The following is a 54,084-nucleotide window of genomic DNA, read 5'->3' on the forward strand; positions in this document are numbered from 1 at the left end:
CGGTCGAGGTTGCGGTGCATCATGTCGGCGCTGCCGATGAACACCTGCGGGTCGCCGTCGTTGTCGAACGTGAAGATGCGCGAGTGCTCCAGGTAGCGACCGAGGATGGAGCGCACGGTGATGTTCTCGCTCATCCCCTCGACCCCCGGCTTGATCGAGCAGATGCCGCGCACCCAGACATCCACGGGTACCCCGGCCTGGCTGGCGCGGTACAGGGCGTCGATGATCTCTTCATCGACCATCGAGTTGACCTTGATCCGCACGCCCGAGGTCTTGCCCTCGAGGGCGTTGCGACGCTCTTTGTCGATGTGGCGCAGCAGACCCTTGCGCAGGTGCAGGGGGGCGACGAGCAGGCGCTTGAACTTCTTCTCGATCGCGTACCCGCTGAGCTCGTTGAACAGACGGGTCAGGTCGCGACCCACCTGATCGTCGACGGTGAACAGGCCGAAGTCTTCGTAGATACGGCTCGTCTTCGGGTTGTAGTTGCCCGTGCCCACGTGGCTGTAGTGGCGCAGGCGCCCCTCTTCTTCTCGGATGACGAGGGCGAGCTTGCAGTGGGTCTTCAGCCCTACGAGGCCGTAGACGACGTGCACGCCGGCCTTCTCGAGCTTGCGTGCCCAGACGATGTTGTTCGCCTCGTCGAAACGCGCCTTGACCTCGACGAGGGCGAGCACCTGCTTGCCGGCTTCGGCGGCGTCGATGAGCGCCTGCACGATGGGGCTGTCACCCGAGGTGCGGTACAGGGTCTGCTTGATGGCGAGCACGTGCGGGTCACGGGCGGCCTGCTCGAGGAAGGCCTGCACGCTCGTGGCGAACGACTCGTAGGGGTGGTGCACGAGCACGTCGGCCTTGCGGATCGCGCCGAACAGGTCGGCGCGGCCGTTCTGCTCCGCCGGCTGGAAGGCCAGCGCGGTCTTGGGCACGTGGGGCGGGTAGCGCAGGTCGGGGCGATCGATGCGCGACAGGTCGAACAGTCCGCGCAGGTCGAGGGCGCCGGGCAGGCGGTAGACCTCCTGCTCGGTGATGTCGAGTTCGCTCAGCAGCAGCGAGCGGGTCACGTCATCCATGTCCTCGGTGATCTCGAGGCGGATGGGCGGCCCGAACCGCCGGCGCAGCAGCTCGGCCTCGAGCGCCTGGATGAGGTTCTCGGTCTCGTCCTCTTCGATCGTCATGTCTTCGTTGCGGGTCAGACGGAACGCGTGGTGGTCGAGCACCTCCATCCCCGGGAACAGATCGCCGAGGTGGTTCGAGATGAGCTCCTCGAGCGGCAGGTAGCGCACGCCGGGGCCACCGCTGATCTCGACGAAACGGGGGAGCATCGGGGGCACCTTCAGGCGCGCGAACTCCTGTCGGCCCGTGCGCGCGTTGCGGATGCGGATCGCGAGGTTGAGCGAGAGGCCCGAGATGTAGGGGAACGGGTGCGCCGGGTCGACGGCGAGCGGCATGAGCACCGGAAAGACGTTGCGCTGGAAGTACTCGGTCAGTCGAGCGGCGGTGTCTTCGTCGAGCGAGTCCCACGACACGACCTCGATGCCGGCCTCGGCCAGCGCGGGGCGCACCTTCTCGGTCCAGGCGGCGGCGTGGCGCTCCTGCAGGCGGTGCGCTTCGGCCGAGATGTCGGCGAGCACGTCGAGCGGTGCGCGACCCACGTTGGTGGGTACGGCAAGGCCCGTGACGATGCGGCGCTTCAGGCCGGCGACACGCACCATGAAGAACTCGTCGAGGTTGCTGGCGAAGATGGCGAGGAAGTTGGCCCGTTCGAGCACCGGGACCATCGGGTCTTCGGCCAGTTCGAGGACGCGCTGGTTGAACGACAACCAGCTGATCTCGCGATCGAGGTAGCGGTGATCGGGGAGCTGGTCGTCTGCGGCCTCGACGGCCTCGTCGAAGTCGTCGTCGTCGGCGTCGCCGAGCCCGGCATCCAGCGCGTCGTGTTCCATCATTCCCACATCATGGCAGGGGTCGGTGACACGCGAGTGAACACGAGGTGCGTGCGTCGTCAGGAGGGGGAGGATGCCGCGGGCGCCGGGTCGTCTTCGTACACGTTGAAGCGGTACCCGACGTTGCGGACGGTGCCGATTAGCTGTTCGAGGTCGCCGAGCTTCGCCCGCAGTCGTCGCACGTGCACGTCGACCGTGCGGGTGCCGCCGAAGTAGTCGTAGCCCCAGACCTCGCTGAGCAACTGCTCTCGCGTGAACACCCGCGAGGGGTGCGTGGCGAAGAAGTGCAGGAGCTGGAACTCCTTGTAGGTCAGATCGAGCGGTTTGCCGTGCACCTTGGCCGAGTATGAGGACTCGTCGATCGAGATGCCCGAGGTCTGGATGCGCGTGGACACCTGGTCGGCGGCACGGCGCCCCATGGCCAAGCGGATGCGCGCGTCGATCTCGGCGGGGCCGGCGCCGACGAGCACCACGTCGTCGATGCCCCAGTCGGTCGAGACGGCGGTGAGACCGCCCTCGGTGACGATCAGCACGAGCGGGGCTTCCATGCCGGTCGTCGAGATGATCTTGCACAGCGACTTGGCGCCGACGAGGTCGAAGCGCGCGTCGATGAAGACGACGTCTGCGCTGGGCGCGTTCACCAACTGAGCGGGCTCGGCGGGGATCTGGCGCACGCGGTGGCTCAGCAGTTCGAGCGCAGGCAAGGCCGCTCCGCCGCCGGGTGCGGAGCTCAGAACCAGAAGCTGTGCCAAAGGGACCTCCCGCGCGACCTGCCGCGCACCCGCCCATCTTAGGGTGACGCGCCGCCGCGCGCCGTCATCGGCCCGCGCTCGCGCTCTCGGCCCGTCCTGGGTGATGATGGATCCATGTCGACTCCCGACCTCGCGCCGCGCCGGACTTTCGGCGGCATCGTCGCCGTGTGGGTACTCGCGCTGATCGCCGGAGTGGCCATCGGGGTGTTCGCCCCCGAGGGCTGGCGTGCGCAGTGGGTGACCGTCGCGCTCGGTGGTTGCCTGATCGTCGCCTTCGCCATCCAGCTCTGGTACGGGCGTTCGCAGGCGTTCATCCAGCGCATGGCGCTGAGCGCCCTCGGCGCGCTGCTCGTGCTGGGCATCGTCACGGCGGGTTTCGGTCTGGCATCCATCGTCAACGGATGACGGTTCCCGACGATCCGCCGCGCGCGGTTCCCGGATAGACTCGCCTCATGGACCTCCTCGCGCTCGAACTCTTCTTCGTGGGACTTCTCGGCCTCGCATCGCTGGCGATCGCTTTCGTCTCCGGCACGGTCGTCTGGAACCTCTATCGCGGCCAGCGCTGAGCGCACCGTGATCGAGATCCCGACCGATCTTCCGGCCGACCTCGTCCCTCTGTCGTGGCTGGTCGGCGTCTGGGAAGGCACCGGCGTCATCGACTATGAGGTCGACGGACGTGCGTTCTCGGGTGAGTTCGCGCATCGCGTGAGCTTCAGCCACGACGGTGGGGGATACCTCAACTACTCCGCCGACGCCTGGCTGCTCCATGGCGACGCGCGTCGTCCCCTGGTCGCGGAGACCGGGTTCTGGCGCCTCGCGCGACCGGCGACCGACGCCGACGCGGGTCCCGCGTTGCTCCCGCCGGCCGCCCCCGCGGCGGTCCGCACCGCCGACGACGTCGAGGCTCTGCGCAACGCCGACGGCGGCTTCGACCTCGAGGTCAGCCTCGCCCACGCCGATGGCGTGCTCGAGCTGTACGTCGGTCAGGTCAAGGGGCCGCGCATCGATCTGGCGACCGACGCCGTGGTGCGCGCCGCCGGCGCGAAGCCGTACGCCGCGGCCACGCGCCTCTACGGTCTCGTCGACAACCACCTGCTGTGGGCCTGGGACATCGCCGCCCTCGGCCGCGAACTGAGTTCGCACGCGTCCGCGCGCCTGGCCCGGGAGGAGTGACCATGGCTTCCCTGTCACAGGTTCCCGGCGCGGTCGTCGATGAGGCGGGCCTGCGCCACGTCGGCTCTCCCGTCGCGGAACAGCGCCGTCTGGCATCCGGAACCGCCCTTGCCCCTCTGGGCGACCGCCGCGTCATCTCGGTGGGCGGCGAAGACCGGCGCAGCTGGCTCGACTCCCTGTCGTCGCAGGCGCTGACGCACTTGGCCCCGGGAGTGTCGACAGAACTCCTGATCCTCGACCCGCAGGGTCGCGTCGAGCACGCGGCCTCGGTCGTCGACGACGGTGAGACGACTTGGCTGATCGTGGACGCGTCCGACGCCGAGGCGCTCCTGACCTGGCTCACTCGCATGCGCTTCCGCCTGCGGGTGGACGTGCGGGATCGTTCCGACGAGCTGTCGGTCATCGGGGGCACGCGTGCCGCCGTCGAAGCCCTCACCGCGGCGGCTCCGGTCTGGGTCGACCCGTGGCCCGACGTCACCCCCGGCGGCTGGGCGTACGCCCGTGTCGATCCGCATCCGGGAGCCGACCGTGACTGGGCAGAGGCGATCGTGGATGCCGAAGAGCTCGACCGCCTGATCGATGCCGCTGTCGCGGGTGAGATCGCGTTCGCGGGTCGTGACGCGGTCGAAGCGCTGCGCGTGGCCGCGTGGCGCCCGCGCGTGAGCGTCGACGCCGACGAGCGGTTGCTTCCGCACGAGATGGACTGGCTGCGCACCGCCGTGCACCTGTCGAAGGGGTGCTATCGCGGTCAGGAGACGGTGGCGAAGGTGCACAACCTGGGCCACCCGCCGCGTCGGGTCGTCGCGCTGCAGCTCGACGGGAGCGACAGTGTGCTTCCGGCGCGCGGTGATTCCGTGCGTGCGGGTGACAGCGTGATCGGCACGATCACCTCGGTTGCGATCCACCACGAAGACGGGCCCATCGCGCTCGCCCTCGTCAAGCGCACGGCCCCCGAGGGCGTGCCGCTCGTGGTCGACACGGCCGACGGCCCCATCGCCGCGGCCGCCGAGACGGTCGTGCCCGCCGACGCGGGCGCCACCGCGTCCGTGCCGCGTCTGCCGCGCCTGGGTCGCCGCCGCGCCGCGGAATGAGCGCCGACGACTCGTCGACGACGGTCGGCGTCGTCGTTCCTCCCTCCCGCCTGCGCTCCACCCTGGGGCGACGTGTCGCGCGGGTGCGCGAGTCGCTCCCCGCGATCGTCCAGATCGTGGTCGCGGCCACCTCGGCGTACGCCTTCGCGCACTTCGTCCTGGGCCACCCGGTTCCGCTACTGGCGGCGACGGTCACGGTGTCGAGCCTCGGACTGGTGCGTGATGCGCGACCTTGGCGTGTCGGCGAGACCGTCGTCGGCATGCTCGTCGGCATCCTGATCGCCGAGATCGTGCTCGTGACCGCCGGCAGCGGCTGGTGGCAGATCGCCGTGGCCATGTCGGTGACCCTGGTGGTCGCGCGCTTCCTCTCGCCGCAGCCGGGGTTCGCCCTCGCGGCCGTGGTGCAGTCGCTCATCGCCCTGGTGGTGGTGACCGGGGCGCCCTTCCTCCGCCTCGTCGACGGGGCCATCGGCGGCGTCGCCGCTCTCATCGTGACGGCTCTCATCCCGCGCACGCTGCGCCGCACCGAGCTCCGCGACGCCGACGAGCTGTTCGACGCACTCGATGTCGCCATGGCGACGATCGTGCGGGCGCTCCGCCGAGGAGATCGCGCGCGGGCCGAGCGGGGCCTGGAACGCGCGCGGTCTCTGCAGACCTATGTCGACGCGTGGAGCGGCTCGCTGGAATCGGGCCGCGAAGTGGCGCGCATCTCGCCGTTCCTGCGCCGCCAGCGCACCGAGCTGCAGCGGCATGCCCGCGTGCGCGAGGCGCTCGATCTGGCGACGCGCAACCTGCGCGTCGTCGCCCGCCGTGCGGCGTACCTCTGCGCCGACGGTGAGGCGCGTCCGGTCCCGGCCGATCTGCTCGCCGAGCTCGCTCGCGGGGCGGGGCTGGTGCGCGACAGCCTCGATGACATCTCGCTCGAGCCCGTCGCCCGCGCGTCGGTGGTCGCGGTGATCCGACGGCTCGACCCCGCCGCGCTCCTGCCGGGCGGGGGTGTCGGAGAACTCAACCTCGTCGCGGCCTTGCGTCCGCTCGCCGTCGACCTGCTCGTGGCCGCGGGGATGCCGTCGGCTGAGGCACGGGCTCTTCTTCCGCGCATCTGAGCGCGAGCCGCGCGACGTCGCTGCGACCACGCCAGGTCGGGCTCAGAGCGGCGCGACGGCCTCCCACGCGACGCCGACTTCGCCCAGCCGCCACCGTTCCCGTCTCAGCAGCGGCCAGCCGGCGTCGGCGAGGGCGATCATGGCGACGCGCCACCGATGGACGGAGCCGAAGGGCGCGACCACGGCCGCCCGCGTCCACTCCCGCTCGAGGGATGCCACGAAGGCGTGCACCCGCTCGCCGTCCACGTTGCGGTGGATCAAGGCCTTGGGCAGACGCTCGGCCGCGATCGCGGGGGACTCGAGCTCCGCCAGACGCAGCGAGATGGTGAGGCTGCGGGGAAGGGCATCCGCCCCGATCTCCGCCCAGGTGGCGATGCGCCCGATCTCGTCGCAGGTGCCCTCGACCAGGATGCCGCCGGGTTGTAGCCGCGCGCACATGCGGCCCCAGGCGTCGGCGACGTCGTCTTCGTCGTATTGACGCAGCACGTTCATCGCACGGATGACGGCGGGGCGTCGCTGGCCCGGCAGTGGCACCTCGAACCCCCCACGGGCGAAGGTGACGCCCGCAACGCCCTCCGCCTGCGCGCGGGCGCGGGCGACGCGATCGGCGTCGATCTCGAGCCCGACGACCGTGGCATCCGCTCTCTGCTTCCTCAGCCGGGCGAGGAGTTCCAGGGGCGTCACCGCGCTCGCGCCGAAGCCGAGGTCGACCACGAGGGGGTCGTCGGTGCGGCGCAGCACCGGATGCCGGGCGATCCACCGGTCCACCCGGCGAAGCCGATTGACGCCTGTCGTCCCGCGGGTCGGGCGGCCGACGGGGGAGGGAGTCACCGGAACATGATGCCAGCCGCGCGCGTCGATAACATGGAGGCATGACCGCGCCTCACACGCTGATCCTCCTCCGCCACGGGCAGAGCGAGTGGAACAAGACCAACCAGTTCACCGGCTGGGTCGACGTGCGACTCACCGACCAGGGCAAGGCCGAGGCGCAGCGCGGCGGCGAGATGCTCGCCGAGTCGGGCGTGCTGCCCGACGTGCTGCACACCTCCGTCCTCAGCCGCGCCATCCAGACCGCCAACATCGCGCTCGACGCCGCCGACCGTCTGTGGATCCCGGTGAAGCGCTCGTGGCGCCTCAACGAGCGTCACTACGGCGCCCTGCAGGGCAAGGACAAGGCCCAGACGCTCGAGGAGTTCGGCAACGAGCAGTTCATGCTCTGGCGTCGTTCGTTCGACGTTCCGCCGCCCGCCCTGCCCGCCGACGACCAGTACAGCCAGGTCGGCGACCCGCGCTACGTCGGCATCGACGGCGAGGTCCCCGCGACCGAGTCGCTGGCGATCGTCATCGACCGCATGCTGCCGTACTGGCACAGCGACATCGTCCCCGACCTCCAGGCAGGCAAGACCGTCCTGGTCACGGCGCACGGCAACTCGCTGCGCGGTCTCGTGAAGCACCTCGAGGGCATCAGCGACGCCGACATCGCCGAGCTGAACATCCCGACGGGCATTCCGCTCGTCTACCGCCTCGACGCCGACCTCAAGCCGCTGGGACCGGGGGAGTACCTCGACCCCGAGGCCGCCGCCGCGGGCGCCGCAGCGGTCGCCGCGCAGGGCAACAAGCACTGACGTCGGAACGGTGAAGGGGGTGGGTGCCGATTGGCACCCACCCCCTTCACCGTTGCTCGATCAGATGACCGGGCTGGGCTCCGCGGCGGATTCGTCGTCAGCGCCGGCCCAGTCGCCCGTCGCGAGGTAGACGACCTTCTTGGCGACCGAGACCGCGTGGTCGGCGAAGCGCTCGTGGTAGCGGCTCGCAAGGGTGGCGTCGACCGTAGCGCCGGCTTCGCCCTGCCAACTGTCGCTGAGAACCTTTTCGAAAACACTGATGTGCAATTCGTCGATCGCGTCATCGTCGTTGCGGATCTTGTCGGCGATGTTCAGATCCTGCGTGCGCAGCAGCTCGGTCAGCTGGCGGGCCACGTCGACGTCGAGTTCGCCCATTCTGAGGAACGTGCTCTTCAACCCCTTGGGAATGGCGCGCTCGGGAAAACGCATCCGCGTCAGCTGGGCGATGTGCTCGGCGATGTCGCCCATGCGCTCAAGCGAGGCGCTGACCCGCAGGGCCGTGACGACGATGCGGAGGTCGCGGGCCACCGGCTGCTGGCGGGCGAGGATCTCGATCGCCAGCTCGTCGAGTTCCAGCGCCTTGTCGTCGATGATCGCGTCGGCTTCGATGACTTGCTCGGCCAAGGCGATGTCGCTGGTGCCGAAGGCGCGGGTCGCGCCGTCGATCGCAGTGGTGACGAGTTCGGCGATCTCGACCAAGCGGCTCTGGACGTCCTCGAGGGACTGGTGGAATACTTCGCGCATCGCGGTACCTTCCGTCGGCGGCACGGCACACATACGTCCCGCTACCTTCGGGGATTCTTCCCAGCGAAGGTTAACGAGCGGTGCAGTGACAGTGAATAGTAGCCTCTCCCAACTGCCCGGCGGGGGTGAACGGCGGGTGACGTTCGATCGGCGGCTCTACGCTGGTGCCATGGAACACACGCAGCTCCCGCTGCTCGCGCTCCTCGTCGGACTCCTCGTCGGCGGCTCGGTGGTCGGCCTGCTGGTCGTCGCGCTGCGGGCCCGTGACCGCTCCATGGCGCAGACCTCCGTCGAAGTGCCCGAGGGCGTGGAGGCGATGCTGGGGGCGATGGACGACCCCGCGATCGTGTGCGACATGTCGTCCACCGTGCTGGCGCTCTCACCCGCCGCCGAAGTCTTCGGGCTGCGATCCGGCGAGGTCATCGCGAGCGACGACCTGCGCCGCGTGGCGCGGGTGGCGCGCGACACGGGCGCGGGCATCGGTGAGAACCTCCGGCTCCGCCGCGGTGCGGCCCCGGCCGAGCCCCGACTGGTCGCCGTCCGCGCCACGCCCATCTCGGGGCGCCTCACCCTGCTGGTGCTGCGTGACATCACCGAGCGCGAGCGCGTCGAAGAGATGCGCCGTGACTTCGTGGCCAACACCAGCCATGAGCTGAAGACCCCCGTGGGGGCTGTCAGTCTGCTCGCCGAGGCCATCGAATCGGCCGCCGACGACCCCGATCAGGTCCGTCACTTCTCGTCGCGGCTGCAGGCCGAGGCGACGCGCCTGGGGGCGCTGGTCAACCGCATCCTGAGTCTGTCGCGGCTGCAGGCCTCCGATGAGCTGCGCGACGTCCGCGCGGTCTCGATCGACGAGGTCGTCACCTCGGCGGTCGAAGCCCACACCGTGCAGGCCGATCAGGCGCAGGTGACCGTGGTGCGCGGCGGCACGAAGGGGCTGTGGGTGCGGGGAGAACCGCAGATCCTGACCGAGGCGGTCGGGAACCTCGTCGCGAACGCGATCGCCTACTCGCCGCAGGGGTCCAAGGTCGGGCTCGGCGTCAAACTCGACGACGGCGTGGTCGAGATCGCCGTCACCGATCGCGGCATCGGCATTCCCGAGGCCGATCAGGCCCGCGTCTTCGAGCGCTTCTACCGTGCCGATCAGGCACGCTCGCGCCGCACCGGCGGAACCGGGCTCGGCCTCTCGATCGTCAAGCACGCGGTGCAGCGCCACGGCGGTGAGGTGCGACTCTGGTCGCGGCCCGACCGAGGATCGACCTTCACCATCCGCCTCCCCCTGTCGGAGGCGCCCGACATCGACCCCGCCCGTTCCAAACCGCGTCGCAAGGGCCGCAAGGCCGGCGGCGCGCCGACCGTCCCCGCGAAGGGAGACACCGCATGACTCGCGTTCTGATCGTCGAGGACGAACCCGACCTGGCCGACCCCCTGGCCTACCTGCTGCGTCGAGAGGGGTACGAGGTCGAGATCGCCGAAGACGGCACGCTCGCGCTCGCCGCCTTCCGCGAGCGAGGAGCCGACATCCTGCTGCTCGACCTCATGCTCCCGGGCATGCCCGGAACCGAGGTGTGCCGCCAGCTCCGGCTGACGACGCAGGTGCCCATCATCATGCTCACGGCGAAGGACTCCGAGGTCGACATCGTCGTGGGTCTCGAACTCGGCGCCGACGACTACGTGACGAAGCCCTACTCCACCCGCGAGCTGCTGGCCCGCATGCGGGCGGTCCTGCGCCGACGCGCTCCGGAGGAGGCCGATCTCGACGACCGCATCCTCACCGGCGGACGGGTCGTGCTCGACATCGACCGGCACACGGTCGCCGTCAACGGTGCCGAGATCAGCATCCCGCTGAAGGAGTTCGAGCTTCTCGAGGTGCTCATGCGCAACGCCGGGCGCGTGCTGACCCGCGGCCAGCTCATCGACCGGGTGTGGGGCACGGACTACTTCGGCGACACCAAGACGCTCGACGTGCACATCAAGCGCATCCGCTCGCGCATCGAAGAGAACCCCAGCGACCCCAGCATGCTCGTCACCGTGCGTGGACTCGGCTACCGCTTCGAGGGCTGACCCTTCCAGGAACGACGAAGGCGCCGACGATCGGATCGTCGGCGCCTTCGTCGTGTTTCAGGACGAGGGGGTCGGGCTCGGCGTCGGGGTCACCGTGGGCAGCACGGGGATCGGCGTCAGCGAGGGCGACGGGGTCGCGGTCGGCGCCAGCGGCGCGAGGTACTCCAGGGCGCCGTCGAGGACGGGGACCTGCATGAGCGCCCCTTCGCCGTCACCGGACTGGAAGTAGACCGCCACCGTGGATCCGGGCGCGGCGTCGATGCCGTCGAGGCGCAGGGGCTCGACGTCGTTCGCGAGGTCGCCCAGGCTCAGCGTGCGCTGGGCGGGGACGTTCACCGAGGAACGCACGGCCGACGAACCCTCGCCGACCTCGATGCGCAGGGTCTGCGGGTCGGTGGTGTCGTTGACGACGGCGGCGACGAAGTTGCCCACCGTTCCGTCGCCGTTCGCGACGATCAGGACGTTGCGTACCGACAGCGGGCCGGACTCCGCGGGGACGTTGATCCCGTCGGAGGCGGAGTAGTCGATGGTGGTCGCCTGCGGGGCGAGGATGTTGCATCCAGTCGTGCCCAGCACGACGGCGGCACCCACGGCGATGGACGCGATCAGGCGCGTTTTCACGGATCCTCCAAGATCGACAGACGACATCGTCATCATCCTACGGGGTTCGCGGTGCCCGCCCGCCCTCGCACGCACGGGGAGGGAGGGGTGGGAAAGGTGGGCGGAACAATAGCGCATCTGGGCCTGTGGTATCCTGGGTGTTGCCGAAAGGACATAACTCCATGCTTTTTGAGGTTGGCGAGACCGTCGTTTACCCGCACCATGGCGCGGCCACGATCATCGAGGTCAAGGAACGCGTCATCAAGGGCGAGACGAAGAAATACCTGAAGCTCAACGTCACGCAGGGAGACCTCGTCATCGAGGTCCCGGCCGACAACGTCGACCTCGTCGGCGTTCGCGACGTGATCGGCAAAGAGGGTCTCGACCGCGTCTTCGAGGTGCTGCGTGCACCCTTCACCGAGGAGCCGACCAACTGGTCGCGTCGCTACAAAGCGAACCTCGAGAAGCTCGCCTCCGGCGATGTCATCAAGGTCAGCGAGGTCGTTCGCGACCTGTGGCGCCGCGACCAGGATCGCGGACTGTCGGCCGGCGAGAAGCGCATGCTCGCCAAGGCGCGGCAGATTCTCGTCTCCGAGCTCGCTCTGGCCGAGAAGACCGACGAAGACCGTGCGGGCCTCGTGCTCGACGAGGTCCTCGCGTCCTGAGGCCCTCCGCTCCGGTCGACGGGGCGCGCGCTAGCGTGGGCGGGTGACTTCTGCACCCGCTCCTCGCCTCGCGATCATCGTCGTCGCCGCCGGTTCCGGTACGCGCCTGAACGGCGGCGGCCCGAAGGCGTTCGTCGCGCTCGACGAGCACACGATCCTGCACCACGCATTGCGGGGAGTGTTCTCGGGACCCGACGCGCAGACCGTGATCGTCGTGCCCGTCGGCTACGAGACCGAGGCCCGCGACTCGGCGCGCGCCGCGGGCGGGCGCGACGACCGCGTGACGGTGGTCACGGGGGCGCAGACGCGTCAGCAGTCGGTCGCCGCCGGTCTCGCGGCGCTCGGCGCCGAGGTCGACATCGTCCTCGTGCACGACGCCGCCCGTGCGCTCACCCCGCCCGCCGTCTTCGACCGTGTGGTCGCCGCCGTCGCCGCGGGGGCGGCCGCCGTCATCCCCACCGTCCCGGTCGTCGACACGATCAAGCGCGTCGACACCGACGGCCGCGTCGTCGAGGGCGTCGACCGTGCCGAACTCGCCGCCGCACAGACGCCGCAGGGCTTCCGCCGGGCCGAGCTCGAGGCGGCCGTGGCCGCGGCCGACGCGGATCACACCGACGACGCCGCACTGGTCGCGGCGGCCGGTCACGCGGTGGTGACCGTCGCGGGCGATGCGTCGTCGTTCAAGATCACCACCGCCCCCGATCTGCATCGTGCACGCGCGCTCGTCTCATCGGCGGCATCCGCCGAGGCCGCGAACGACGTGCCCCGCGTCGGACTCGGCACCGATGTGCATGGATTCGGTGGCGACGGCACGCTCTGGCTCGCCGGCCTCGAATGGCCCGGGGAGCCGGCGCTGTCGGGGCACTCCGACGGTGACGCCGTCGCACACGCGATCGTCGATGCGCTGCTCGCCGCCTCCGGCCTCGGCGACATCGGAACCCACTTCGGCACCGATCGCCCCGAGTTCGCCGGGGCGCACGCCGAGGCGTTCCTGGCTCACACCCTCGGGCTGCTGCACACGGCGGGGTGGCGGGTCGGCAACGTCGCCGTGCAGGTGCAGGCCAATCGTCCGCGCTTCGCCGGACGGCGTGAAGAGGCGGAGCGGGTACTGTCGGCCGCGCTCGGCGGCGCCCCCGTCGCGGTGAGCGCGACGACGACCGACGGTCTCGGCTTCACCGGCCGTACCGAGGGCGTCGCGGCCTTCGCCACCGCCCTGGTCGTTCCGATCTAGAGCTGCCTCGTCATGAAGGTCGACAGGGGGTCGGCCGCGTAGGGCGGGAACGGCGGGCACTCGACGAATCCCTCACTCGCGTACAGGCGTCGCGCCGCAAGGAAGTTGTCGGTGCTCCCGGTTTCGAGCCACAGGCTCCGGATGTCGCGTTCCCGGGCATCGTCGACGATGTGGCGCAGCAGCGCTCGGCCGATGCCCTGACCGAGGAAGCGGTCCACCACGCGCATCGACTTCACCTCTGCGCGGTCGGCGGTGAGGTCTTTGCACGCGCCGATACCGGCGAGTTCGTCGTCGACCCAGGCGGACCAGACGGTCACCCCCTCGGCGGTGAGCAGGTCGATGTCGAGCGCGTGGACGCTCTCGACCGGGGTGTTCTCGAGCATGCCGGCCAGGTGCGCGGCGACCAGGTCGCGGGTCTCGTCTCCGGAGAGGTCGTCAGGACGGATGATGAGGGGCATGTCGGCACCGTATCGAGCGCATGTTTCCCTCACATGTCGTCGTGAGGGGCGGCCGGTAGGCTAGGGCGGTGACTGTTCGGCTGTACGACACGAAGGCGCAGGTCCTGCGCGACTTCGTCCCTCTCGACCCCTCGAACGTCACGGTCTACGTCTGCGGACCGACGGTGCAGTCCGGGCCGCACATCGGTCACGTGCGCGCGGCGCTCGCCTTCGACCTGCTGCGCCGCTGGCTCGCCCACCGGTTCGGGCGCGTGACGTTCGTGCGCAACGTCACCGACATCGACGACAAGGTGCTCGCGAACGCCACCGACGCCGAGCCGTGGTGGGCCCTGGCATATCGCATGGAGCTCGAATTCTCTCGGGCCTACGCCGCCATCGGCATCCTCGCCCCCACGTACGAGCCGCGGGCGACCGCATCGATCACCCAGATGCAGGAGCTCATCGCCGAGCTCCTCGAGCGGGGGCACGCCTACGCCGCCGACGGCGACGTGTACTTCGACGTGCGCTCCTGGGCCGCCTACGGCGAGCTCACCCGTCAGAGCCCGGATGCCATGGAATCGGCGGCCGACGCCGACCCCCGCGGCAAGCGCGACCCGCGCGATTTCGCTCTGTGGAAGGGCGCGAAAGACGGGGAGCCCGAGTCGGCGATCTGGGCGTCGCCCTGGGGCGCGGGACGCCCGGGGTGGCACATCGAGTGCTCGGCCATGTCGCGGCGCTACCTCGGGCCCGAGTTCGACATCCACGGCGGTGGCCTCGACCTGCGCTTCCCGCACCACGAGAACGAGATCGCCCAGTCGACCGCCGCGGGTGACGTCTTCGCGCGCTACTGGGTGCACAACGGACTCGTGACCGTCGACGGACAGAAGATGTCGAAGTCGCTCGGAAACTTCACCCTCGCGAGCGATGTCCTCGATGCGCGCGACCCGATGGTGGTGCGCTACGCGCTCGCCGCCGCGCACTACCGCTCGAACCTCGACATCTCCGATCAAGCCTTCGACGAGGCCGCCGCCGCGCTCGAGCGCATCTCGACCTTCGGGCAGCGCGTGCTCCGAGCCGCCGGCGCCGACCCGCTCGCGACCGCGCCGGGCGAGATCCCCGCGGATTTCGCTTCGGCGATGGACGACGACCTCGGAGTGCCCCAGGCTCTCGCCGTGCTGCACGAGACCGTGCGTGCGGGCAACGCGGCGATCGACGGGCACGACCTCGAGGCCGCGATCACGGCTCACCGCTCCGTCACCGCGATGCTCGGCATCCTGGGTCTGGATGCCTCGGAGCCCGCGGTCGCGACCGGGTCGACGGACCTGGCTCTCGACGCCCTCGTGCAGACGATGATCGCCCAGCGATCACAGGCGCGAGCCGACAAGGACTGGGCAGGGGCCGATCGCATCCGCGACGCCATCGCTGCCGCAGGAATCACGCTGGAGGACACTCCGGCCGGAACACATTGGAGTATCAATGCCTAAGCCAGGACGCCCGGGCGCGCGCAACACGGGCAAGAAGAAGGGTCCCCTGAAGGGCACCGGCGGACACTCCCGCAAGGCGCTCGAGGGTCGGGGACCGACCCCCAAGGCCGAGGACCGCGCCTGGCACCCCGCCGGCAAGCGCAAGGCCGCCCAAGAGCGCTACGCCGCCGCCGGGGGCACGTCCAAGCCCGGCGTGCGCGCGGTCGGGGGGAACCAGAACCGCGGTGGCCGTGCCAAGGCGAGCGATGACACCGAGACGGTCACCGGCCGCAACTCGGTGCTGGAAGCCCTGCGCGCGAAGATCCCCGCGACCGCGATGTACATCGCGCAGCGCGTCGAGATGGACGACCGCGTCAAAGAGATGCTGTCGATCGCAACCAACCGCGGCATCCCGGTGCTCGAGGTCACGCGCCCCGAGCTCGACCGCATGGCCGGCTTCGACGGCGTGCACCAGGGCGTGGCCCTCAAGGTCCCCCCGTACGCCTACGCGCACCCGCAGGACCTGCTCGAGCAGATCGTCGACCGCGGCGAGCTGCCGCTTCTCGTCGCCCTCGACGGCATCACCGATCCTCGCAACCTCGGCGCGATCATCCGCTCCACCGGTGCCTTCGGCGGGCAGGGTCTGATCATTCCGCAGCGCCGGTCGGCGAGCGTCAACTCCGCGGCGTGGAAGACGAGTGCGGGAGCTGCCGCGCGCATCCCCGTGGCGCTCGCGGCGAACCTCACCGCGACGCTCAAGGAGTTCAAGAAGCAGGGCGTGTTCGTGCTCGGGCTAGACGGTGACGGCGACGTGTCGCTGCCCGCCCTCGCCCTCGCCGACCGTCCCGTCGTGATCGTCGTGGGTTCCGAGGGCAAGGGGCTGTCGCGCCTCGTCACCGAGACCTGCGACCAGGTCGTGTCGATCCCGATCTCGACCGCCACCGAGTCGCTCAACGCCGGCATCGCGGCATCCGTCGCGCTGTACCAGGTGTCGTCGCTGCGCGCCGCCCACTGACCGTCGAGAGGAACACCATGCCCCGCATCGCTGTCATCGGAGGCACCGGCTACGCCGGGAGCCACATCGTCACCGAGGCCGTCCGCCGCGGCCACACCGTCGTCTCCGTCGCCCGTTCGGTCCCGGCCGAGCGCGTCGAGGGTGCGACGTACATCGAGGGCACCGTCCTCGACGTGCCCGGACTCGTCGCAGAACTCGAGGGCGTCGAGGTCGTCGTGTCGGCGGCCGCCCCGCGCGGCGACATGGAGGGCAAGCTCCGCCCCGCCATCGCCCAGCTGGCCACCGCGCTACCCGACGGGGTGCGTCTGGGAGTCATCGGAGGTGCCGGCGGCTCGCTCGTCGCCGAGGGCGGTCCTCGCCTCATCGACACCGACGGCTTCGCCGAGGAGTACAAGCCCGAGGCCCGCGAGGCCATCGGCATACTCGAAGACCTGCAGGCCGACGACACCGGCCGCGACTGGTTCTACGTGCACCCGGCCGGGGGCTTCGGCTCGTGGGCACCGGGGGAGCGCACGGGAACCTATCGCGACGGCGGCGACGTGCTCGTCGTCGACGACAACGGCGACTCGTTCATCGGCGGTGCCGATTTCGCGGTCGCCGTCCTCGACGAGATCGAGAACCCGCGCCACTCCCGGGGACGCTTCACCGTCGGTTACTGAGGCCCTCCACGTTCGAGGCCGTGGCATCCCGGATTCGTCCCGGATGCCACGGCCTCGCCGTTTCAGACCAGATCGCGCCAGTCGACGGCATCCGTGTCGGTCGTGGGCACCGCGCCGGTCTCGGGCGCGTCGACGTCGGACACCGTCGCGAGCGACATCGTGTCGGTCGGCGGCCCCATGACCGTCGCCTCGTCGCGCCGGTGGCGCAGCACGTCGTCGATGTAGGAGGCGACCACCTCGGCCAGGGGCACGGAGCGCCCCCGCGCCTGCGACATGTACCAGCGGTGCTCGAGCACCTGGTGAAAGACCTCGGCCGGTTCGAGCTTGGCGCGCAGGTCCCACGGGATCGCCATCACGATCGGCTCGAACACGCGCGTGAGCCACTCGTGCGCGACCATCTCTTCGTCGGCGCCGAGACGCGACACCCGGGCGCGGAACTCGTCGAGGTCGTTCAGCAGGCGTCGCGCCTGGTTCTCTTCGACGTCGAGGCCGGTGAGGCGCAGGAGCCGCCGCTGGTGGTGGCCCGCATCGACGACCTTGGGCTGGATGGACACCTGCGTGCCGTCGCTCGCGGTGCGGATCGACATCTCGCCGATGTCGAACCCGAGCGCGTTCAGGCTGTGCACGCGCTCGGTGATACGCCAGGACTCGTCGACGGCGAAGGTTTCTTTGTCGGTGAGGGCCGCCCACAGCGAGTGGTACGACGCCACCAGTCCGTCGGCGATCGCCACGGCATCCACACCGCCCTCGAGTCGTCCGCCGGCCTCGAGGTCCATGATCTCGCCGGCGATGTTGGTGCGCGCGATGTCGAGATCGTGGGCGCGCTGGCCGGGACTCAGGCGGTTGCCGTGCAGCTCGCCCGTCTCGGCGTCGACGAGGTACGCCGCGAACTCGCCGGCGTCGCGGCGGAAGAGGGTGTTCGACAGCGACACGTCACCCCAGTAGAAGCCCACGTTGTGCAGCCGCACGAGCAGCACCGCGAGAGCGTCGACGAGACGCGTGGCGGTGTGGGGGCGCAGCACCTGCGTGAAGAGGGCGCGGTACGGGAGCGAGAAGCGCAGGTGCGAGGTGACCAGCGCCGCCGGCAACGGGCGACCCGAGGCGTCGGTGCGCCCGGCGATGACGGCCACCCGCTCGACGCACGGCGACGCGAGACGGTCGAGGTTGCCGAGCATGTCGTACTCGCGACGCGCCATCTCTTCGGTGGTCTCTTTGATCGCCACGACCCGGCCCGACAGGTTGGCGAAGCGCACCAGGTGGCGGGAGATGCCCTTGGGCAGGGCGACGATGTGGTTGCTGGACCAGTCGGCGAGCCCGGTCGACCACGGCAGTTGCAGCAGGCCCGGGTCGACGGTGCTGGCGGTGATGCTGAGCGAGTCGCTCACGGTACCTCCGGAAAAGCGGTGCGGCGCGCCCCTGTCCCCGATGGATCGGGAACCGGGACGCGCCGCGACGGTGCGTCAGGTCAGGCCGAAGCGATGGCCCGGTCGGTCAGGCGGTCGCCCGACTCGAGGTCGAACACGTGGATGTGGCCGGGGACCGGCGCCAGCACGACCGTCTCGCCCGCGTTGGGGTGACGGCGGCCGTCGACGCGCGCGACGAGGTCGGTGCGCTTGCCGTTGATGTCGGTGTGGCCGTACAGGTAGCCGTCGGCGCCGAGCTCCTCGACGAGGTCCACGACGACCTTGAGGCCGCGGCCGTCGGCCGGGGCGACCTGGATGTCCTCGGGACGCACACCGATGGTGACCTCGGAGCCGTGCGCCTTGCCGATGGTGTCGGCCTCGACGGGAACGACCATGTCACCGAACTGCACGCCGCCTTCGGCGAGGTCGACGGTGAAGAGGTTCATCGCGGGCGAGCCGATGAAGCCGGCCACGAAGACGTTCTTGGGCGTCTCGTACAGGTCGCGCGGGGTGCCGACCTGCTGGAGCAGGCCGTCCTTGAGCACGGCGATGCGGTCGCCCATGGTGAGCGCCTCGGTCTGGTCGTGCGTGACGTAGACCGTGGTGACGCCGAGGCGGCGCTGCAGCGACGCGATCTGCGTACGCGTCTGCACGCGGAGCTTGGCGTCGAGGTTCGACAGCGGCTCGTCCATGAGGAACACCTGGGGCTGACGCACGATGGCGCGACCCATGGCGACGCGCTGACGCTGGCCACCCGAGAGGGCCTTCGGCTTGCGCGTGAGGTACTGCTCGAGGTCGAGGAGCTTGGCGGCTTCGAGCACGCGAGCGGCACGCTCTTCCTTGCCGATGCCGGCGATCTTGAGCGCGAAGCCCATGTTCTCGGCGACGGTCATGTGGGGGTACAGCGCGTAGTTCTGGAAGACCATCGCGATGTCGCGGTCCTTCGGGGGCACGTCGGTGACGTCGCGGTCGCCGATCATGATGCGGCCCGAGTTGACCTCTTCGAGGCCCGCGAGCATGCGCAGCGAGGTGGACTTTCCGCAGCCGGAGGGGCCGACGAGAACCAGGAACTCGCCATCGGCGACGTCGAGGCTGAGCTTGTCGACGGCGGCGCGGGTTCCGCCGGGGTACAGACGGGTTGCGTTGTCGAATGTGACGGACGCCATTTTTTCTTCTCCTTCACCGGCAGGTACGTGCCGGACGATCCGTAGTGAATGGAAAACGGGGGCGACCCCGTGCGCCCGACAGTGGACGCAAGGGTCAGTATGCCACGTGTCTGGTCATTTCCCAGACTGCCTAGCTAGCATCGGTGCTCGTTCGCTCACCCGTGCGTCCCCCCAATTCCTGCGGCAGAAGTCCGTGCCCGAGAGGTTCCATGTCCAACGACCAGTCACCGAATTCGCCCGCCGAGCGCGACCGCCGCGGGGCGGTCCGCGAGAAGGCGCAGCAGGTCAAGGCGAAGCAGACGCGGTGGCGAATCGCGCGTCGCTCGTTGATCGGCGTCGGTGCGGTGGCCGTCGTGGCCGTGGGTGCCGTCGCGGTGACCTCGGCCCTCAGCTCGCACGACCCGCGTTCCCAGGCCCTGCCGGGAGCTGCGGCCGACGACGGCTTCATGGTGTCGAGCGCCTCGGGCGTCGCCGACCCGGGAGCGCAGCAGACCATCGACGGCAACGCGGCCACCATGGCCGCGGGTGCCGAGCCGACGGCGGAGCCCACGCCGACCCCCACGGGGACGGCGGCCCCCGTCGACATCCGGGTGTACGTCGACTACATGTCGACCGAGGCTCGCGAGTTCGAGACGGCCAACGCCGACCAGCTGTCGAAATGGGTGGGCGATGACGCCGCGTCTCTGACGTACTACCCCGTCGCGATGCTGACCTCGAAGTCGAACGGCACCAAGTACAGCCTGCGCGCCGCCGGCGCGGCCGCGTGCGTGGCCACCCATGCGTCGGATCGCTTCTTCGCGTACAACCACGAGCTGCTCACGAATCAGCCCGCGGTCGACTCCGACGGCTACAGCGATCAGCAGCTCGCCGACATGGCGCAGGGCGCGGGAGTGGGCGACATCGCCGCCGTGCGCACCTGCATCGAAGACGAGACGTACACCGGGTGGGCGAAGGCAGCGACAGATCGCGCCATCAAGGGACTCCCCAACACCAACGGTCAGGCACTGACGGCCACCCCGACGGTGCTGGTCAACGGAACGCCGTACGTGGGACGCATGGATGACGCGAAGGAATTCGCGCAGTTCGTGCTCACGGTCGACAGCAACGCCTACTACTCGACCGCTACGCCGACCCCGTCGGTGACGGCGACGCCCGTAGGCTGAATCGCTATCCCGCCGGTGAACGCATCGCTGTACGATTCAGGTGACATGGACCAGATCGAGGATTCCCCGCCGCGCCGTTCCGGCGCGCAGCTGGAGGAGTGGGTGCAGGAGTTCCGCGAGCAGGGACACCTGTTCGCCGGCCGGTTGAAGGTCGTCGAACAAGAAGACGCCGACAGCCAAGACACCGGTCTCGTGGTCATGAGCCTCATGAACGCCAAGGCGTCGATCTACATGCAGCCGAAGGGCTACGACCAGCCCCTGTGGGAAGCGACCCTGACGGGACGCCCCGAAGACCTGACGCTCTCGCCGCACGACATGGCGAGCCTCGCGGCAGAACTCGTCGTGGCGGGCAACCTCTGCTCGTTCCTGCAGTGGAAGTCGCTCGAATGGGATCGAGAGAGCGGAACACACACCTGAGGTCGGGTGTGTCCTGAGGGACGCCCTAGACTCGTGGCCCGAGGCTCCTCGTCGCCTCACGCCGGCTTGGCGCAATTGGTAGCGCACCGTACTTGTAATTCCTCCCCTCGACATAGATCGAGATTGTGCGGGGTTTGTCTTCGCCGTCGTGGCGCGGGACTGTTGTTGATCGGCGTACGCCGGACTCCGGTTATATCTGCGGGGTAAATGCGGGGTGCGCTCGCCCGGTCGCTGTCGCCGTCGTGGTGGTCGGAGCCGCGATTGCGGTCCCCGTGTCACCGAGCGCAGCCGGTGCGCCCGTATCCGTCGAGTCGGCGATCGGCCAGACCCGCGCGCTTTACGGCCGTCATCAAGACCAGTGGGACGGGTACACACGGTGAGCTGAGACCGGCGCTCCCGGAAATCACTCGTTCCGGCATCCTCGCGCTTCGGCGATCTCGACCAGCGTTTCGATGGAAGGCCCGCCAGGGCGCCACGCCCGCTCGGCTGCTTGCTGAGCGGTCAAGCCATCGAGGATGCGACCTTGTTCTCGCACCATCTGCGCAACCTCACGGAGCGCTCGCTGCCTGGCATCCATGTGCAGAGTCTGGCGGGCGCGATGTCGGCCGTGCAACGTAGTGTCGTCCCTGGCCGGGGAAGGGGACCGGTCTATGAGTTCGACGAAGGTCAGCGACGAGAAGATCGCAAGGGCGGCGGCCACGGTCGCGCCGGTGACGCTCCCACCGCAGGCGTGGGGGCCGGCGAAGGTCGAGGCGGATGTCGCGCATCCACGACGACCACACCTCGTCGACGGCGTCGAACAGCTGCATGATCTGCGCGTAGTCGGACTGGCCGAGCATCTGCAGGCGCGGGGTGCGGCGGAACTGGGCGTTGGGGCGCATGTTCGGCACGTACGCCGCGGTGAGGCCTTCGACGCCGGTGACGATCTCCGATTGCTCGTTCACGACGCCGGGTGCGGCGAGCCAGGTCGTCTCGGGGCGGTCCTCGAACGGGACGCGCTGGCCGAGCTGGTCGCTGGAGCCGGCGTACAGCCCGTGCTCGATGACGCCAGGGCGGTGGTTCTCGAGGTGGCGGTAGACGACCGTGTCGTCGGTGCCTTTCGACAGCTCCGACCAGAAGGTGACCTCTTCCAGGTCGCCGTAGCGGAAGGTGGGGATCGCGGCGTCGGCGCGGACGGTCTTGAGGCGATCGTGGTTCCACACGAGGCGGAGGTACGTGCCACCGAGGGCGGCGGCGACCTCGCCCGCTTCGAGGAGTGTCGACTGGAAGCGGGACATGTTGATGACCTTCTCGGCGCGGTCCTGGATGATGTCGCGGTCGCTCTTGCCGTCCTCCGACCGGGTGCCGGGGAACACGATACGAGGCGCCTCGCCGAACAGGTAGTCGGCGGAGAGCGTGGCGATGTCGGCGGCCAGGGGGATGTGCAGGCGAGCCCGGGACTCGCCCGCGGCCGGGGGCTTGCCAAGCCATGCACGCGTGGCCACGCCGACCAGGCCGCCGTTGTACTGCCCGCGGTGGGTGATCGGGGTGTGCCGGTAGCTCGAGGCCAGGCGCTCGACGTCGCCGGCGTACCAGCCGTCATAGATGTCGAGCAGGGAGAAGAACTCCTCGAACGGCTTCGGCGGCCACACGACGTTGGTGTCGGGGAGCGGCATGGAGACTCCCTTCGGGGATCGTCGGAGCGAGAGGGGACCGCCGGCCTGACTGTGCCCTGTGCAGCCGTGCTGCGCCAGGTTTGGTCTCTTACCAGGCCGCACCTTTGAGTGACTCGGTGGCGGCGGTCGTGCGTAGGGAGGGGCGCAGGTGCGCCTGGCCGAAGAGGCGCGGCTTCATGAGCGTCCTTCGCGGTCACACATCCGCGTTGACGCCCCTCCCTGGTCGTGGGCGACTCAGCGTCGATATCGTGTGCGGATGAGACTGATGGACGATCTGGGCGTGATCACCGAGCCGGCTGGCGGGTCGATCGTTGCTCTTCTCGCGCTCGTATCAGGTGTCGGGGCTGCAGTGATCCTTTTTGAGACCTACCGTGCCATCGTCCGGGGGCGGCGGCTGAGGGTAGCGCGCGAAGCGCCGGAGACTTTAGGTGACAGATTGCAAGAGCTCTCAGTTGTCAGCGACTATCTGCGTTCCTTGTCAGTTGAGGTAACTGCCGAGGCAGAGGCCCAGGCCAAGGCGGCAGAGTTGGCTGCTGCGGACGCCAGACGAGATCAGCAGCTCGCTACGCTGACGGCAGAGCAAGCTCAAGCCGTTAATGCCATCTTCGAAGCTTCAAACGCGAAGCAGCAGAAGGCCTTGACGAAGTCGACGGTCGTCTGGGCCGTAATCTCTCTCGTTGCTTCGAACGCAGTTTCCGTGGTCGTCGCGCTTTGGTTGGCTGATATCACACGCTAGCCACAGTCCATTCATGGGCCCGGTTATGATCGGCCAGACGCCCGTCCGAAGCGGGACGATACTGGCCGCCGTGCCGTCACAGACCTTGGGGGATGCAATGCCTGACTCGACGACGGTGTATGCGATCGCTCGCCCAGTTCGTCCCACGCGGGACCAGCTTGCTCAGCTCTTCGACGACATCGACGAGAAATTGCGACCGCTAGTGGACGCATTTGTGGAGGAGCATGTCGCACGCACGAACGGGATCAGCCCAACCTATGGCGCTGAGCGCCGCGCGGAATTAGAACGGCGTGCCGCAGGGCAATGGCATCTCGTCGATAACGACTCCTCCACTCGCGATTTGACTGGTAGCGCAGCCGAGATCCTGCCCACGATCAACTTTGCCAAAACGAAGTACGTTAACGTTTCCTTCGGCGGGGGATCTCCTCACACGGTGGCCGTCGTCATGAATCGCGCTCGTAACTTGCAAGTTTCTGCATCGGGAAGCGACGAATGGACGCGTCAGTTTCATGAGTGGGCGAGATACAGGACGTTAAGTTTCCGACCGTGGTGGTGGAGAATCACACAATGGCAGACCGTTACTACGGTGAACGCCGTCCTAGTAGCTCTCACAATCGCGGCGATCTTCCTCCCCGCGCCGGCGGATGCCTTCGTCGGGCGGGCCGCTTTCGGGGCAATCCTCACTTGGTCTTTGGGCGCTTTCATCGTTGGATTGCGGCCGAGCATCCTTGTCCGTGAACCAGGTGGGTCTGTTGCCTGGCGCCAGAATCTCCGAGACGGTGCTCTCCTGCTGCTCGGCGCTGTCCTGGGGTGGTTCGTCTCGCGAGGATTTGATCTGCTGTTTCCTCCGTCAGCGCCTTGAGCGGGTCTCCGTAGAGCGGGCTGTAGCAGGCAGTAGGCCCCGTGGTGAAGATGGAAAGGTTGGCGCGCATCGACACGTCCTCGCGCGCGGTGAGCGCGAGCGACTGGTTCCGCGACTTCGGGGTGTGCCGTTCGACCTCGACGGCGAGGGCGACGACGGCCGCGTTGATCGCGGCGACGCCGGCGCGCTGCTCGTCGGTCGGCGGATGGCCGGACGCAGCGGTGAAGAACCGGCCACGGGCGCGGTCTTCGGCGGTGGGGGTGGGAAGTGTGGACTGTGTCATGCTCTTCTCCTTCGTTCTCCCCGGCTCTGCGGGGCATCCGGCCCTATGCCGGTATGTGTGCGGGCCCGTACCATCGCGACATGAGCCAGAAAATTGAAGTGGGGACGGCGGACGTCCCGGGTGTCGGACTGGTCGCGTACCGGGTGCAGGTGAACAGGAACGCCGGCGGAGAGGTCTTCATGCGAGTACTGCAGGACGCGAGGTACGTGGACGGCAACCGTGTCGTCGTCGATGACGATCACCGCGCCCGCATCGCTTCTCATCTGCGCGCGGTGTAGATGCCGCCCGCCGCCTAGATACCATCAGCGTCATGGACGCCTCGGACGTGATCGCGGTTGTGGCGGTCGGTGTTGCTGCAGTGTCGGCGGTGATTGCCTTAGTCGCGAACATGCGGTCGAAGGATGCGCTGGACCTGCAAACGCGAATCGACGAGCGCCAACGTGAGTTCGAGCTCGTACGGTGGTCTGCCAGTTGGAACGCCCTCGCACCGGACAGCGCACCCACCGTCTGGCTGCGCAACACGGGACTAACCCCGGCGGTCGACGTGACCTTGTTGGTCAGGACGTATGTCGACGAGAAACTCTTCCGCTTCGATCGCGTCGAGCCTGGCGAGAAGGTCGAGGCTGTCTTCGCAGCTCCGGACGCCGCACACGCGGCATTCCATTTCGTGCGCGATTCGGCGTGCCGGGTGCACTGGTCCAGCCCGCGCGGCAACGTCCACGACACAGACTCAGCGATCAAATCAAGCGGACAGCAGTAGCTCGGTCGGCTAGAGATTGCGGGCCATCAGGCGTCCTTTCCGTAGGCGGCGTCGCGTGCGCGGCGCAGCGAGGTGATCGCGGCGTTCGTCTCGCCGCGGGAGAGCACGTCCGACCAGACGCGCACAGGGTGACCGTCGGTGAAGTACTCCAAGCCCGGAGGCTGAGAGCTCGCTTCGGCGGCGGCTTCGCGCTCGGCGTCGGCGAGGAGCGATCGCAGCTCATGCATAGGGATGTCGACGGCGACCTGGAGCCAGGCGGCGTCGCGGTTCCACTGGACGTGCAGGTTGCGGCGCTGCACCTCGACCTGGGCGGTCGCTTCGAGCACGGGCTCGGTGCTTCCGTAGGTCGTGTGCTCGGCGACTCGGTCGAGCACTCTGTTGCGGGTGATCTGTTCTCGGGGCACGTGGCCCACCTCCATCATGGAGAAACCCCGTCGCGGGGTCGACCCGGCCGTGTGCCGGGAAGTCGATACGCTCAGCGGATGCTCAACCTCGCGGCGAATGCCGAAACTCAGGCCGAGGGGTTCTCGCTCGTGCCGTGGATACCCCTGCTGGTCGCCTTCGTTGTGGGCGCGAGCACTCTTGGCACCGCCTGGTGGAACTCGCGCGGCGAGACGGCCGCACTCCGACAGCTGAAGGCGATGAACGAGGCTCTCACCGGCCTACCCACGTCCGGAGATGTCCGCTCGAAGCTCGAAGCAGCGAGGGATCGGCTGGCTCTCCGCATCGCCGACAGCGACGTGCGTCGGTCCACCTTCTGGCGCCGGATCGGCGTGCCCGGTCTGGCAATCGCGATCGGCATGGCACTGACGGCCGTCGGACTATGGGGCACGTTCAATTCATCGTATGGGTCTGTCGAGGTCGACGATGCCGTCAGAACGTTGCTGCTCGGCGCCGCGGTGGGGATCGCTGCGGCGTCCGCAGCGGGTATCGCGACGGCTATCCACCGTCTGACACGCAGGTCAGGCGGCCAGTAGAAGCTCCGTCGGCCAGTCGAGCATCGGCCGCCACATGTTCTCGGTCGTGGCGATGACGTACCGGGCGCCGCCCAGCGAGCGGTCGTTGACCTTCACCGGCTCGTCCTTGCCGTTCTTCGCGGCCTTCGCGTCCCACGAGTAGCCCGGCGCCTCGGCGATGAAGCCGGGGCAGTTGTCGGACACGACGAGGTGGTCCTCGGACAGCAGGGATGCCTGCGTGGCGATGCCGTAGGACACGTTGTTGAGCCCGCCGGCGGTGGGGATGCCGATCCGGTTCAGCTCGCGTTGGAAATGCAGCGCTGCGGGGGCGACGATCACGAACTCGGGGCGGAGGGCGGTGTCGTACGGCATGTGCGGCTGGTCGAGCCAGCGGGCGAACAGGCCCGCCTGCTGCGACGGGGATAGCTGCGACGTCTCCTGTCCGCGGGTGTCGTGACGCCACTCGTCGACGAGCCACAGGCGGGAGCCGTAGCCACCGTCGCGGCGCCGCTCCCTCGACAGGCCGAGGAGGAGCCCCGTCGATGGGTTGTTCGTGCCGAAGTCGACGCCGACGCCGAACAGGCGCCGCATCTGCGGGAGCTGCGCCCACGGGCGGACATGGCGTGCGGGGTCCCACATGCCGTAGATCGCGCCGTCGGCCGACACCCAATCGCCGAGGATCATCCGACGGAACCAGAGGCCCACGTACTGCGACTGCAGGCGGAGCTTCACCGCGCCGGACAGGGACGGGTTGTCGTCCATCATGAAGTGGTAGCGACGCCAGTCGTGGAGGCGTCGCATCTGGTCGATGAAGTCGACGTTTTAGCCAGTGCGCCGGCGAGTCGGGGTTCGTCGTCGCGAACAGCTTCGACTCATCCAGCGACATGCGATTCAGCGTCTGCTTGAACGCCGTCTCGTCGATGACGGTCGCCTCGTCGACGTAGACGTAGAGGATCGTCATACCGCGGATCTTCGACTCGGCGCGACCGTCGTTGACGCCGATGACCTGCACCTCACGGCCGAAGATGTGAGCCGTCGGCGCGTTCTGCCGATACGACACGGCGCCACGGAACGCACGGAGGCCGGGGGAGTCCTCGATCGTGCGGAAGAAGTTGCGGTAGATCGACCCGAGGTTCTTCCCGATGACGACCAACTGGCCACCCGTCGCGGACTCGTCGTCGAGGTTCGCGATCGCGATGAGGAACGCGAGCACGGAGACGTAGGTCTTCCCCGCTCGGATCGAGCCCTCCCACAGGTTGAACGTCGCGCCCGGCTGCAGGCACGCATTCAGGGACCGCTCCTGGTTACGGCCGAGGCTCGCCGTCGCCTGGAACGTCTTCGGGGCTCGGGTCGCCATCAGTCACCTGCCCGTACGTGTCGTCAGCCCCGTACCGCGACTCGAGCGCGGCCTTGAAGCCGACGAGCGCGGCGCGGACTTCGGCGGAGGTGTCGTCGGTCTTGTGGTCGTACAGGCCGAGGAACTTGGCGCGCTGGTCCATGATCTTCAGCGCCCGGTCGACGGCGAACAGGTCACCGTTGCGGGCCTGCTCGTACAGGCCGGCGAGAAGGTCGTCGAGGCGTGAGAGCTCCAGCTCGATCAGCTCGGTCGCGGACTCGCGGGTGATGGCGGCGATGCCCTGTTTCACGGCTCGGTGTGCGCTGCCCTTGTTCGCGTACCCGACCTCGGCGGCGATGTCCTCGAAGGACCATCCGGCGCGTCGGAGGTCGAGGGCTTTCTTGCGCTTCTCGGCGGCGGTCGCCACGGATTCGGTATCCGATGCCATGGGGTTTCCTCTCGTGGCCCGCGCCTGGCGGGTCAGGGGGTGTGCCGTCGGCGCCTGGCCGGGGCGTGCCGGACCCCCGGGGAGACGGTGTGTCGATCCCCGGGGGCGCGGTGCTGTGCGGAATTACTCAGCTGCCGCTGGTGCGTGCTGAGCGGGCGGACGCGGCTCGTCGACGGCGGCCGGAGAAGCCTGTGCCGCCCATGAGGTTCGCGAAGCCCTCGGCGGAGTTGATGCTGCCTCGGATGTACTGGCGGATGGACTGGCGCATGGCGAGGCGCTCCCTGGGGTGTCAGCGGCCGGAGGTGCGGGCGGAGGCGGCGGCGGCTCGGCGGGGGCCGAAGGCGCGGGCGATGCCTGCACGGGCGCGGGCGACGACGCTGGAGATGGCGTTACGCATGGTTCACCTCCCTCGACGGTTGGTGCGGGTGGTCTCCCCCACGCGGGGGAGGCGTCGAGGATCGTTGATGCCTAGCGTGGGCAGATGGATACAAGAGACGAAGGAAAGCCCCGGACGAACTGGACAGCGCTCGGGATCGCGCTCGGTTTGCCGCTCGGTGCCGCGCTGGGCCTCACCGTGTTCGACAACCTCGCCCTTGGGCTTTTGGTGGGCGTTGCCGCCGGGCTGACACTCGGCGTCTTGGCAGACACGGTCCGCAGGAGCAGAGACCTCCGGTAGAGCGGCTCTTGCCTCAGTCGAGGCGGGTTGTCGCAGCGGCGCAGGGCGAACCGAGCCCCCAGATCCTCGCCCAGTCGATGCTCCAGCATGGCTCGGTGCACCTTGACCATTCGCGGGCGGACGTGAAGCAGGCCGTAGCCCCTCTCATGCTTGCCGCCGCGCCATTCCCAGCATGCGCCGAGGCCGGGCACTCGGAGTACCTCGTCCCATCCGATCGACTCAATGCGTTCCATGAGCGTTTCGGACGATCGGAAGTGGTGCGGCGCGGGCGGCAGGCACTCCATACTGCTCCGCCGACGGAAGCTCTGACCCGCGCAGGTAGGGTTCGGCTATGCCTTCTCGAATCCCTCACCTCAGTCTCGCCAATCCAGGCAATCGTCTGCGTATCACGCAGGAGGGGGAGAAGCCTTTCGAGGTCACCGTCGTCGATGTGCTGAATCGGGCGGTTCGCGTCCGGTACCCCGATCAGTCGGTGGGCGTCCTCTCCGACAAGACCTACGACGACGACGTGATCGAGGTATTGCCTCCCAAGTACTAGGAGACGCCTGCTGTCCAACAAATGTCCCGGATTCTCGTGTGAGGCCCGGGGCGTTCGTCGTTTGGGCGGAGTGATCCACTATCTACGTTCTATCCTGCGGGGTTTGCGGATATTGCGTATTTCTTTCTCGTCACTTGGTCATCGGCGTGTCGGCTCCGGCAACCGCTAGTGCCGCGATCACGGGGCGCTGATCGCGTCTGACGTGTGCCGGAGCGACTCGCGCCGGTCCCGTTCACGCGCGGACTGCAGCTGGTACGCCGCATCCGGGGCGAGGGGCTGCCGGCGCGGCCCGTCCGCCGGGATGATGCCGCGAGCTTGCGCTGCGCGAACGTCCGTCTCGACGTCGGCGGTACTGGTGCGATCGCCAGCTCCCACACGGTCGAGCACGTGACCAACGGTCAGGTACGTCGTGCGCGTGGCGGGATCGCGGTGGTGGGCGATGATGACGGCCGCCTTCGTCAGGTCGAGCGCTTCGCGGCGAGCGAGGCGAAAGCCACGACGGCGCTGCGTCAGGCGCTGACGACGATCGCCGCGTCGACGGCCGCGGAGGTGAAGCGGGAGACGCGCATGCGCGACCTCGGCGAGCGGTTCCTAACCTCGGAGGCTGGCCTGGCGTCGGTCACGGTGGCCGACTACACACGCATCGTGCGCAGGGTCATCGCCCCCCGTATTGGTGACCTCGCCGTGTCGGAAGCGACCGCGGATCGGCTGCAGCGTTTCCTTAAGGTCGTAGCGGCGGAGAGCGGGCCAGGCTCGGCGAGAACGGCGAGGGCGGTGCTGTCGGGCATGATGGCGCTCGCGGCGCGCTCAGACGCGGTGGAGGCCAATCCGGTGCGCGAGCTCGCCGGCACCGGCGTGAAGGCGAAGGGGGCAACCGCGATCCCGCTCGAGGATCTGCCCGGCGTTCTCGCGAGGGTCCGATCTGACGAGCGGTTGATTGCGCTCGACATGGCGGACATGATCGTGTTTCTCGCCGGCACGGGCGTCCGGATCGGTGAAGCGTGCGCGCTGCGCTGGGACGACGTCGACCTCGGCGCCGGGGTCGTCACGATCAGAAAGTCGAAGACGGAAGCCGGCGTGCGACGTATCTCCGTCCCGGCCGGTGAGCTCGGGATGCTGGGCGATCGTCGGCTACGTGGTGGTCCCAACGATGCAGGCGTGGTGTTCCCCTCGATCCGAGGCCGAGAGCGCAACTCGCGAGGGGCAGCGGGGGAGTGGTCTGACGCCCGCGACCGGCTCGGGCTGCCCGAGCGGTACACCTTCCACGCTTTCCGAAAGACCGTGGCGACGCTTCTCGATCAGGCGGGGCTCTCGGCGCGCGATGTCGCCGAGTACTTGGGCCACGCGAACCCGGCGATCACGCAGAGCGTGTACATGTCCAAGACGGTCGGCGGAAGCCGCGCAGCGGAGGCCATAGAATCGATCGTGAGCAAGTGAATGTGCGGGGTTTGTGCGGGGTCGCATTAGACCTTAGAGCGGAGACACCCTTACAGCCCGCGGAATTCCGCGGCTAGCCGGCTTGGCGCAATTGGTAGCGCACCGTACTTGTAATACGGGGGTTGCAGGTTCAAGTCCTGTAGCCGGCACGTAATGTTGCGGCCTTGCGGGCCGGATGTGACGCACGTCGCGGCGTACGCTCCGCCCCTTCGCTTTCGCTGGTGCTGCGCCGCCGCGGACGAGTGTGACGGGGTTCGATGGGGCATTCTGCTCACGCGCTGAGCGCGCGCCTCTCACAGAGGTGGAAAATGCGCGATCCGGTGAGGTGAACGCGACCGGGACCCGGTCGCCGCCGGGCGTGCGATCGGCTCCGTTCCGCCGTCGTCATCCCAGTGCTCCAGGGCGGTGGCGTCGGCGCCGGGCCGTCCGTCCCGTGCGCTGTCCTCGTCGCGTGTAGCTCGTGTCGTCGTGGGTGGGGCGTAGCCGTGCCAGTGGTCGCCCGCGGTCTGATTCCAGCTGTCCCACTCGCCATTGCGTCGCAGCGTCGCCAGGTGGCCGCCCTCGTCATCCCAGTTCTCTGCGGCGATCTCGTCGTCGTGCTCCTTGTCGCCCATAGTGCGGACTGTACGCCGCCGTCGGGGTTGCGGATAGGGGTGTGTGCCGGCCGCGACCGCCGGCGCCCAGTCCAGCCGCGCCGGGACGTCGCCCGAAAAGAGGCAGACAACCAGTAGTCGAATGGGTATCCTCACCATTACCTACCCGCGCACCCTACGCGCACCGCTCCGATGGCGAAGCCACGCGACCGGTCCGCTCGCCCAAGGGAGTGGGAACAATGGCTCTACCGCGCACTGTCACACATGCCTACCGAATGCCCGGCGGGTGGGAGAAGCTCGCCCGACATCGACTCACCATCGATTACGCGCGCGAGCTGCGCACCGCCGGCTTCACCCTCATGCGGATACGCAGCGGATGGGGGAGCAGCCGCGAACGCTCGATCGCCACTTACCTGCAGCGGCGCGAGGTGCCCGCCACCTGACATCCCGCCGCGTTGCGGTTCTCGTTCGTCGCCGAGCGGTCACGACAACAGCCGTGCGAGCGCGACGACGAGAATCGCCGCCGCCACGATCGCCGACAGGCCCGCGAGCAGGGCGCCCACGATCGCGCCCCAGCGCAGGGGCCCGGGCCGCCTGCTCGCCTCCAGCGCGAACAGCAGGGCGCACAGGGCCACGGTGACCATGAGCAGGTCGCCCACCATGCCCGCCGGGGCCCACACCACGGTCGCGAGCGCGATCACCCCCGCCCCCAGCGCGGCCAGGTGACGCGTCTGGTGCGCCGGTGCCTCGCTCATCGCCCGTCATCCTTCGTCAACGCGAGCGCACGCGCAACCAGCGCACCTCGTGCGCGGCGAGCGGAAGGCCCCCGCCCAACCAGGTCGGAGCGCCCGCGACGAGGTCCAGCGCCTCGGGTCGCAGGCCCGAGAGGGTGAGCGCGTCGACGGTCACCGTGCTGTCGGCGACGTTCGCCACGACGAGAACGTCGAAGCCCGCGTCGCCGGGGCGGACGAAGGCCACGACCGACGCCACGTGCGCGTCGAAGGCGATGAGCTCGTTGCCGGCGAGCTCGGGGGTCGACCGACGAACGGCGAGCAGGCGCGCCAGTCGTGCGAAGACGCGTCCGGACGGGGTCCCGGCATCCGCGCGATCCGCGTAGTTCTGTGCGGGGCGGAACGGGCGGTGCACCCAGCGGCTGTCGCCCGACTCTTCGGGGCGGTCGGCGAAGCCGTAGTCGTTGAGCTGCGCCACCTCGTCGCCGAGGTACAGCAGCGGGATGCCGCCGGTCGACAGGGCGAGCGCGTGAGCGAGGACGACGCGGTCCTCACCCGCGGAGTCGCCCGCCTCGATACCGGCGAGCGAGGCAGTGGTTCCCGTCACGCGCGCGTCGCCCGTGCGGGGGTTCTCCTGGAACGGCACACCGCGGGCGAACGTTCCCTCGGCGCGCCCGACGTAGAAATCGTTGAGGAAGCGGCGGTGCGGGTAGCCGTCGATACCGAGCTCGGCGGCATCCTCGTCGGCGAAGGTCCAGCCGATGTCATCATGACTGCGCACGTAGTTGACCCACGCGGTGCCGCCGGGCAGGGCGTGGCGACGCTCGAGCGCCTGCTGCAGCAGGCGTCCGTCGCGGGTGGCGAACGCCTCCCACGTGAGGGCCATCTGCAGCGGGTTGTAAGAGATCTGGCACTCGTCGGGCGAGATGTACGAGATCACCTCGTCGGGGTGCACGATCGCCTCCGACTTGAACAGCAGGCCGGGCGCGGCCATGCGCAGCACCGCGTTGAAGGCCTGGAGCAGCAGATGCGCCTCGGGCAGCGACTCGCAGGTCGTGCCGAGCCGCTTCCAGATGAAGGCCACAGCATCCATCCGCAGGATCTCGACGCCCTGGTTCGCGAGGAACAGCATCTCGCCGGCCATCGCCTCGAAGACGGCGGGGTTGGCGTAGTTGAGGTCCCACTGGAAGTGGTAGAACGTCGACCAGATCCAGCGCCCGTCGTCGAGCTGCACGAAGGACCCCGGGTGGTCGTCGGGGAAGATCTCGCGCGTGGTCCGCTCGTACGCGTCGGGCATCTCGCGGTCGGGGAAGATCAGGTAGAAATCCTCGTACCCCGGGTCGCCGGCGATGGCCTTCCGCGCCCACCGGTGCTCGTTGCTGGTGTGGTTGAAGATGAAGTCGACCACCAGCGAGATTCCGGCGCGGCGGAGGTCGGCGGCGAGCTCGGCGAGCTCCTGCATCGTGCCGAGCTTCGGGTTCACGCGGCGGTAGCTCGACACCGCGTACCCGCCGTCGCTGTTCCCCTCCGGGCTCTCGAACAGCGGCATGAGGTGAAGATAGGTCAGGCCCAGTTCCTGGAAGTAGGGGATGGCATCCCGGATGCCGCTGAGTCCTCCGGCGTAGCGATCGACGTAGCAGACGCCACCGAGCATGCGCTCGCTCTCGAACCATCCGGGCGCGCTCTCGCGCTCGCGGTCGATGGCCTTCAGCTCGGTCGGGCGCAACGCCCACGACCGTCGGGCGAGATCGACGACGGATGCCAATCGCTCGCGGCCGTCGGGACGCTCGCCGTACAACCGCACGAAGAGATCGTGCAGTCGCGGCAGGTGGGCCTCCACGTGGGGGAGGAATTCGTGGTCGACGCCGTCGGCGAGGAGATCGGCGATGATCTCGGAGACGTCGTCGTGGTCGGTGCGCAACTGGGTCACGGGGAAAGCCTGGTGCATCGGCGCCCCTCCGGTCGACAGCGACGTGCCCGGTGCTGGCAGCGGGCGTCGGTCTGAGACAGCATGGATGGATGACCGCCGCATCGACGACCCGTCTTCCGACCCTCATCGCGGCCCTCTCGGGCGTGGTCGCCGTGTGCGCGTACGCGGGGGTCGCGCTGCTGCAGATCCTGGTCTGGAATCCGGAGGCCGCCCGCCCGGGGGCCACCGCCGCGCAGGTCTGGGCAGAGGTCGGCGCGGCGAATCAGGGACCGCCCGGCGCGTTCGTCGTGGTCGTCATCGCCATCGGCCCGCTTTTCGCTTTGGTCCTCGCCCTGCTCTTCGTCCTCACGGGAGCGGGCGTCTGGTCCACGGTCGCCGGGTACCTCGGGCTGCTCTTCGCCGGAATGCCGGGTTACTTCGTCGCCTCTTTCGGCCCCGGCATGGGCCTGGCCGACACCTACATGATCAGCGGTGGGGATTTCTCGCCGGGGCGCCTGCCGCTCTACGCGGTGAGCGCGCTTTCGGTCGTGGCGCTGCTCGCGCTCTTCGTGGGTGCGGCGGTGCGGTCCGCGCGGGAGCGGCGCACGCTCGCCGTGGCGTGAGTTCTGCGCCGGGCGGTGCCGCCGTCCGCGACGCCGACGCCGACGTACGATCGACGATGGCCCGACCCTCGGGCGCGAGGGGAGTGCGGTGTCGGAGCGCGGTTCGGTCGGTGTCGCCGTGGCGGGAGCGGTGCTCATCGGCGCGCTCACGGCCCTGCAGGCGAGAATCAACGGCACCCTCGGCGCCGAGATCGCTGACGGCATCGTCGCCGCCGCGATCTCGTTCAGCTCCGGACTGCTCATCCTCGTCGCGCTGTCGGCGCTGGTACCCGAGGGGCGACGCGGGTTCGGGCGTTTGCTCTCCGGCATCCGATCCCGATCGATCCCGCCCTGGATGCTGCTGGGGGGTCTGGCCGGGGCGTTCACCGTCGCCAGCCAGGGCCTGACGGTCGCCACCATCGGCGTGGCGTTGTTCACCGTCGGCTTCGTCGCCGGGCAGACCACGGGCGGACTCGTGCTCGACCGGGTCGGCTACGGCCCGGCGGGGGTCGTTCCCGTCACCGTGCGCCGCCTCGTCGGCGCCGTCCTCGCCATCGCCGGTGTGATCGTGTGCCTGTCGGGCGATGCGCTGGGGGGAGTGCCGCTGTGGATGCTGGTCGTCCCCGCCATCGCCGGTGCGGGCGTGGCCTGGCAGCAGGGGACGAACGGGCGTCTGCGGGTGCGCGTCGAGAGCCCGCTGACCGCGACGCTGGTCAACTTCGTCGGCGGAACGGCGGTGCTCGTCGTGGCCGCGGTGGTGCACGTGGGGGTGGTGGGCGCCCCACGCGTCATCCCCACCGAGCCCTGGCTGTACGTGGGTGGAGCCGTCGGGGTCGTCTACATCTTCCTGTCGGCGGTGGTCGTTCGCCGCACGGGCGTGCTGCTGCTCGGCCTCGGGTCAGTCGTGGGGCTTCTGAGCACGTCGGTGCTGCTCGACGCCCTCTGGCCTGCCCCCGCCGCCCCATCGACCCCCGTCGCCCTGCTCGCGTCCGCGGTCGCGATCGTCGGTGTCATCGTCGCGGCGGTCCCGTGGCGCCGCCGCCGGCCGTGAGCCGGAGCCCGGTCAGCGGATGACGCGCGCCGCCCGCCCGTGAACGACGACGCCGCCGGGGGGACGAGCCCCACCGGCGGCGTACGACGAAGACGGATCGATCAGAGGTGCGCGTCGTCGACGGCGCGACGCTTCTTGCTCCCGGGCAGACGCGAGATGTGCTTCGCGGCGTCCACGGTCTTGCGACGCACCGGGCGCGAGCGCGGCGGCTTGCCTCCGACGTAGAGCCAGCCGAGCAGCACCTCGCCCTTCGACAGGCCGTGCGCCTTGGCGAGCGCCTTGCTGCGCGTGTTGTCGTCGGTGCGCCAGAACACGCCGAAGCCGGCTTCGTCGAGTGCGAGGCTCAGCATGTGGGCGACGCCCGAGGCCACGGCCTCCTGCTCCCACGCGGGGATCTTCTTCGACTCGAGGTTCGCGACCACGGCGATGATCAGGGGAGCGCGGCGGGGCTTCGAGGAGTAGCCCTTCTTACCGTCGGCCTTGTTCAAGGCGCGGGCGAGCAGGTCGCGGTCGCTCCCGCGGATCTCGATGATCCGCCAGGGACGCAGCGTCTTGTGGTCGGCGACGCGACCCGCGGCCGCGACGAACGCCTCGAGCTCGGGGCCGGTGGGGGCGAGGTCGGTGACCTTCGACCACGACCGGCGGTCGCGCATCGCCTCGAGTGCGCTCACGCCGTCTCTTCCGGGGTGAAGTTCAACGACAGCGAGTTCATGCAGTACCGGTCGCCGGTGGGAGTGCCGAAACCATCGGGGAACACGTGTCCGAGGTGCGAACCGCAGTTGGCGCAGCGCACCTCGGTGCGCTGCATGCCGTGGCTGTTGTCGTCGATGAGCTCGACGGCCTCGGGACGCACCGACTCGTAGAAGCTCGGCCACCCGCAGTGCGAGTCGAACTTCGTTCCGCTCTGGAACAGCTCGGAGCCGCACGCGGCGCAGGTGTAGAAACCGGAGCGGCTCTCATCGAGCAGTTCACCGGTCCACGCGCGTTCGGTTCCGGCCTGGCGCAGCACCGCGTACTGCTCGGGCGAAAGCTCTTCGCGCCACTGGTCGTCGGTCTTGTCGACGGCGTAAGTCATGGGATCTTCCTCTCTCCGGTCCCTATTCTCTCGTGCCGGGGGCCGGTCAGGTCGGCGCGGCATAATCTGCGGAATGCAGCAGGATGCCGTGGAAGCCGTCGTCGATCGCTATGGGCGCTTCGCCCGCGACGAGGCGCCGGGTCGTTCGGCGGTGTACGAGGGGTGGGCGCGGCGCGTCGTCGACGACACCGCGGTGGCCGAGGCTCTCGCCCGCATCGAGGAGACGCGGCGTCAGCCCCCGCTCGTCTTCGCGGTGCTGCGGCTGCTGGGCGCACCGGAGGACGATGTCGACGCGTGGGCCGCGTGGGTCGTCGCCCACGCCGATCAGGTGGTCGTCGAGTGCGGGCGTCGAAGCGTGCAGACCAACGAGCCGCTCCGGTGCGCCGCGTTGCTGCCGGCGCTCTCGCTCATCGAGGGGCCGATCGCGCTGCTCGAGGTGGGGGCGAGCGCGGGTCTGTGCCTGTACCCCGACCGGTACTCCTATCGCTACCGCCGCGGCGAGGAGGTCATCGCGCTCGACCCCGCCGGCGGCCGCAGCCCGGTCGTGCTGGAGTGCGAGCTCGAGGGGCACCCCGACCTGCGTATGCCGGACGTCGTGTGGCGGGCCGGCATCGATTTGAACCCCCTCGACGCCCGCGCCGCCGACGATCGCGCGTGGCTCACGGGCCTGGTGTGGCCGGGCGAGGAGGGCAGGCGTGAGCGCATCGCCGGCGCGCTCGACATCGCGGCGGCCGATCCGCCCCTTCTCGTCGCGGGCGAGGGGGCGACGGCCCTTCCCGCTCTCGCGGCGCAGGCTCCCCGCGGAGCGACGCTGGTGGTCACGACGCCCGGCGTGCTCGCCCACATCCCGCGCGCCGGGCGCGCCCCCGTCATCGCGGCCGCGCGGGCCGCGGGGCGGTGGATCACGCTCGATGCCGCGCCGCTGCACGACGGCTGGACGCACCCCCCTCGCATCCGACGGGGCGGGTTCGCGCTCGCGCTCGACGGCGACGTGCGCGCCGAGGTCGATCCGCTCGGGGCGTGGGTGGCGTGGCATCCGGAATCGACGGGCGGTGCGCAGTAGCGTCGGAGCGTGCCCCTGTCGGACCGTGATCGCGCCTTCCTCGCCTTCGAGGGTGAATGGCGACGCCATGGGGGTGCGAAAGAGGAGGCGATCCGCGCCGAGTTCGCGCTGACGCCGGTCCGGTACTACCAGCTGCTCGGTCGCCTCATCGACACCCCCGAAGCCCTCGCGTCCGACCCCATGCTGGTGCGTCGCCTGCGCCGACGCCGCGATGACGCGGCCGCGCAGCAGCGCGCACGCCTCGGCCGCACCGCCACCCGGTGACGGGTGCGCGCGGGTCGGACCGGTAGCATCGTCCAATGGCCAGATCGACCTTCCCGCGGGATCGCTTCGACGACCTGCCGGCCGATGCGGGTCGCGTCGGCGCCCACCGCGCCGAGAATCCCCGGCTGCGCGGGTGGATCATCTTCCTGTGGGCGGCCATCGCCACCCTCGCCCTGATCATCGCCGGCATCTTCGGCTCGCTGGTGGTGTCGGGCCGCATCTCGTTCGGCTCCGGGCCCGCGCCGGTGCCCACCGTCTCGGCGGAACCCACGACGCCCGCCGTCGTCGACACGTCGTACTCGGTGGTCGTTCTCAACGGCACGGCCGACGAGGGACTCGCCGCCGCCGTGCGCGACCAGATCGTGGCGGCCGGATGGCCGGGTGAGGGCGTCGAGACCGGCGACTCCGACAGCACCGACTTCGCCGAGACGACGATCTACTACCTCCGCGACACCGACGAGGCGGCAGCCCAGGGCCTGGCCCAGACCATCGGGGGCGCGCAGATCGCGCAGAGCGACTTCCTGCAGCCGACCGACGACCCCAGCACCCCCGACGACGAGAGCGCCGTGAAGCGGCTCGTCGTCGTCATCGGCCTCGATCGCGCCGCCGGTCAGGCGTCGCCGTCGACCGCTCCCTGACCCCTCGACGGCCGCGTGTTTCCGCGGCGTAACAAGTTCGCGGCCTGCGCGTCAACAATGGGCCGAGCGGCCGGTGCGGCGGGATCACGCGTGCTTACGATGACCTCGTCATTCAGCAACGGGAGATTCGCATGACGCAGGGCACTGTCAAATGGTTCAACGCCGAGAAGGGCTTCGGCTTCATCACCGTCGCCGACGGCCAGGACGTCTTCGTCCACTACTCGAGCATCGAGATGTCGGGTTTCCGCGTTCTCGAGGAGGGCCAGGCCGTCGAGTTCACCGTCGGCACCGGGCAGAAGGGCCCCCAGGCGGAGTCGGTGCGACTGGCCTGATCACCGTTTCCCGACGCCACGGCATCCGATCCCGGATGCCGTGGCGTCGTCGTTTGCGCGCGGGTGGGCGGCTTGCACTCCCCAGGGGCGAGTGCCAGAATGAGTTAGCACTCGCTTTCGTCGAGTGCCAAAATCAGCAGTCACCCGTCCGGGAGGGACGACACACTTATGGCAAAGATCATCGCTTTCGACGAAGAGGCCCGACGCGGTCTCGAGCGTGGCCTCAACACGCTGGCCGACGCCGTCAAGGTGACCCTGGGCCCCCGCGGTCGCAACGTCGTGCTCGAGAAGAAGTGGGGCGCCCCCACGATCACGAACGACGGCGTCTCGATCGCCAAGGAGATCGAGCTCGACGACCCGTACGAGAAGATCGGCGCCGAGCTGGTCAAGGAGGTCGCCAAGAAGACCGACGACGTCGCGGGTGACGGCACCACCACCGCCACCGTTCTCGCCCAGGCGCTCGTGCGCGAGGGCCTGCGCAACGTCGCGGCCGGCGCAGACCCCATCTCGCTCAAGAAGGGCATCGAGAAGGCCGTCAAGGCCGTCACCGACGAGCTCCTGGCCTCGGCCAAAGAGGTCGAGTCGAAGGAGCAGATCGCGGCTACCGCATCGATCTCCGCCGCCGACCCGGCCATCGGCGCACTCATCGCCGAAGCCATCGACAAGGTGGGCAAGGAAGGCGTCGTCACCGTCGAGGAGAGCAACACCTTCGGCACCGAGCTCGAGCTCACCGAGGGCATGCGCTTCGACAAGGGGTACATCAACCCCTACTTCGTCACCGACCCCGAGCGTCAGGAAGCGGTCTTCGAAGACCCGTACATCCTGATCGCCAACCAGAAGATCTCCAACATCAAGGACCTTCTGCCCATCGTCGACAAGGTGATCCAGGAGGGCAAAGAGCTCCTCATCATCGCCGAAGACGTCGAGGGCGAAGCTCTCGCGACGCTGGTGCTCAACAAGATCCGCGGCATCTTCAAGTCGGTGGCCGTCAAGGCTCCCGGTTTCGGCGACCGTCGCAAGGCTCAGCTGCAGGACATCGCGATCCTCACCGGCGGACAGGTCATCACCGAAGAGGTGGGCCTCAAGCTCGAGAACGCCACGGTCGACCTGCTCGGCCGTGCGCGCAAGGTCATCATCACCAAGGATGAGACCACGATCGTCGAGGGTGCGGGCGAGTCCGAGCTGATCGAGGGTCGCGTGACCCAGATCCGTCGCGAGATCGAGAACACCGACAGCGACTACGACCGCGAGAAGCTCCAGGAGCGCCTCGCCAAGCTCGCGGGTGGCGTCGCCGTCATCAAGGCGGGCGCGGCCACCGAGGTCGAGCTCAAGGAGCGCAAGCACCGCATCGAAGACGCCGTGCGCAACGCCAAGGCCGCCGTCGAAGAGGGTGTCGTCGCCGGTGGTGGCGTCGCGCTCATCCAGGCCGGCAAGACCGCGCTCGCAGCCCTCGACCTCGTCGGTGACGAGGCCACGGGTGCGAACATCGTCCGCGTCGCCATCGAGGCCCCGCTCAAGCAGATCGCGCTCAACGCCGGTCTCGAGCCCGGTGTCGTGGCGAACAAGGTCGCCGAGCTCCCCGTGGGCCACGGCCTGAACGCCGCGACGGGCGAGTACGGTGACCTGTTCGCACAGGGCATCATCGACCCCGCCAAGGTGACGCGTTCGGCTCTGCAGAACGCGGCATCCATCGCCGGTCTGTTCCTCACGACCGAGGTCGTCGTCGCCGACAAGCCCGAGAAGTCGGCCGCTCCCGCGGGCGACCCGACCGGTGGCATGGACTTCTGATCCACGCCTAGGCAGTGACAGAACGCCCCCTCCTTCGGGAGGGGGCGTTCTGTGTTGACGGGGCGGTGACCGCTCGATGATCCGGCGCCGGTTGGCTGCCGGTGAGTTGGCTGGCTGCGGGCTGCGGGCTGCGGGCTGCTGGCTGCGCGCTGCGGGCTGCTGGCTTGCGTGACTGCGGGCCGGCCGGTTGGGGCACATGTCCCACTTCTGGTTGCCTGCCGCGGCGCCAGGCAACCCGATGTGGGACGCGGCCTGCATCTTTTGGGACACGGTTCGAGAACTCCACCGAGGTTCGACGGGGGCGGGTGAGAGCCGGGGTCGGGGCCGGGGCGGAAGCGTCGGGTCTACGCGTCGGGACGGTAGTCGTCGGGCAGGCGCTCGAGCGGTTGCGTCTCGATGAGCGCGTGCTCCTGCGCGTCGCGCCGGTCGGCCAGGGGGAGAGAGACGCGGAACGTCGCTCCGCCGCCGGGGGTGTCGACGACCTGCACCGTGCCGTGCAGCAGATCGACGATGGATGCCACGATCGACAGTCCGAGGCCCGAACCGCCGGTCTCGCGCGTGCGCGAGGTGTCGGCACGCCAGAAGCGCTGGAAGATCTGGTCGCGGATCTGCTCGGGAACGCCCTCGCCGTGATCGATGATCTCGATCCACCCCATGTCGGCGTCGGCGTCGACCCCCACGCGGAGACCGATCGGGGAACCGTCGGCGGTGAACCGCCGCGCATTGCCCAGCAGGTTGGCGACGACCTGGCGCACCTTGTTCTCGTCGCCGAGCACGACGGGGGCGAGCCGCGGGGGCGTGCGCACGACGCCCAGGGGCACGGTCGGAGGGGCGGCGTCGTCGCCCGCGGCCGGATGCGTCTCGCCCGCCTCTCGGGCGCGACGACGCAGACGCGACAGGGTGGCCCCGGCGATCGCCATCGCCGACGTCGGCGGCGCACCCCTGCGGCGCCCGGGCGTCGACGCGGGCTCTCCTGCGGCGTCGAGGAGCGGGTCGAGCGTCATCAACGGGACGATGCGTTCCGTGCGTGCGGTGGTGTCGTCGACGGTCACCTCGCGCTGGGGGGAGGTCACGCGCAGATCCATCGCGGCATCCCGAGCGATCGGGCGCAGATCGAGCGAGGTGATCGTGACGTCGCGACGCTCGTCGAGTCGCGCGAGGGCCAACAGGTCTTCGACGAGGGCCCCCATGCGGATGGCTTCCTTCTCGATGCGCTCCATCGACTGCGCCACGTCTTCGTCGGAACGGATCGCGCCCATGCGATAGAGCTCGGCGTACCCGCGCATCGTGACGAGCGGGGTGCGCAGCTCGTGGCTGGCGTCGCCGATGAATCGTCGCATCTGGCGCACGGTCGCGTCACGCTGCACGAGCGCCCCGTCGATCCGCGCGAGCATGGCGTTGATCGCCGTCTTGAGGCGCCCCACCTCGGTGTCGGGGACGATGTCGGTCAGGCGCTGGCTGAAGTCGCCGGCGGCGATGTCCATCGCGGTCGTCTCGACCTGCCGCAGATTGCGGAACGTGAGCGTCACGAGCCAGCGGGTCAGCAGGGCGCTCGCGATGAGGATGAGCAACGCGACGAAGGCGTAGATCCCCACGTACGCCGCGACGATGCGATCGGTGGGGGCCAGGGGCTGGATCACCATCTGGGTGTAGACCCCGGGATTGCCGGGGGCCTGCAGCACCCCCACGCGAGCCAGGAAGTGCTGGCCGGATTCGGGGTTCTCCAACTCGATCCGCCGGTCGATCTGGCTGTAGGTCTGCTCGACGGTGAACGTCAGGGGCAGATCCGGCAGGGCGCGCGACGACGTGCCGTTGTAGAACGCCTCGCGCCGCCCGTCGGGCCCGTACACGACCACCATCGACCCGATCTGCGGGGCGTTGTCGACCTGGGTGAAGGTGATGCGGCCGTCGGTGTCGCTCGTGGTGAAGATGCTGTTCGCGATGCTCCCGGCTGCCTGCTGTGCGAGCTGCTCGTCGAGGTTGTTGACCAGCGTGGTGCGCAGGAACACCATCGTGCCGATACCGGCGGTGAACAACCCGATCGCGAGGAGCGCGACCGTGACGCCGGTGACCTTGGCCCGAAGGCTCAGGCTGCGCCACCAGTGGGTGAGGGTGTCGTCGGAGTGCGACAGGGGGAGCCTCCGCTCAGGCGGTCTTACCCGACTTCAGCATGTAGCCGAAGCCGCGCTTGGTCTGGATGAGCGGCTCGGACGAGTGCGGATCGATCTTGCGGCGCAGGTACGAGATGTAGCTCTCGACGATGCCCGCGTCACCGTTGAAGTCGTACTCCCACACGTGGTCGAGGATCTGCGCCTTCGACAGCACACGGTTCGGATTGAGCATCAGGTACCGCAGCAGCTTGAACTCGGTGGGGCTCAGGTCGATCGAGACGTCGCCGACGCTGACGTCGTGGGTGTCCTGATCCATCGTCAACTCACCGGTGCGGATGATCGACTCTTCGTCGGCCTGCATGGTGCGGCGCAGGATCGCCTGGATGCGCGCGACGATCTCGTCGAGGCTGAACGGTTTGGTGACGTAGTCGTCGCCGCCGGCGTTCAAACCCATGATCTTGTCTTCGGTCTCGTCCTTGGCGGTGAGGAAGAGGATGGGTGCCGTGTACCCCGCGCCCCGCAGGCGCTTGGTGACGCTGAACCCGTTCATGTCGGGCAGCATCACATCGAGCACGATGAGGTCGGGTTCCTCTTCGAGCACGGCCGAGATGGTCTGCGCGCCGTTTGCCACGGCTCGCACCTGGAAACCGGCGAAGCGCAGGCTCGTGATGAGCAGGTCGCGGATGTTCGGTTCGTCGTCCACGACGAGGATGCGAGGAGCTGTCATTCCCTCATTATCGTGACTGCACCCAGCAATGCGCTGGATATGGAACGGAAAGCCGCGCGCTGATATGGGTCAGGCTGCTGCGGCGTCGATCCCGTCGGCATCCAGAATCGTGTAGGCGTAGCCCTGTTCGGCGAGGAAACGCTGCCGGTTCTGCGCGAAATCCTGGTCGACGGTGTCGCGTGCGATGAGCGTGTAGAAGCTCGCCGTGTGCTGGGACTGCTTGGGTCGCAGCAGTCGTCCGAGACGCTGGGCCTCTTCTTGACGCGACCCGAACGAACCCGACACCTGGATCGCGACGGAGGCCTCGGGCAGATCGACTGAGAAGTTGGCCACCTTCGACACCACGAGCAGCGGAATGCTCCCGTCGCGGAAGCCCTGGAAGAGCTCCTCACGCTCCGGGATCGGGGTCGCCCCGGTGATCTGAGGCGCGTCCAGAGCCTGCGCGAGCTCGTCGATCTGATCGAGGTACTGCCCGATCACCAGCACCCGCTCGCCTGGATGCCGCTCGACCAGGCGTCGCGCGACGTCGATCTTGGCGGGGGCCGTCGCCGCCAGCCGGTAACGGTCCTCGTCGGCGGCGGCCGCGTACTCGAGGCGTTCGTGGGCGGGGAGGTCGATGCGCACCTCGTAGCAGGCGGCGGGGGAGATGAAGCCCTGGGCCTCGATCTCTTTCCACGGCGCGTCGAAGCGCTTCGGGCCGATGAGGCTGAACACGTCGCCCTCGCGACCGTCTTCGCGCACGAGCGTGGCGGTGAGGCCGAGTCGACGTCGGGCCTGCAGATCGGCCGTGAGCTTGAACACCGGAGCGGGCAGCAGGTGCACCTCGTCGTACAGCACCAGACCCCAGTCGAGCGCATCGAGCAGCGCGAGGTGGGCGTACTCGCCCTTCCGCTTGGCGGTGAGGATCTGGTAGGTCGCGATGGTGACGGGTTTGATCTCTTTCACCTGACCGGAGTACTCGCCGATCTCCTCGGCGGTGAGGCTCGTGCGCCGCAGCAACTCATCGCGCCACTGACGGGCACTCACGGTGTTCGTCACGAGGATGAGGGTGGTCGTGCGCGTGTCGGCCATGGCCGCGGCGCCCACGAGCGTCTTGCCGGCACCGCAGGGGAGCACGACGACGCCGGATCCCCCCTCGGAGAAGGAGTCGACGGCCTGGCGCTGGTAGGGACGCAGGCTCCAGCCGTCTTCGGCGAGGTCGATCGCGTGCGGGGTTCCGGGGGTGTACCCGGCGAGGTCTTCGGCCGGCCACCCGATCTTCAGCAGCTCCTGCTTGATGTGCCCGCGCGCCCACGCGTCGACGAGGTAGCTGTCGGGGGTGGGGTGACCGATCAGGAGCGGAGCGATGCGCTTGTTGCGCGACACCTCGCTGAGGACCGCGGGGTCGGTCGAGCGCAGCACGAGCTCTTTGTCGTCGTTGCGCTCGATGACCAGGCGACCGTACCGGTTGACCGTCTCGCGGATGTCGGTGCTCACCGATGCGGGCACCGGGAAGCGCGACCAGCGGTCGAGGGTCTGCAGCATCGCCTCGGCGTCGTGTCCGGCCGCGCGGGCGTTCCACAGGCCCAGACGGGTGATGCGATAGGTGTGGATGTGCTCGGGTGCGCGCTCGAGCTCGGCGAAAACCGCGAGCTCATGCCGCGCCGTCTCTGCCTCGGGGTGTGCGACCTCGAGGAGGACGGTGCGGTCGCTCTGCACGATGAGGGGGCCGTCAGCCATAGCGTTCGAGTCTACCGGGGTCCAGGACTGGTCGGTCGACCGGGCAGGGTTCGACCGGGCAGGCTCGACCGGGTGGGGCTCGACCGTCCTCACCCCACGAGCGAGACCGCGTCGATGTGCGACAGCGGCAGGGTGCGCTCGACGTCGGCGGCGCGATCGCGGCCGCGCAGGCGTCCACCGCCGAGGCCCGTGGCTTCGAGGCGGAACACGCGCGCGGAGCCGTCGGGAAGCCGCACCGTCACGTCGACGACGGCGCGGGCCCGCACGGCCTGATCGAGCTCGCGCTCGAGCCAGGCGGCATCCGAATCGTCTGCGCCGGTGCGCAAGCGCGAGACCAGCGGCGCGTACGTGTCGGCGGGATCGTGGTCGGACGGGCTCTCGGCGGCGAGCTTCGCGCGCTCGAGCGCCCGCGGGCGCCCCTCGGCGTCGACGGCCACGGCGGGGTAGTGCGCGTCGGTCAACGCCCAGAACACGACGTCGGCCGACACATGCGAGACGAGCTCGTCGCCTGTGCGCGTGAGGGCGACCGACCGCAGCGACTGGTCGACGTCCATCGAGCGCCGCAGGGTCTCGTCTTCGGTCGTGACGCGCGTGAGAAGGGACGTCGGATCGGCGGCGACGCGCACGCGTCCGTGCTCGGCCGCCGTGCGTTCGATGACGTAGGCGAGCGGCTGCGGCAGTCCGGTCAGCGACAGTCCCGAGAGGAACTCGCGCAGGGAGTCGGCGGTCTCGCCGGCCGTGATGGCGGCGCCGATCGTGGCCGCGCTGAAGCGGTAGCTGGAGGCCTGTGCGCGCGACTCGCGCGCGGCCATGGAGCGCAGACGCACATCGAGGTGCGGTGCCAGGGGGCCGGGGGCGATGGCGGTGAGGTCGTTCTGCAGATAGACGCGGTCGACCTCGGGCGGAAGCAGGTCGCGCAGCGCCGAGACGTCGACGGAACCGCCGTCGGAGAGGTCTCGGGCCCACGCGGGGACACCGCCGGCCGCGTCGAGGAGTCCCCAGCGCTCGAGCCGCTGCGCCCAGACCGCGGCGCGCTCGGAGCCGTCGGGGTCGAAGGGGGTGGCGCCGGGCCACTGACCCCGCGGGATCCATCCGCCGGCCGTGCTGCGGAAGGCGGCGGGAAGGGCGTCGCGGAGCGCTGCGGCGGTGCGTTCCCAGCGTTCGAGCGTCGGTAGACGCAACCACTCGCGCCCGGTCGGCGACACCAGCCAGGCGCGCTCGTTCGTGCCGAGCAGGCCGACGGCGAACGCGAGACCGACGAGGAGGTCGGCTTCGGCCGGGGTCGACACCGCGCCGGAGTCGACCAGGCGTCGACGCTCGGTCGCGCCGAGCGAGCCCGACCCGATGCGTCCGAGGGGAGCGTCGAGGGTGAGCAGCAGGATGTCGGCCACCGAGGCGGCGCTGGTGAAGGCGGCTTCGGCGGCGGCTTCGGCGTCGACCGCCGCAGCCCCCTGGGCGGAGCGCGGGTCGCTCACATCGGCGATGCCGTCGGGCGCGACCTGTCGCACCGCGTCGATCACGCTGGGGAACGGGTGGCCGTCGTCGTCGACGAGTGCCCGGGATGCCAGCTCGGAGCGTTGCGGTTCGGGGGCCGGTTCGCCCGCGACGGCGGCGAGGAGGGCGAGCGCGGCGGAGCGCGGGAGTGTGACGAGCCCGCGCGTGACGGAGGCGGGGTCGAGCAGGGCCTCGGCGGCGTCGAACATGTCGCGCCAGGTGCTCGAGGGGGAGACCTGGCGATCGGCGAACAGGCGAGCCAGGTCGGCGTCGGGGCGCGCGCTCAACGAGACCGCCAGTGCGCGTTGTGCGGAGGTCTCGGGCACGTCAGCGGGCCTTGTTGGCCCGGGCCCTTCGCACGAAGCTCATGATGAGCACGGCCAACAGGCAGGCGAAGGCCACAGGGGGTGCGAAGTAGGTGAGCAGGCCCACGGTCGGCCACACGCCGGAGCGCATGTCGGCACCGGAGCTCGATCCGATGATGACAGAGAAGAAGCACACGATCGCAAGGGCCAGCAGCCCCAGCGACATGAACGCCAGGACGCGGTCGATGCGGCGGACCGGGACGTCGTCGCCCGGCGTGCTGTCGCGGGAGGTGCGGGTGCTCATCGGGCTCAGCCTACTGCCTGGCGGCGGTGGCGTAGGCTGAGAGGCCGGCATCCGATCGGGTTCCGTGTTCCGCCGTGCGCTCCCGCGCACTCATCCAGCGAGGTGTCCATGCCCACCGGCAAGGTCAGGTTCTACGACGACGAGAAGGGCTTCGGCTTCATCGTCACCGATGACGGCCAGGACGTGTTCCTGCACGCCACCGCCCTGCCCGCCGGGACACCCGGGCCCAAGGCCGGCACCCGTCTCGAGTTCGGTGTCGCTGACGGCAAGCGCGGTCTGCAGGCGCTCTCGGTGCGCGTGCTCGATGCGCCGGTGAGTCTGTCGAAGCGCTCGCGCAAGCCCGCCGACGACATGGCGATCATCGTCGAAGACCTCGTGAAGCTGCTCGACGGCATCGGTGGCGACCTGCGTCGTGGCCGCTACCCCAACGGGCCGCACGCGCAGAAGATCGCCGCGGTGCTGCGCAAGGTCGCCGATGACTTCGAAGCCTGAGCAGCCCGTCGACGAGCGCCTGATCGGCGCTCACGACCTGGCTCTTGCCGCCCTGCGCGAGATCACGCCGGCCGACGGCATCGGTCCGGCCGCGGGCTACGCGGTCGAGGACGACGGTGTGGTGTCGTTGCGGTTCCACACGCGTCTCGCCGGCTACCCCGGCTGGTTCTGGACCGTGAGCGTGGCCGTCGTCGACGACGCGGAGCCCACCGTGCTCGAAGCCGAACTCATGCCCGGTGACGGCGCTCTGCTGGCCCCGGACTGGGTGCCGTGGGCGACGCGTCTCGCCGAGTACCAGGCCGCTCAGGCGGCGACGGCCGCGGCGGGCATCGGCGCGGATGCCGACGACTCCGACGTCGACGACACCGACGACGATGACCTCGACGACGAAGACGACCTCGAAGACGACGAGGACGAGCTCGACGACGACGGGCCGAAAGCACGTTTCCACGCGGGCGACCTCGACGGTGTCGACATCGACGAGCTCGACGCGGACGGTGACGAACGCGCGGACGCGACGCGAGACGATGACGCGCAGGCCGACTCGTACGACGCCGACGATGACGATGACGATGATTCGGATGAAGACGGCGGCGTCGAGGGCGACGACTCCGACGACGAAGACGACGTGCACGGCGGCGACGACCGCAGCTACTGACGGGCACACATGACGAAGGGAGGCCCCCCCCGGGNCGTATAGTCGATGGCCCCGATCAGGCGGCGCACGTCGTCGGGCTCGATCGAGACGAACGTCGCGACGCGCAGCTGGTTGCGGCCCAGCTTGCGGTAGGGCTCGGTGTCGACGATCCCGTTCGCGCGCAGGCTCTTCGCGATCGCCGCAGCGTCGATGGAGTCGTCGAAGTCGATCGTGACCACGACGGGGGAGCGGTCGGCGGGAGACGAGACGAACGGCGTCGCGACGTCGCTCGCGGACGCCCACTCGTACAGGACGGCCGACGACTCGGCCGTGCGTGCGCCCGCCCAGCTCAGTCCGCCGTTGTCGAGGATCCATCCGAGCTGGTCGTCGAGGAGCAGCAGGGTGGCCAACGCCGGGGTGTTGAGCGTCTGCTGCAGGCGCGAGTTGTCGACCGCGTTCTTCAGGCTCAGGAACTCGGGGATGTACCGACCGGATGCGGCGATCCGCTCGATGCGCTCGATCGCGGCCGGCGACACCGCGGCGTACCAGAGGCCGCCGTCGGAACCCAGGTTCTTCTGCGGGGCGAAGTAGTACACGTCGGCCTGGGCGACGTCGAAGTCGATGCCGCCGGCGGCGCTGGTCGCGTCGATGACGGTGAGGGCGCCGGCATCGCCGTGCACGCGCTCGACCGGGGCGGCGACGCCGGTGGAGGTCTCGTTGTGCGGCCAGGCGTACACGTCGACGCCGTCGACCGGCTCGGCGACCGTGCGGGTGCCGGGCTCGGCACGACGGACGTCGGGCGCCTGCAGCCAGGGCGCGGCGGCAGCGGCGGCGAACTTGCCGCCGAACTCGCCGAAGACCAGATTCTGGCTGCGGTTCTCGATGAGGCCGAAGGAGGCGGCATCCCAGAAGGCGGTCGATCCACCGTTGCCGAGGATGATCTCGTACCCGTCGGGAAGGCGGAAGAGCTGGGCGAGACGCTCGCGCGTGCTCGCGACGAGGTTCTTCACCGGCGCCTGGCGGTGCGAGGTACCCAGGATCGAGGCTCCGCGGGTGACGAGCGACTCGAGCTGCGCACCGCGCACTTTCGAGGGGCCGCACCCGAAGCGACCGTCGGCGGGCAGGAGACCTGTGGGCAGTTCCACGTGCGACATGGCTCGATTCTATGGTCCCCTCCGCGGGCTTCCCGCGCTCATGACGGAGGGGGTCGGTAGGCTGGAGGTTCCAGCCGCGCGACGCCGAGGACACCCGAATGACAGATCTCATCGACACCACCGAGATGTACCTGCGCACGATCCTCGAACTCGAGGAAGAGAAAATCGTGCCCCTGCGGGCCCGCATCTCGGAACGCCTCGGCCACTCGGGCCCGACCGTCTCGCAGACGGTCGGGCGTATGGAGCGCGACGGCTTGGTGGTCGTCTCGGAGGACCGCCGTCTCGAGCTGACCGGCACCGGTCGCCAGAAGGCCGTCGACGTCATGCGCAAGCACCGTCTCGCCGAGCGCCTGCTCAGCGACGTGATCGGCCTCGACTGGGCCTACGTGCACGACGAGGCCTGCCGCTGGGAGCACGTGATGAGCGAGCAGGTGGAACGCCGCCTCGTCGAACTGCTCGGCCACCCCACCGAGTCGCCCTACGGCAACCCGATTCCGGGACTCGACCAGCTGGGCGATGCGGCCAGCTCCACGTTCGACGACGGTGTCGTCGGACTCGTCCGCAAGCTCACCGACGCCGGGCATCCCATCACCGGCACGGTGCGCCGCCTGGCCGAACCCGCGCAGGTCGACCCCGAGCTGCTCCAGCAGCTCAAGGCCGCTGGGGTGCTTCCGGGAGCGCGCGGCGACTACCGCTTCAACGAGGGATACGTGCTGGTGCAGATGGAGGGCATCGAGGACGGTCTCGAGTTGCCGGTCGAGGTGGCCTCGCACATCTTCCTCGTCGCCGAGGACTGAGTCTCGCGAGACCTCCGCACTCCGCGACCGAGCATTGGCTGAACACGGTGATCGGAGCGTGACTTGTTCGTTATCTTCCGGTAGCCTTCGAGAGTCCACAGGCGAGAAGCCCGCCGTCGGACCCCTCGCGGTTTGCCTCATCGGCTCGTCGTCTGCAGAGGGTGAAGCCCGCACATCGTGCCCCATCGAGTGCTGACGAGCTAGCGTCCTGGACGCAGAGGCGCCGGAGGACTTTTGGCTGAAACCACTGATCCCGTCGGGGACCTACCCGAGGTTCCGACGACGGGTCTCACCCGTAAGAGCGCGCGCGCAGCCGTCGCTCGACCCCCGCAACGACCCGTGGCGGTCTCGACGTCGGCGACTCCGCCGGCCTCTCGCACCGCTCCCGCACGACGTCCCTCGGGACAGCGTCGCCACGGCAAGCCCGTGCGCAGCGCCGTGATCCTGACGATGGTCGCCGGTCTCGTCGCCACCGTCGCCATCCCTGCCTACGCGGCGACCATGCCCGCGGCCGAGACGATGACCCTGCAGCAGGTGTCGGCCCCCGACAACCAGTCGCTGGTCGTGGCCTCCGACGCCGCGGCCGAGACGCTCGACCGCAGCAGCTACTCGGCGACCACCGCCGACGAGATCCAGCAGAAGAAGGACCGCGAAGCCGCTGCCGCCGCAGCCGCGGAGCGTGCCCGCCAGTTGGCATCCAATGCCGGCGCCTCGGTCTCGTCGATCGACTTGAACATGACGGCCCCCGGCTCGGGTGAGGTGCGCTGGCCCCTGTCGAGCTACGTGCTCGGCCGTGGCCTGTGGGACTCCGGCTACCACCAGGGCGTCGACCTGCTCGCCCCGGGTGGGCAGCCCATCTTCGCCGCCGCCGCCGGCGTCGTGAGCACCTCTTCCGAGAGCTTCGGCGGGTACGGCGTGGGCATCGTCATCGAGCACGTCATCAACGGCCAGAAGGTGTCGACCACCTACGGCCACATGACGTACGGCAGCCGCCAGGTGCAGGCCGGTCAGACGGTCGCCGCGGGCCAGCTCATCGGCCTCGTCGGCTCGACCGGAAGCTCGACCGCGAACCACCTGCACTTCGAGGTGCACATCAACGGATCGGTCGTCGATCCCTACGCCTGGCTGCAGCAGAACGCCAGCTGATCGGACCGAACGAGAGACGGCGTGCCGGAGGACGATGTTCTCCGACACGCCGTCTCTCGTTTCCCGATCCCGCCGCCCCCGGGCGTGTCGGGGTGGGTTAGCCTGTCTCCGACGTCGGAACAACCGAAGGGAAAGCCCGATGAGCATCAGGCCTCGCATCCGCACCATGGATGCGCTCGGCCTGCTCGTTCTTCGGCATCGTGTGTTCGGATGCCGCGGTGTCGCCGCGACTTCCGAGGCGCTGTCTGTCTAGACAGCGCCTTTTTTCATGCCCTGCGCGCGGGCCGTCGTCGCAAGTCGAACATCCGAGAAGCCGTCTCGGCCATTCGAGAGGAGACGTGAATGCGCACACTGGTATTGAACGCGGGATACGAGCCCCTGGCGGTCGTGTCGTTCAAGCGGGCCCTCGTGCTCGTGATGAACGACAAGGCCACGGTCGTGGAACGCATCGACGAGGATCCGGTCTGGGCCGCGGCGGGGACCTACGATCGCCCGGCGGTCATCATCCTGACCCGCTACGTGCGGGTGCCGGGGGCGCGGCAGGTGCCCGTCACGCGGCGCGGGGTGCTGCGTCGCGACGCGCACCGCTGCGGGTACTGCGGCAAGGCGGCGTCGACGATCGACCACGTGCTGCCGCGTTCGCGCGGGGGCAAGGACACCTGGGAGAACCTCGTGGCCTGCTGCCTGCACTGCAACAACGTCAAGGGCGATCGCACCCCCCAGGAGATGCACTGGGACCTCCGTCTGGTGCCGGCGCCCCCGCGCGGATCGTCCTGGACCGTGCGCGGCGTCGACAAGAGCGATCCGCGGTGGGAGCCGTACCTGGCCTTGGCGGCGTGAGCGTCGTCGCCGTCCTTGCGGCGCTGGCGTCCCCGGCATCCGGGTGATGGGATGGGGGCATGCCTCGTGCCCTGATCGTCATCGACATGCAGCGCGGATTCGACGACCTCGACTTCTGGGGGCCGACCGCCAACCCCGATTGCGAGAGCAACGTCACGGCGCTGATCGGGGCGTGGCAGCACGAGGGCGAGCCGATCGTCGTCGTGCGGCACGATTCGGCGTCGCCTGGATCGCCCCTGCACCCGGACGGAGGCGGTAACGCGTTGGTCGATGCGGTCGCCAAGGTCTCGGCCGACCTGTGGGTGACGAAGAACGTCAATTCGGCCTTCTACGGCGACCCCGACCTGCACGCCTGGTTGGGCGAGAACGGCATCCGCGAACTGGTGATCTGCGGCATTCAGACCAACATGTGCGTCGAGACCACGGCGCGCATGGCCGGCAACCTCGGGTACGAGGTGACGGTTGTTCTGGATGCCACGCGCACCTTCGATCTGAGCGCTGAGGTCGCGGGCCTCGGAACGGTGACCCGGACGGCCGCCGAGCTGATGGCGAACACGGCCGTCGTGCTGCAGCAGGGCGGATTCGCGCGGATCGCGGCGACCGTCGACCTGGTCTGAGGCGCGTCGCCCCTCGCGTCGCGGGGGCGTCGGCACCTCGCGTCGGGGCTGCTGCCGGTCGGTGCGCGCGGCGTCGGGCTCAGGGTGTCGTGCCGTCGCGCGAGGGGACGACGGCAATGTCGGAGGTCGATCGTATCTTCGACCCACAGGGATTGAGGCACTAGAACAAATGTTCTAACCTGTGGGAGTGAGGGCGATCGTGAGAGACCAGGTACAGGCCGTACCCGACATCCACGCGCTGCGCGATCGCTTGGAGCGCATGCAGGGCCGGCGCATGGACGCCCCGGTGCTGCCCACGCACCCGGCTTTCTCGTCCCTGCTTCCCGGGGGCGGTCTGCGGGCGGGATCGGCCTATGCCCTCGCTCGATCCGCGTCGCTGCTGCTCGCCCTGCTGGCCCGGCCCTCGCAAGACGGTTCGTGGTGCGGCGTGATCGGCATGCCCGAGCTGGGGGCCGAGGCCGCCGAGAAGTACGGCCTCGACCTCGATCGTCTGGTCTTCATCCCCGACCCGGGGCCGCGATGGCTGGCGGTGACGGCGACGATCGCCGAGGTGCTGCCGGTCGTGGCCGTCCGCCCGCCGTCGGGTTCCACGGCGGCCCGTAGGGGTGCCGAGACCACACGCCTGGCCGCTCGGCTGCGCGACCGTGGAGCCGTGCTGCTGGTGCAGGGCGCCTGGCCGCAGGCCGAAGCGGTGATCGACGTCGCCGACCCGCGATGGACGGGGCTCGGTCAGGGACACGGGTACCTGGCGGGTCGTGAGCTCACCGTGTCGGTGAGCAGCCGACGCTCGCCCCACGCCCGTCGGGCGCGCATGCTGCTGCCCGCGGCCGACGGGTCGGTCGAGCTGCTGGGTACGCCCACCGAACGCCTCGTGCCGCGCGAGCGCGACGAGTACCGTCCGAGAGCGGTCGGCTGATGCAGGCTCCCACGCGCAGCCTCGTGCTCTGGTTTCCCGATTGGCCGATCACGGCATTCGTCGCCGAGGCCGTCACGCCTCCTCGCCCCGAGGCCCCGGTGGCGGTGTTCTCCCACAACCTCGTCGTCGCCAGCTCGTGGGCTGCCCGCGCGCAGGGGGTACGCCGAGGTCAGAAACGCCGTGACGCTCAGGCCCTGTGTCCGACCCTCCAGGTGGTCCCCGCCGACCCGGTACGCGACGCGCGCGTGTTCGCCCCCGTCGTGGCCCGCATCGAAGAACGCGCCCCCGGGGTGCAGATCATACGGCCGGGATTGTGCGCACTGCGGGCGCGGGGTCCGGCGCGCTACTACGGTGGCGAAGCCGAGGCTGCGCGCCTAC

At 69.4% G+C, this 54,084-nt stretch carries 60 protein-coding genes, 1 tRNA gene and 2 pseudogenes (2 of these 63 running past the window's edge); 37 read left to right on the forward strand and 26 right to left on the reverse strand.

Annotated features, from left to right (window positions below):
* On the reverse strand, positions 1–1,943 hold the 5' portion of the coding sequence (locus IFU40_RS13465; RefSeq protein WP_055838313.1) for an RNA degradosome polyphosphate kinase. The gene continues 223 nt to the left of window position 1, outside the view; only the first 1,943 of its 2,166 coding nucleotides appear in the window; the start codon lies at positions 1,941–1,943; its stop codon lies off the left edge, out of view.
* Between the two features lie 56 nt (positions 1,944–1,999).
* A complete protein-coding gene (locus IFU40_RS13470; RefSeq protein WP_055838310.1) occupies positions 2,000–2,692 on the reverse strand; it encodes a winged helix-turn-helix domain-containing protein in 693 nt (230 codons plus the stop codon).
* A gap of 114 nt (positions 2,693–2,806) precedes the next feature.
* Here IFU40_RS13470 and IFU40_RS13475 point away from each other — a divergent pair, with 114 nt between their 5' ends.
* From IFU40_RS13475 to IFU40_RS13490, 4 genes are all read left to right on the forward strand, one after another.
* On the forward strand, positions 2,807–3,097 hold the full coding sequence (locus tag IFU40_RS13475; RefSeq protein WP_055838308.1) for a hypothetical protein: 291 nt from the start codon (positions 2,807–2,809) through the stop codon (positions 3,095–3,097).
* Positions 3,098–3,265: 168 nt separating this feature from the next.
* Positions 3,266–3,865 (forward strand): heme-binding beta-barrel domain-containing protein, encoded by a 600-nt coding sequence (locus tag IFU40_RS13480; RefSeq protein ID WP_191926651.1) that lies wholly within the window; start codon positions 3,266–3,268, stop codon positions 3,863–3,865.
* Positions 3,866–3,867: 2 nt separating this feature from the next.
* Positions 3,868–4,956: a CAF17-like 4Fe-4S cluster assembly/insertion protein YgfZ gene (gene ygfZ / locus IFU40_RS13485; protein ID WP_191926652.1), complete on the forward strand. Its 1,089-nt coding sequence runs from the start codon at positions 3,868–3,870 to the stop codon at positions 4,954–4,956.
* Positions 4,953–6,062 carry an FUSC family protein gene (locus tag IFU40_RS13490; RefSeq protein ID WP_191926653.1) on the forward strand — a complete coding sequence of 370 codons (1,110 nt, stop codon included), beginning with the start codon at positions 4,953–4,955 and terminating at the stop codon, positions 6,060–6,062. The genes ygfZ and IFU40_RS13490 overlap by 4 nt, the downstream gene beginning before the upstream one ends.
* Before the next feature lie 42 nt (positions 6,063–6,104).
* Here IFU40_RS13490 and IFU40_RS13495 read toward each other — a convergent pair whose 3' ends face one another.
* Positions 6,105–6,893 (reverse strand): class I SAM-dependent methyltransferase, encoded by a 789-nt coding sequence (locus IFU40_RS13495; protein ID WP_191926654.1) that lies wholly within the window; start codon positions 6,891–6,893, stop codon positions 6,105–6,107.
* A 41-nt stretch (positions 6,894–6,934) separates the two neighbouring features.
* Between IFU40_RS13495 and IFU40_RS13500 the strand changes: the two genes are divergently transcribed.
* On the forward strand, positions 6,935–7,687 hold the full coding sequence (locus IFU40_RS13500; RefSeq protein WP_070409535.1) for a phosphoglyceromutase: 753 nt from the start codon (positions 6,935–6,937) through the stop codon (positions 7,685–7,687).
* A 60-nt stretch (positions 7,688–7,747) separates the two neighbouring features.
* Here the strand turns inward: IFU40_RS13500 and phoU are convergent, their stop codons facing one another.
* Positions 7,748–8,431 (reverse strand): phosphate signaling complex protein PhoU, encoded by a 684-nt coding sequence (phoU, locus tag IFU40_RS13505; protein ID WP_191926879.1) that lies wholly within the window; start codon positions 8,429–8,431, stop codon positions 7,748–7,750.
* A 169-nt stretch (positions 8,432–8,600) separates the two neighbouring features.
* On the opposite strand from phoU, the gene IFU40_RS13510 reads away from it, so the two are divergent.
* Positions 8,601–9,815: a sensor histidine kinase gene (locus IFU40_RS13510; RefSeq protein ID WP_070409536.1), complete on the forward strand. Its 1,215-nt coding sequence runs from the start codon at positions 8,601–8,603 to the stop codon at positions 9,813–9,815.
* Positions 9,812–10,495: a response regulator transcription factor gene (locus tag IFU40_RS13515; protein ID WP_055838286.1), complete on the forward strand. Its 684-nt coding sequence runs from the start codon at positions 9,812–9,814 to the stop codon at positions 10,493–10,495. The genes IFU40_RS13510 and IFU40_RS13515 overlap by 4 nt, the downstream gene beginning before the upstream one ends.
* 57 nt (positions 10,496–10,552) lie before the next feature.
* On the opposite strand, the gene IFU40_RS13520 is transcribed toward IFU40_RS13515, so the two are convergent.
* Positions 10,553–11,143, reverse strand: a complete 591-nt coding sequence (locus IFU40_RS13520; protein WP_194717095.1) for a DNA modification methylase — start codon at positions 11,141–11,143, stop codon at positions 10,553–10,555.
* Between the two features lie 134 nt (positions 11,144–11,277).
* Here IFU40_RS13520 and IFU40_RS13525 point away from each other — a divergent pair, with 134 nt between their 5' ends.
* Together IFU40_RS13525 and ispD are read left to right on the forward strand one after the other, a co-directional pair.
* Positions 11,278–11,760 carry a CarD family transcriptional regulator gene (locus tag IFU40_RS13525; RefSeq protein WP_055838280.1) on the forward strand — a complete coding sequence of 161 codons (483 nt, stop codon included), beginning with the start codon at positions 11,278–11,280 and terminating at the stop codon, positions 11,758–11,760.
* Between the two features lie 43 nt (positions 11,761–11,803).
* Complete coding sequence (ispD, locus tag IFU40_RS13530) at positions 11,804–12,991, forward strand: 2-C-methyl-D-erythritol 4-phosphate cytidylyltransferase (RefSeq protein WP_191926656.1); 1,188 nt, start codon at positions 11,804–11,806, stop codon at positions 12,989–12,991.
* On the opposite strand, the gene IFU40_RS13535 is transcribed toward ispD, so the two are convergent.
* Complete coding sequence (locus IFU40_RS13535; RefSeq protein ID WP_191926657.1) at positions 12,988–13,449, reverse strand: GNAT family N-acetyltransferase; 462 nt, start codon at positions 13,447–13,449, stop codon at positions 12,988–12,990. The two genes, ispD and IFU40_RS13535, sit on opposite strands and share 4 nt — an antisense overlap.
* A gap of 68 nt (positions 13,450–13,517) precedes the next feature.
* Here IFU40_RS13535 and cysS point away from each other — a divergent pair, with 68 nt between their 5' ends.
* The 3 genes from cysS to IFU40_RS13550 are packed head-to-tail and all read left to right on the forward strand — an operon-like array spanning position 13,518 to position 16,565.
* Positions 13,518–14,912 carry a cysteine--tRNA ligase gene (gene cysS, locus IFU40_RS13540; RefSeq protein WP_191926658.1) on the forward strand — a complete coding sequence of 465 codons (1,395 nt, stop codon included), beginning with the start codon at positions 13,518–13,520 and terminating at the stop codon, positions 14,910–14,912.
* Positions 14,905–15,906, forward strand: coding sequence for a 23S rRNA (guanosine(2251)-2'-O)-methyltransferase RlmB (gene rlmB / locus IFU40_RS13545; RefSeq protein WP_191926659.1), 1,002 nt, complete (start codon positions 14,905–14,907; stop codon positions 15,904–15,906). The genes cysS and rlmB overlap by 8 nt, the downstream gene beginning before the upstream one ends.
* 17 nt (positions 15,907–15,923) lie before the next feature.
* Complete coding sequence (locus IFU40_RS13550) at positions 15,924–16,565, forward strand: NAD(P)-dependent oxidoreductase (protein ID WP_191926660.1); 642 nt, start codon at positions 15,924–15,926, stop codon at positions 16,563–16,565.
* A 62-nt stretch (positions 16,566–16,627) separates the two neighbouring features.
* On the opposite strand, the gene IFU40_RS13555 is transcribed toward IFU40_RS13550, so the two are convergent.
* Positions 16,628–17,950 carry a DUF4032 domain-containing protein gene (locus IFU40_RS13555; RefSeq protein WP_055838263.1) on the reverse strand — a complete coding sequence of 441 codons (1,323 nt, stop codon included), beginning with the start codon at positions 17,948–17,950 and terminating at the stop codon, positions 16,628–16,630.
* An 80-nt stretch (positions 17,951–18,030) separates the two neighbouring features.
* Entirely contained in the window at positions 18,031–19,134 is a 1,104-nt protein-coding gene (locus IFU40_RS13560; RefSeq protein ID WP_055838259.1) for an ABC transporter ATP-binding protein, read from the reverse strand.
* A gap of 209 nt (positions 19,135–19,343) precedes the next feature.
* Here IFU40_RS13560 and IFU40_RS13565 point away from each other — a divergent pair, with 209 nt between their 5' ends.
* Positions 19,344–20,297, forward strand: coding sequence for a DsbA family protein (locus tag IFU40_RS13565; protein WP_191926661.1), 954 nt, complete (start codon positions 19,344–19,346; stop codon positions 20,295–20,297).
* Positions 20,298–20,342: 45 nt separating this feature from the next.
* Positions 20,343–20,714 carry a hypothetical protein gene (locus IFU40_RS13570; RefSeq protein WP_070409541.1) on the forward strand — a complete coding sequence of 124 codons (372 nt, stop codon included), beginning with the start codon at positions 20,343–20,345 and terminating at the stop codon, positions 20,712–20,714.
* Between the two features lie 548 nt (positions 20,715–21,262).
* Here IFU40_RS13570 and IFU40_RS13575 read toward each other — a convergent pair.
* Complete coding sequence (locus IFU40_RS13575) at positions 21,263–22,369, reverse strand: hypothetical protein (protein ID WP_191926662.1); 1,107 nt, start codon at positions 22,367–22,369, stop codon at positions 21,263–21,265.
* A 256-nt stretch (positions 22,370–22,625) separates the two neighbouring features.
* On the opposite strand from IFU40_RS13575, the gene IFU40_RS13580 reads away from it, so the two are divergent.
* On the forward strand, positions 22,626–23,105 hold the full coding sequence (locus IFU40_RS13580) for a hypothetical protein (RefSeq protein ID WP_191926663.1): 480 nt from the start codon (positions 22,626–22,628) through the stop codon (positions 23,103–23,105).
* Positions 23,106–23,806: 701 nt separating this feature from the next.
* On the opposite strand, the gene IFU40_RS13585 is transcribed toward IFU40_RS13580, so the two are convergent.
* Entirely contained in the window at positions 23,807–24,250 is a 444-nt protein-coding gene (locus tag IFU40_RS13585) for an Acb2/Tad1 domain-containing protein (RefSeq protein WP_191926664.1), read from the reverse strand.
* An 80-nt stretch (positions 24,251–24,330) separates the two neighbouring features.
* Between IFU40_RS13585 and IFU40_RS13590 the strand changes: the two genes are divergently transcribed.
* Both IFU40_RS13590 and IFU40_RS13595 read left to right on the forward strand, forming a co-directional pair.
* The gene (locus IFU40_RS13590) at positions 24,331–24,528 is read left to right on the forward strand and encodes a hypothetical protein (protein ID WP_191926665.1); all 198 of its coding nucleotides are present in this window, start codon (positions 24,331–24,333) and stop codon (positions 24,526–24,528) included.
* Between the two features lie 32 nt (positions 24,529–24,560).
* Positions 24,561–25,010 (forward strand): hypothetical protein, encoded by a 450-nt coding sequence (locus IFU40_RS13595; protein WP_191926666.1) that lies wholly within the window; start codon positions 24,561–24,563, stop codon positions 25,008–25,010.
* Positions 25,011–25,036: 26 nt separating this feature from the next.
* On the opposite strand, the gene IFU40_RS13600 is transcribed toward IFU40_RS13595, so the two are convergent.
* Positions 25,037–25,414 carry a hypothetical protein gene (locus IFU40_RS13600; protein ID WP_191926667.1) on the reverse strand — a complete coding sequence of 126 codons (378 nt, stop codon included), beginning with the start codon at positions 25,412–25,414 and terminating at the stop codon, positions 25,037–25,039.
* A 78-nt stretch (positions 25,415–25,492) separates the two neighbouring features.
* On the opposite strand from IFU40_RS13600, the gene IFU40_RS13605 reads away from it, so the two are divergent.
* Positions 25,493–25,987 (forward strand): hypothetical protein, encoded by a 495-nt coding sequence (locus tag IFU40_RS13605; RefSeq protein ID WP_191926668.1) that lies wholly within the window; start codon positions 25,493–25,495, stop codon positions 25,985–25,987.
* Here IFU40_RS13605 and IFU40_RS16885 read toward each other — a convergent pair.
* From IFU40_RS16885 to IFU40_RS13620, 4 genes and pseudogenes are all read right to left on the reverse strand, one after another.
* Entirely contained in the window at positions 25,973–26,767 is a 795-nt protein-coding gene (locus IFU40_RS16885) for a hypothetical protein (RefSeq protein ID WP_249404227.1), read from the reverse strand. The two genes, IFU40_RS13605 and IFU40_RS16885, sit on opposite strands and share 15 nt — an antisense overlap.
* Positions 26,768–26,798: 31 nt before the next feature.
* A pseudogene (locus tag IFU40_RS17320) lies at positions 26,799–27,323 on the reverse strand (terminase large subunit domain-containing protein); the annotation flags it as partial.
* Positions 27,271–27,750, reverse strand: coding sequence for a hypothetical protein (locus tag IFU40_RS13615; protein WP_191926669.1), 480 nt, complete (start codon positions 27,748–27,750; stop codon positions 27,271–27,273). The pseudogene IFU40_RS17320 and the gene IFU40_RS13615, both read right to left, overlap by 53 nt.
* Positions 27,751–27,877: 127 nt before the next feature.
* The gene (locus IFU40_RS13620; protein WP_191926670.1) at positions 27,878–28,018 is read right to left on the reverse strand and encodes a hypothetical protein; all 141 of its coding nucleotides are present in this window, start codon (positions 28,016–28,018) and stop codon (positions 27,878–27,880) included.
* Between the two features lie 739 nt (positions 28,019–28,757).
* On the opposite strand from IFU40_RS13620, the gene IFU40_RS13625 reads away from it, so the two are divergent.
* The 3 genes from IFU40_RS13625 to IFU40_RS13635 all read left to right on the forward strand — a co-directional run bounded on the left by IFU40_RS13625 (position 28,758) and on the right by IFU40_RS13635 (position 30,550).
* The gene (locus IFU40_RS13625; protein ID WP_191926671.1) at positions 28,758–28,964 is read left to right on the forward strand and encodes a hypothetical protein; all 207 of its coding nucleotides are present in this window, start codon (positions 28,758–28,760) and stop codon (positions 28,962–28,964) included.
* 204 nt (positions 28,965–29,168) lie between these two features.
* Entirely contained in the window at positions 29,169–30,401 is a 1,233-nt protein-coding gene (locus tag IFU40_RS17255) for a tyrosine-type recombinase/integrase (protein ID WP_191926672.1), read from the forward strand.
* Between the two features lie 76 nt (positions 30,402–30,477).
* A tRNA-Thr gene (locus IFU40_RS13635) sits at positions 30,478–30,550 on the forward strand.
* Positions 30,551–30,694: 144 nt separating this feature from the next.
* On the opposite strand, the gene IFU40_RS13640 is transcribed toward IFU40_RS13635, so the two are convergent.
* Positions 30,695–31,015, reverse strand: coding sequence for a hypothetical protein (locus IFU40_RS13640; protein WP_191926673.1), 321 nt, complete (start codon positions 31,013–31,015; stop codon positions 30,695–30,697).
* Positions 31,016–31,269: 254 nt separating this feature from the next.
* Here IFU40_RS13640 and IFU40_RS13645 point away from each other — a divergent pair, with 254 nt between their 5' ends.
* Positions 31,270–31,437 carry an alternative tryptophan synthase beta-subunit gene (locus IFU40_RS13645; RefSeq protein WP_249404228.1) on the forward strand — a complete coding sequence of 56 codons (168 nt, stop codon included), beginning with the start codon at positions 31,270–31,272 and terminating at the stop codon, positions 31,435–31,437.
* Positions 31,438–31,476: 39 nt separating this feature from the next.
* Here IFU40_RS13645 and IFU40_RS13650 read toward each other — a convergent pair whose 3' ends face one another.
* A complete protein-coding gene (locus IFU40_RS13650) occupies positions 31,477–31,749 on the reverse strand; it encodes a hypothetical protein (protein WP_191926675.1) in 273 nt (90 codons plus the stop codon).
* Positions 31,750–31,765: 16 nt separating this feature from the next.
* Positions 31,766–33,673: an alpha-amylase family protein gene (locus IFU40_RS13655; RefSeq protein WP_191926676.1), complete on the reverse strand. Its 1,908-nt coding sequence runs from the start codon at positions 33,671–33,673 to the stop codon at positions 31,766–31,768.
* Between the two features lie 71 nt (positions 33,674–33,744).
* Here IFU40_RS13655 and IFU40_RS13660 point away from each other — a divergent pair, with 71 nt between their 5' ends.
* On the forward strand, positions 33,745–34,257 hold the full coding sequence (locus IFU40_RS13660; protein ID WP_191926677.1) for a hypothetical protein: 513 nt from the start codon (positions 33,745–33,747) through the stop codon (positions 34,255–34,257).
* An 88-nt stretch (positions 34,258–34,345) separates the two neighbouring features.
* Positions 34,346–35,287, forward strand: coding sequence for a DMT family transporter (locus tag IFU40_RS13665; RefSeq protein WP_191926678.1), 942 nt, complete (start codon positions 34,346–34,348; stop codon positions 35,285–35,287).
* A 101-nt stretch (positions 35,288–35,388) separates the two neighbouring features.
* Here the strand turns inward: IFU40_RS13665 and IFU40_RS13670 are convergent, their stop codons facing one another.
* Both IFU40_RS13670 and msrB read right to left on the reverse strand, forming a co-directional pair.
* Positions 35,389–35,940, reverse strand: coding sequence for a nitroreductase family protein (locus IFU40_RS13670; protein WP_055839459.1), 552 nt, complete (start codon positions 35,938–35,940; stop codon positions 35,389–35,391).
* Positions 35,941–35,954: 14 nt separating this feature from the next.
* On the reverse strand, positions 35,955–36,362 hold the full coding sequence (gene msrB, locus IFU40_RS13675) for a peptide-methionine (R)-S-oxide reductase MsrB (protein ID WP_055838235.1): 408 nt from the start codon (positions 36,360–36,362) through the stop codon (positions 35,955–35,957).
* A 73-nt stretch (positions 36,363–36,435) separates the two neighbouring features.
* On the opposite strand from msrB, the gene IFU40_RS13680 reads away from it, so the two are divergent.
* The 5 genes from IFU40_RS13680 to groL all read left to right on the forward strand — a co-directional run bounded on the left by IFU40_RS13680 (position 36,436) and on the right by groL (position 40,447).
* Complete coding sequence (locus IFU40_RS13680; protein WP_191926679.1) at positions 36,436–37,425, forward strand: DUF2332 domain-containing protein; 990 nt, start codon at positions 36,436–36,438, stop codon at positions 37,423–37,425.
* 9 nt (positions 37,426–37,434) lie between these two features.
* On the forward strand, positions 37,435–37,689 hold the full coding sequence (locus IFU40_RS13685; RefSeq protein ID WP_191926680.1) for a DUF3263 domain-containing protein: 255 nt from the start codon (positions 37,435–37,437) through the stop codon (positions 37,687–37,689).
* Between the two features lie 35 nt (positions 37,690–37,724).
* Positions 37,725–38,327, forward strand: coding sequence for a LytR C-terminal domain-containing protein (locus IFU40_RS13690; protein WP_070409550.1), 603 nt, complete (start codon positions 37,725–37,727; stop codon positions 38,325–38,327).
* A 131-nt stretch (positions 38,328–38,458) separates the two neighbouring features.
* Positions 38,459–38,659 (forward strand): cold-shock protein, encoded by a 201-nt coding sequence (locus IFU40_RS13695; RefSeq protein ID WP_055838224.1) that lies wholly within the window; start codon positions 38,459–38,461, stop codon positions 38,657–38,659.
* A 168-nt stretch (positions 38,660–38,827) separates the two neighbouring features.
* On the forward strand, positions 38,828–40,447 hold the full coding sequence (gene groL / locus IFU40_RS13700) for a chaperonin GroEL (RefSeq protein WP_191926681.1): 1,620 nt from the start codon (positions 38,828–38,830) through the stop codon (positions 40,445–40,447).
* 344 nt (positions 40,448–40,791) lie between these two features.
* Here the strand turns inward: groL and IFU40_RS13705 are convergent, their stop codons facing one another.
* The 5 genes from IFU40_RS13705 to IFU40_RS13725 all read right to left on the reverse strand — a co-directional run bounded on the left by IFU40_RS13705 (position 40,792) and on the right by IFU40_RS13725 (position 47,107).
* Positions 40,792–42,459 (reverse strand): sensor histidine kinase, encoded by a 1,668-nt coding sequence (locus tag IFU40_RS13705; protein ID WP_191926881.1) that lies wholly within the window; start codon positions 42,457–42,459, stop codon positions 40,792–40,794.
* 133 nt (positions 42,460–42,592) lie between these two features.
* A complete protein-coding gene (locus tag IFU40_RS13710; RefSeq protein ID WP_055838218.1) occupies positions 42,593–43,285 on the reverse strand; it encodes a response regulator transcription factor in 693 nt (230 codons plus the stop codon).
* A gap of 69 nt (positions 43,286–43,354) precedes the next feature.
* Positions 43,355–45,004 (reverse strand): DNA repair helicase XPB, encoded by a 1,650-nt coding sequence (locus IFU40_RS13715; RefSeq protein ID WP_191926682.1) that lies wholly within the window; start codon positions 45,002–45,004, stop codon positions 43,355–43,357.
* Positions 45,005–45,093: 89 nt separating this feature from the next.
* Positions 45,094–46,824 (reverse strand): helicase-associated domain-containing protein, encoded by a 1,731-nt coding sequence (locus tag IFU40_RS13720; RefSeq protein ID WP_191926683.1) that lies wholly within the window; start codon positions 46,822–46,824, stop codon positions 45,094–45,096.
* A 1-nt stretch (position 46,825) separates the two neighbouring features.
* Complete coding sequence (locus tag IFU40_RS13725; protein WP_055838209.1) at positions 46,826–47,107, reverse strand: hypothetical protein; 282 nt, start codon at positions 47,105–47,107, stop codon at positions 46,826–46,828.
* 108 nt (positions 47,108–47,215) lie between these two features.
* Between IFU40_RS13725 and IFU40_RS13730 the strand changes: the two genes are divergently transcribed.
* Positions 47,216–47,599 (forward strand): cold-shock protein, encoded by a 384-nt coding sequence (locus tag IFU40_RS13730; protein ID WP_055838206.1) that lies wholly within the window; start codon positions 47,216–47,218, stop codon positions 47,597–47,599.
* Entirely contained in the window at positions 47,583–48,257 is a 675-nt protein-coding gene (locus IFU40_RS13735) for a DUF3027 domain-containing protein (RefSeq protein WP_191926684.1), read from the forward strand. Before IFU40_RS13730 ends, IFU40_RS13735 begins: the two co-directional genes overlap by 17 nt.
* A gap of 35 nt (positions 48,258–48,292) precedes the next feature.
* Here the strand turns inward: IFU40_RS13735 and serC are convergent.
* Positions 48,293–49,390: pseudogene (serC, locus tag IFU40_RS13740) on the reverse strand (phosphoserine transaminase); the annotation flags it as partial.
* Between the two features lie 98 nt (positions 49,391–49,488).
* Here serC and IFU40_RS13745 point away from each other — a divergent pair.
* The 6 genes from IFU40_RS13745 to IFU40_RS13770 form a co-directional block, all read left to right on the forward strand.
* Complete coding sequence (locus tag IFU40_RS13745; protein WP_055838197.1) at positions 49,489–50,187, forward strand: metal-dependent transcriptional regulator; 699 nt, start codon at positions 49,489–49,491, stop codon at positions 50,185–50,187.
* A gap of 426 nt (positions 50,188–50,613) precedes the next feature.
* Positions 50,614–51,333 (forward strand): M23 family metallopeptidase, encoded by a 720-nt coding sequence (locus IFU40_RS13750; RefSeq protein ID WP_342343534.1) that lies wholly within the window; start codon positions 50,614–50,616, stop codon positions 51,331–51,333.
* A 342-nt stretch (positions 51,334–51,675) separates the two neighbouring features.
* Positions 51,676–52,173 carry an HNH endonuclease gene (locus tag IFU40_RS13755; protein WP_055838194.1) on the forward strand — a complete coding sequence of 166 codons (498 nt, stop codon included), beginning with the start codon at positions 51,676–51,678 and terminating at the stop codon, positions 52,171–52,173.
* A 59-nt stretch (positions 52,174–52,232) separates the two neighbouring features.
* A complete protein-coding gene (locus IFU40_RS13760; RefSeq protein WP_191926685.1) occupies positions 52,233–52,790 on the forward strand; it encodes a cysteine hydrolase family protein in 558 nt (185 codons plus the stop codon).
* A gap of 199 nt (positions 52,791–52,989) precedes the next feature.
* On the forward strand, positions 52,990–53,706 hold the full coding sequence (locus IFU40_RS13765; protein WP_191926686.1) for a hypothetical protein: 717 nt from the start codon (positions 52,990–52,992) through the stop codon (positions 53,704–53,706).
* Positions 53,706–54,084: the 5' portion of a DNA polymerase Y family protein gene (locus tag IFU40_RS13770; RefSeq protein ID WP_191915638.1), read on the forward strand. Its footprint extends 1,166 nt past the window's final position; only the first 379 of its 1,545 coding nucleotides appear in the window; its start codon is at positions 53,706–53,708; its stop codon lies beyond the right edge, outside the window. The genes IFU40_RS13765 and IFU40_RS13770 overlap by 1 nt, the downstream gene beginning before the upstream one ends.

Source organism: Microbacterium sp. CFBP 13617 (assembly GCF_014839445.1).
In the GTDB taxonomy this organism is placed as follows: Bacteria; Actinomycetota; Actinomycetes; order Actinomycetales; family Microbacteriaceae; genus Microbacterium.

Excerpts from the sequence above, each read along its gene's own strand:
- IFU40_RS13475 (WP_055838308.1), top strand. The coding sequence starts at position 2,807 with ATGTCGACTCCCGACCTCGCGCCGCGCCGGACTTTCGGCGGCATCGTC.
- ygfZ (WP_191926652.1), top strand. The coding sequence starts at position 3,868 with ATGGCTTCCCTGTCACAGGTTCCCGGCGCGGTCGTCGATGAGGCGGGC.
- IFU40_RS13490 (WP_191926653.1), top strand. The coding sequence starts at position 4,953 with ATGAGCGCCGACGACTCGTCGACGACGGTCGGCGTCGTCGTTCCTCCC.
- IFU40_RS13500 (WP_070409535.1), top strand. The coding sequence starts at position 6,935 with ATGACCGCGCCTCACACGCTGATCCTCCTCCGCCACGGGCAGAGCGAG.
- phoU (WP_191926879.1), bottom strand. The coding sequence starts at position 8,431 with ATGCGCGAAGTATTCCACCAGTCCCTCGAGGACGTCCAGAGCCGCTTG.
- IFU40_RS13510 (WP_070409536.1), top strand. The coding sequence starts at position 8,601 with ATGGAACACACGCAGCTCCCGCTGCTCGCGCTCCTCGTCGGACTCCTC.
- IFU40_RS13515 (WP_055838286.1), top strand. The coding sequence starts at position 9,812 with ATGACTCGCGTTCTGATCGTCGAGGACGAACCCGACCTGGCCGACCCC.
- IFU40_RS13520 (WP_194717095.1), bottom strand. The coding sequence starts at position 11,143 with ATGTCGTCTGTCGATCTTGGAGGATCCGTGAAAACGCGCCTGATCGCG.
- IFU40_RS13525 (WP_055838280.1), top strand. The coding sequence starts at position 11,278 with ATGCTTTTTGAGGTTGGCGAGACCGTCGTTTACCCGCACCATGGCGCG.
- IFU40_RS13535 (WP_191926657.1), bottom strand. The coding sequence starts at position 13,449 with ATGCCCCTCATCATCCGTCCTGACGACCTCTCCGGAGACGAGACCCGC.
- rlmB (WP_191926659.1), top strand. The coding sequence starts at position 14,905 with ATGCCTAAGCCAGGACGCCCGGGCGCGCGCAACACGGGCAAGAAGAAG.
- IFU40_RS13550 (WP_191926660.1), top strand. The coding sequence starts at position 15,924 with ATGCCCCGCATCGCTGTCATCGGAGGCACCGGCTACGCCGGGAGCCAC.
- IFU40_RS13560 (WP_055838259.1), bottom strand. The coding sequence starts at position 19,134 with ATGGCGTCCGTCACATTCGACAACGCAACCCGTCTGTACCCCGGCGGA.
- IFU40_RS13565 (WP_191926661.1), top strand. The coding sequence starts at position 19,344 with ATGTCCAACGACCAGTCACCGAATTCGCCCGCCGAGCGCGACCGCCGC.
- IFU40_RS13570 (WP_070409541.1), top strand. The coding sequence starts at position 20,343 with ATGGACCAGATCGAGGATTCCCCGCCGCGCCGTTCCGGCGCGCAGCTG.
- IFU40_RS13575 (WP_191926662.1), bottom strand. The coding sequence starts at position 22,369 with ATGCCGCTCCCCGACACCAACGTCGTGTGGCCGCCGAAGCCGTTCGAG.
- IFU40_RS13580 (WP_191926663.1), top strand. The coding sequence starts at position 22,626 with ATGAGACTGATGGACGATCTGGGCGTGATCACCGAGCCGGCTGGCGGG.
- IFU40_RS13585 (WP_191926664.1), bottom strand. The coding sequence starts at position 24,250 with ATGACACAGTCCACACTTCCCACCCCCACCGCCGAAGACCGCGCCCGT.
- IFU40_RS13590 (WP_191926665.1), top strand. The coding sequence starts at position 24,331 with ATGAGCCAGAAAATTGAAGTGGGGACGGCGGACGTCCCGGGTGTCGGA.
- IFU40_RS13595 (WP_191926666.1), top strand. The coding sequence starts at position 24,561 with ATGGACGCCTCGGACGTGATCGCGGTTGTGGCGGTCGGTGTTGCTGCA.
- IFU40_RS13605 (WP_191926668.1), top strand. The coding sequence starts at position 25,493 with ATGCTCAACCTCGCGGCGAATGCCGAAACTCAGGCCGAGGGGTTCTCG.
- IFU40_RS16885 (WP_249404227.1), bottom strand. The coding sequence starts at position 26,767 with ATGCGACGCCTCCACGACTGGCGTCGCTACCACTTCATGATGGACGAC.
- IFU40_RS13615 (WP_191926669.1), bottom strand. The coding sequence starts at position 27,750 with ATGGCATCGGATACCGAATCCGTGGCGACCGCCGCCGAGAAGCGCAAG.
- IFU40_RS13620 (WP_191926670.1), bottom strand. The coding sequence starts at position 28,018 with ATGCGCCAGTCCATCCGCCAGTACATCCGAGGCAGCATCAACTCCGCC.
- IFU40_RS13625 (WP_191926671.1), top strand. The coding sequence starts at position 28,758 with ATGCCTTCTCGAATCCCTCACCTCAGTCTCGCCAATCCAGGCAATCGT.
- IFU40_RS13640 (WP_191926673.1), bottom strand. The coding sequence starts at position 31,015 with ATGGGCGACAAGGAGCACGACGACGAGATCGCCGCAGAGAACTGGGAT.
- IFU40_RS13645 (WP_249404228.1), top strand. The coding sequence starts at position 31,270 with ATGCCCGGCGGGTGGGAGAAGCTCGCCCGACATCGACTCACCATCGAT.
- IFU40_RS13650 (WP_191926675.1), bottom strand. The coding sequence starts at position 31,749 with ATGAGCGAGGCACCGGCGCACCAGACGCGTCACCTGGCCGCGCTGGGG.
- IFU40_RS13655 (WP_191926676.1), bottom strand. The coding sequence starts at position 33,673 with ATGCACCAGGCTTTCCCCGTGACCCAGTTGCGCACCGACCACGACGAC.
- IFU40_RS13660 (WP_191926677.1), top strand. The coding sequence starts at position 33,745 with ATGACCGCCGCATCGACGACCCGTCTTCCGACCCTCATCGCGGCCCTC.
- IFU40_RS13670 (WP_055839459.1), bottom strand. The coding sequence starts at position 35,940 with ATGCGCGACCGCCGGTCGTGGTCGAAGGTCACCGACCTCGCCCCCACC.
- msrB (WP_055838235.1), bottom strand. The coding sequence starts at position 36,362 with ATGACTTACGCCGTCGACAAGACCGACGACCAGTGGCGCGAAGAGCTT.
- IFU40_RS13680 (WP_191926679.1), top strand. The coding sequence starts at position 36,436 with ATGCAGCAGGATGCCGTGGAAGCCGTCGTCGATCGCTATGGGCGCTTC.
- IFU40_RS13690 (WP_070409550.1), top strand. The coding sequence starts at position 37,725 with ATGGCCAGATCGACCTTCCCGCGGGATCGCTTCGACGACCTGCCGGCC.
- IFU40_RS13695 (WP_055838224.1), top strand. The coding sequence starts at position 38,459 with ATGACGCAGGGCACTGTCAAATGGTTCAACGCCGAGAAGGGCTTCGGC.
- groL (WP_191926681.1), top strand. The coding sequence starts at position 38,828 with ATGGCAAAGATCATCGCTTTCGACGAAGAGGCCCGACGCGGTCTCGAG.
- IFU40_RS13705 (WP_191926881.1), bottom strand. The coding sequence starts at position 42,459 with ATGGTGTTCCTGCGCACCACGCTGGTCAACAACCTCGACGAGCAGCTC.
- IFU40_RS13710 (WP_055838218.1), bottom strand. The coding sequence starts at position 43,285 with ATGACAGCTCCTCGCATCCTCGTCGTGGACGACGAACCGAACATCCGC.
- IFU40_RS13715 (WP_191926682.1), bottom strand. The coding sequence starts at position 45,004 with ATGGCTGACGGCCCCCTCATCGTGCAGAGCGACCGCACCGTCCTCCTC.
- IFU40_RS13725 (WP_055838209.1), bottom strand. The coding sequence starts at position 47,107 with ATGAGCACCCGCACCTCCCGCGACAGCACGCCGGGCGACGACGTCCCG.
- IFU40_RS13730 (WP_055838206.1), top strand. The coding sequence starts at position 47,216 with ATGCCCACCGGCAAGGTCAGGTTCTACGACGACGAGAAGGGCTTCGGC.
- IFU40_RS13735 (WP_191926684.1), top strand. The coding sequence starts at position 47,583 with ATGACTTCGAAGCCTGAGCAGCCCGTCGACGAGCGCCTGATCGGCGCT.
- IFU40_RS13745 (WP_055838197.1), top strand. The coding sequence starts at position 49,489 with ATGACAGATCTCATCGACACCACCGAGATGTACCTGCGCACGATCCTC.
- IFU40_RS13755 (WP_055838194.1), top strand. The coding sequence starts at position 51,676 with ATGCGCACACTGGTATTGAACGCGGGATACGAGCCCCTGGCGGTCGTG.
- IFU40_RS13760 (WP_191926685.1), top strand. The coding sequence starts at position 52,233 with ATGCCTCGTGCCCTGATCGTCATCGACATGCAGCGCGGATTCGACGAC.